This window comes from Pseudomonas sp. UW4 (genome assembly GCF_000316175.1).
GTDB lineage: Bacteria > Pseudomonadota > Gammaproteobacteria > Pseudomonadales > Pseudomonadaceae > Aquipseudomonas > Aquipseudomonas laurylsulfatiphila.
In genome coordinates this window covers 1,142,672-1,200,342 of sequence record NC_019670.1, presented here as the reverse complement: position 1 = coordinate 1,200,342, position 57,671 = coordinate 1,142,672, and the positions used below count along the sequence as shown (strand labels likewise).

At 60.6% G+C, this 57,671-nt stretch carries 44 protein-coding genes (2 of these 44 running past the window's edge); 21 read left to right on the top strand and 23 right to left on the bottom strand.

The window, feature by feature from the left end; translation table 11 throughout:
• On the bottom strand, positions 1-714 hold the 5' portion of the coding sequence (locus PPUTUW4_RS05175; protein ID WP_015093689.1) for a carbon-nitrogen hydrolase family protein. It extends 108 nt beyond the left edge of the window; the window shows 714 of its 822 coding nt (coding positions 1-714); its start codon is at positions 712-714; the stop codon falls past the left edge of the window.
• A 124-nt stretch (positions 715-838) separates the two neighbouring features.
• Between PPUTUW4_RS05175 and PPUTUW4_RS05170 the strand changes: the two genes are divergently transcribed.
• Entirely contained in the window at positions 839-1,639 is an 801-nt protein-coding gene (locus tag PPUTUW4_RS05170; RefSeq protein ID WP_015093688.1) for a LuxR C-terminal-related transcriptional regulator, read from the top strand.
• Between the two features lie 165 nt (positions 1,640-1,804).
• Positions 1,805-3,424, top strand: coding sequence for an FMN-binding glutamate synthase family protein (locus PPUTUW4_RS05165; RefSeq protein ID WP_015093687.1), 1,620 nt, complete (start codon positions 1,805-1,807; stop codon positions 3,422-3,424).
• A 27-nt stretch (positions 3,425-3,451) separates the two neighbouring features.
• On the opposite strand, the gene PPUTUW4_RS05160 is transcribed toward PPUTUW4_RS05165, so the two are convergent.
• From PPUTUW4_RS05160 to PPUTUW4_RS05150, 3 genes are read right to left on the bottom strand one after another with little or no spacing between them, the layout of a single operon-like run.
• Positions 3,452-4,960, bottom strand: coding sequence for a glucosyltransferase domain-containing protein (locus PPUTUW4_RS05160; RefSeq protein ID WP_015093686.1), 1,509 nt, complete (start codon positions 4,958-4,960; stop codon positions 3,452-3,454).
• A 1-nt stretch (position 4,961) separates the two neighbouring features.
• Positions 4,962-5,903: a glycosyltransferase family 2 protein gene (locus PPUTUW4_RS05155; RefSeq protein ID WP_015093685.1), complete on the bottom strand. Its 942-nt coding sequence runs from the start codon at positions 5,901-5,903 to the stop codon at positions 4,962-4,964.
• Positions 5,900-6,274, bottom strand: coding sequence for a GtrA family protein (locus PPUTUW4_RS05150; RefSeq protein WP_015093684.1), 375 nt, complete (start codon positions 6,272-6,274; stop codon positions 5,900-5,902). Before PPUTUW4_RS05150 ends, PPUTUW4_RS05155 begins: the two co-directional genes overlap by 4 nt.
• 245 nt (positions 6,275-6,519) lie before the next feature.
• Between PPUTUW4_RS05150 and PPUTUW4_RS05145 the strand changes: the two genes are divergently transcribed.
• Entirely contained in the window at positions 6,520-7,644 is a 1,125-nt protein-coding gene (locus PPUTUW4_RS05145) for an OpgC domain-containing protein (RefSeq protein WP_015093683.1), read from the top strand.
• Positions 7,645-7,791: 147 nt separating this feature from the next.
• Here PPUTUW4_RS05145 and PPUTUW4_RS05140 read toward each other — a convergent pair whose 3' ends face one another.
• A complete protein-coding gene (locus tag PPUTUW4_RS05140; protein ID WP_015093682.1) occupies positions 7,792-9,213 on the bottom strand; it encodes an amino acid permease in 1,422 nt (473 codons plus the stop codon).
• 521 nt (positions 9,214-9,734) lie between these two features.
• On the opposite strand from PPUTUW4_RS05140, the gene PPUTUW4_RS05135 reads away from it, so the two are divergent.
• The gene (locus tag PPUTUW4_RS05135) at positions 9,735-12,857 is read left to right on the top strand and encodes a transglycosylase domain-containing protein (protein WP_015093681.1); all 3,123 of its coding nucleotides are present in this window, start codon (positions 9,735-9,737) and stop codon (positions 12,855-12,857) included.
• Between the two features lie 171 nt (positions 12,858-13,028).
• Positions 13,029-17,681: a DUF6543 domain-containing protein gene (locus tag PPUTUW4_RS05130; RefSeq protein ID WP_015093680.1), complete on the top strand. Its 4,653-nt coding sequence runs from the start codon at positions 13,029-13,031 to the stop codon at positions 17,679-17,681.
• A gap of 63 nt (positions 17,682-17,744) precedes the next feature.
• Here the strand turns inward: PPUTUW4_RS05130 and PPUTUW4_RS05125 are convergent, their stop codons facing one another.
• From PPUTUW4_RS05125 to PPUTUW4_RS05100, 6 genes are all read right to left on the bottom strand, one after another.
• Positions 17,745-18,998: a hypothetical protein gene (locus PPUTUW4_RS05125; RefSeq protein ID WP_015093679.1), complete on the bottom strand. Its 1,254-nt coding sequence runs from the start codon at positions 18,996-18,998 to the stop codon at positions 17,745-17,747.
• 36 nt (positions 18,999-19,034) lie between these two features.
• Positions 19,035-19,529, bottom strand: coding sequence for a CS1 type fimbrial major subunit (locus PPUTUW4_RS05120; protein ID WP_015093678.1), 495 nt, complete (start codon positions 19,527-19,529; stop codon positions 19,035-19,037).
• A gap of 63 nt (positions 19,530-19,592) precedes the next feature.
• Positions 19,593-20,336 (bottom strand): pilus assembly protein, encoded by a 744-nt coding sequence (locus PPUTUW4_RS05115; RefSeq protein WP_041474987.1) that lies wholly within the window; start codon positions 20,334-20,336, stop codon positions 19,593-19,595.
• A 59-nt stretch (positions 20,337-20,395) separates the two neighbouring features.
• Positions 20,396-21,649 carry a hypothetical protein gene (locus tag PPUTUW4_RS05110; protein ID WP_015093676.1) on the bottom strand — a complete coding sequence of 418 codons (1,254 nt, stop codon included), beginning with the start codon at positions 21,647-21,649 and terminating at the stop codon, positions 20,396-20,398.
• The gene (locus PPUTUW4_RS05105; RefSeq protein ID WP_015093675.1) at positions 21,650-24,172 is read right to left on the bottom strand and encodes a CS1-pili formation C-terminal domain-containing protein; all 2,523 of its coding nucleotides are present in this window, start codon (positions 24,170-24,172) and stop codon (positions 21,650-21,652) included. It lies immediately after the preceding gene.
• Positions 24,173-24,282: 110 nt separating this feature from the next.
• Positions 24,283-24,759, bottom strand: coding sequence for a CS1 type fimbrial major subunit (locus PPUTUW4_RS05100; protein WP_015093674.1), 477 nt, complete (start codon positions 24,757-24,759; stop codon positions 24,283-24,285).
• Between the two features lie 519 nt (positions 24,760-25,278).
• Here PPUTUW4_RS05100 and PPUTUW4_RS05095 point away from each other — a divergent pair.
• On the top strand, positions 25,279-25,854 hold the full coding sequence (locus PPUTUW4_RS05095; RefSeq protein WP_015093673.1) for a PadR family transcriptional regulator: 576 nt from the start codon (positions 25,279-25,281) through the stop codon (positions 25,852-25,854).
• Positions 25,851-26,636, top strand: coding sequence for a siderophore-interacting protein (locus tag PPUTUW4_RS05090; protein WP_015093672.1), 786 nt, complete (start codon positions 25,851-25,853; stop codon positions 26,634-26,636). Before PPUTUW4_RS05095 ends, PPUTUW4_RS05090 begins: the two co-directional genes overlap by 4 nt.
• Before the next feature lie 191 nt (positions 26,637-26,827).
• On the opposite strand, the gene PPUTUW4_RS05085 is transcribed toward PPUTUW4_RS05090, so the two are convergent.
• Entirely contained in the window at positions 26,828-27,469 is a 642-nt protein-coding gene (locus tag PPUTUW4_RS05085; protein ID WP_015093671.1) for a Pr6Pr family membrane protein, read from the bottom strand.
• A 2-nt stretch (positions 27,470-27,471) separates the two neighbouring features.
• The gene (locus PPUTUW4_RS05080) at positions 27,472-27,702 is read right to left on the bottom strand and encodes a VF530 family protein (protein ID WP_007975135.1); all 231 of its coding nucleotides are present in this window, start codon (positions 27,700-27,702) and stop codon (positions 27,472-27,474) included.
• A 239-nt stretch (positions 27,703-27,941) separates the two neighbouring features.
• Here PPUTUW4_RS05080 and PPUTUW4_RS05075 point away from each other — a divergent pair, with 239 nt between their 5' ends.
• The 7 genes from PPUTUW4_RS05075 to cmoB all read left to right on the top strand — a co-directional run bounded on the left by PPUTUW4_RS05075 (position 27,942) and on the right by cmoB (position 37,827).
• Positions 27,942-29,324 (top strand): carbohydrate porin, encoded by a 1,383-nt coding sequence (locus tag PPUTUW4_RS05075; RefSeq protein WP_015093670.1) that lies wholly within the window; start codon positions 27,942-27,944, stop codon positions 29,322-29,324.
• A 223-nt stretch (positions 29,325-29,547) separates the two neighbouring features.
• Positions 29,548-31,959 carry a glucose/quinate/shikimate family membrane-bound PQQ-dependent dehydrogenase gene (locus PPUTUW4_RS05070; protein WP_015093669.1) on the top strand — a complete coding sequence of 804 codons (2,412 nt, stop codon included), beginning with the start codon at positions 29,548-29,550 and terminating at the stop codon, positions 31,957-31,959.
• Positions 31,960-32,276: 317 nt separating this feature from the next.
• A complete protein-coding gene (lon, locus tag PPUTUW4_RS05065; protein WP_015093668.1) occupies positions 32,277-34,694 on the top strand; it encodes an endopeptidase La in 2,418 nt (805 codons plus the stop codon).
• 217 nt (positions 34,695-34,911) lie between these two features.
• Positions 34,912-35,304 carry a protease inhibitor I42 family protein gene (locus tag PPUTUW4_RS05060; protein ID WP_015093667.1) on the top strand — a complete coding sequence of 131 codons (393 nt, stop codon included), beginning with the start codon at positions 34,912-34,914 and terminating at the stop codon, positions 35,302-35,304.
• 2 nt (positions 35,305-35,306) lie between these two features.
• Positions 35,307-35,942 (top strand): lysoplasmalogenase, encoded by a 636-nt coding sequence (locus PPUTUW4_RS05055; RefSeq protein WP_015093666.1) that lies wholly within the window; start codon positions 35,307-35,309, stop codon positions 35,940-35,942.
• Positions 35,943-36,130: 188 nt separating this feature from the next.
• Positions 36,131-36,874, top strand: coding sequence for a carboxy-S-adenosyl-L-methionine synthase CmoA (gene cmoA, locus PPUTUW4_RS05050; RefSeq protein ID WP_015093665.1), 744 nt, complete (start codon positions 36,131-36,133; stop codon positions 36,872-36,874).
• Entirely contained in the window at positions 36,871-37,827 is a 957-nt protein-coding gene (gene cmoB, locus PPUTUW4_RS05045; RefSeq protein WP_015093664.1) for a tRNA 5-methoxyuridine(34)/uridine 5-oxyacetic acid(34) synthase CmoB, read from the top strand. The genes cmoA and cmoB overlap by 4 nt, the downstream gene beginning before the upstream one ends.
• Positions 37,828-37,958: 131 nt before the next feature.
• Here the strand turns inward: cmoB and tadA are convergent, their stop codons facing one another.
• Complete coding sequence (gene tadA / locus PPUTUW4_RS05040) at positions 37,959-38,456, bottom strand: tRNA adenosine(34) deaminase TadA (protein WP_007973921.1); 498 nt, start codon at positions 38,454-38,456, stop codon at positions 37,959-37,961.
• Complete coding sequence (locus PPUTUW4_RS05035; protein WP_015093663.1) at positions 38,456-39,832, bottom strand: multicopper oxidase family protein; 1,377 nt, start codon at positions 39,830-39,832, stop codon at positions 38,456-38,458. Before PPUTUW4_RS05035 ends, tadA begins: the two co-directional genes overlap by 1 nt.
• Positions 39,833-40,024: 192 nt before the next feature.
• Here PPUTUW4_RS05035 and PPUTUW4_RS05030 point away from each other — a divergent pair, with 192 nt between their 5' ends.
• Entirely contained in the window at positions 40,025-44,671 is a 4,647-nt protein-coding gene (locus tag PPUTUW4_RS05030; protein ID WP_015093662.1) for a membrane-targeted effector domain-containing toxin, read from the top strand.
• 108 nt (positions 44,672-44,779) lie between these two features.
• Here the strand turns inward: PPUTUW4_RS05030 and guaA are convergent, their stop codons facing one another.
• From guaA to PPUTUW4_RS04990, 8 genes are all read right to left on the bottom strand, one after another.
• Entirely contained in the window at positions 44,780-46,357 is a 1,578-nt protein-coding gene (gene guaA / locus PPUTUW4_RS05025; protein ID WP_015093661.1) for a glutamine-hydrolyzing GMP synthase, read from the bottom strand.
• A 100-nt stretch (positions 46,358-46,457) separates the two neighbouring features.
• Positions 46,458-47,927: an IMP dehydrogenase gene (gene guaB / locus PPUTUW4_RS05020; RefSeq protein ID WP_015093660.1), complete on the bottom strand. Its 1,470-nt coding sequence runs from the start codon at positions 47,925-47,927 to the stop codon at positions 46,458-46,460.
• A gap of 218 nt (positions 47,928-48,145) precedes the next feature.
• Positions 48,146-48,694, bottom strand: coding sequence for a hypothetical protein (locus PPUTUW4_RS05015; protein ID WP_007973932.1), 549 nt, complete (start codon positions 48,692-48,694; stop codon positions 48,146-48,148).
• A 184-nt stretch (positions 48,695-48,878) separates the two neighbouring features.
• Positions 48,879-50,060 carry a formate-dependent phosphoribosylglycinamide formyltransferase gene (gene purT / locus PPUTUW4_RS05010; RefSeq protein WP_015093659.1) on the bottom strand — a complete coding sequence of 394 codons (1,182 nt, stop codon included), beginning with the start codon at positions 50,058-50,060 and terminating at the stop codon, positions 48,879-48,881.
• Positions 50,061-50,137: 77 nt separating this feature from the next.
• Entirely contained in the window at positions 50,138-50,605 is a 468-nt protein-coding gene (locus PPUTUW4_RS05005; protein ID WP_015093658.1) for a VUT family protein, read from the bottom strand.
• Between the two features lie 135 nt (positions 50,606-50,740).
• A complete protein-coding gene (locus PPUTUW4_RS05000; protein WP_015093657.1) occupies positions 50,741-50,956 on the bottom strand; it encodes a DUF1289 domain-containing protein in 216 nt (71 codons plus the stop codon).
• Positions 50,953-51,477, bottom strand: a complete 525-nt coding sequence (locus PPUTUW4_RS04995) for a gamma carbonic anhydrase family protein (protein ID WP_015093656.1) — start codon at positions 51,475-51,477, stop codon at positions 50,953-50,955. Before PPUTUW4_RS04995 ends, PPUTUW4_RS05000 begins: the two co-directional genes overlap by 4 nt.
• Positions 51,478-51,522: 45 nt before the next feature.
• Positions 51,523-52,122: a CoA pyrophosphatase gene (locus PPUTUW4_RS04990; RefSeq protein WP_007973942.1), complete on the bottom strand. Its 600-nt coding sequence runs from the start codon at positions 52,120-52,122 to the stop codon at positions 51,523-51,525.
• A gap of 147 nt (positions 52,123-52,269) precedes the next feature.
• Here PPUTUW4_RS04990 and PPUTUW4_RS04985 point away from each other — a divergent pair, with 147 nt between their 5' ends.
• From PPUTUW4_RS04985 to ptsP, 6 genes are all read left to right on the top strand, one after another.
• The gene (locus PPUTUW4_RS04985; RefSeq protein ID WP_007973944.1) at positions 52,270-52,821 is read left to right on the top strand and encodes an NUDIX hydrolase; all 552 of its coding nucleotides are present in this window, start codon (positions 52,270-52,272) and stop codon (positions 52,819-52,821) included.
• 121 nt (positions 52,822-52,942) lie between these two features.
• A complete protein-coding gene (locus PPUTUW4_RS04980) occupies positions 52,943-53,446 on the top strand; it encodes a L,D-transpeptidase family protein (RefSeq protein ID WP_015093655.1) in 504 nt (167 codons plus the stop codon).
• Between the two features lie 455 nt (positions 53,447-53,901).
• Positions 53,902-54,633, top strand: a complete 732-nt coding sequence (locus tag PPUTUW4_RS04975; RefSeq protein ID WP_015093654.1) for a GntR family transcriptional regulator — start codon at positions 53,902-53,904, stop codon at positions 54,631-54,633.
• Positions 54,634-54,668: 35 nt separating this feature from the next.
• Positions 54,669-55,775 carry an N-acetylglucosamine-6-phosphate deacetylase gene (gene nagA / locus PPUTUW4_RS04970; RefSeq protein ID WP_015093653.1) on the top strand — a complete coding sequence of 369 codons (1,107 nt, stop codon included), beginning with the start codon at positions 54,669-54,671 and terminating at the stop codon, positions 55,773-55,775.
• Entirely contained in the window at positions 55,756-56,778 is a 1,023-nt protein-coding gene (locus PPUTUW4_RS04965) for an SIS domain-containing protein (RefSeq protein WP_086780430.1), read from the top strand. Before nagA ends, PPUTUW4_RS04965 begins: the two co-directional genes overlap by 20 nt.
• 156 nt (positions 56,779-56,934) lie before the next feature.
• Positions 56,935-57,671, top strand: partial view of a phosphoenolpyruvate--protein phosphotransferase gene (ptsP, locus tag PPUTUW4_RS04960; RefSeq protein ID WP_015093651.1) — the 5' end (the start) only. It continues 1,780 nt past the right edge of the window; the window shows 737 of its 2,517 coding nt (coding positions 1-737); the start codon lies at positions 56,935-56,937; its stop codon lies off the right edge, out of view.

Below are 57,671 nucleotides of genomic sequence, written 5' to 3'. Positions count from 1 at the left end.
CGTCAACTGGCTCAGGTCCAGTTCAACGGCAAACTGCCCTTCCTCGCGCCCGGCCTCGAACAGCAGCGTGCCCAGCGGATCGACCAGCGCACTGCCACCGGCAAACAACAAACTGCCATCCCCCTCTTCCACCCGGTTGACCATCAGCGCAAACGCCTGGTTTTCCTGGGCGCGTGCCATGATGGCGGTGCGGTGGGTCGGGCCGTAGGGGTCCATGTTGCCGTTGGTGACGATAAACAGCTCGGCGCCCAGTTGCGCCAGGGCGCGGGCGCTTTCCGGGAATTCGATGTCGTAGCAAATCAGCAGGCCCACGCGCACGCCGTTCCACAGGCAAGTGGCGTAGCGATCACCCGCCTCGTACACACCGCGATCCGAGGCCCACAAGTGCGTCTTGCGGTATTTCAGCGCGATGCCTTCAGGGGTGATCAGCAGCGTGGTGTTGTAGAAACGGCCGTTGTCGATTTCGGCCATGCCGATGGCCACGGCGATTTCGCGCTGGCGGACGGCGTCGAGCACCGCACTGACGGACGGACCGTCCACTGGTTCGGCGACATCGGCCACGGACTCCGCCGAAGGGAAGCCCATCAAATGGCCTTCAGGGAACATGATCAGCTGCGTGTCGGCTGCGCACGCGGCGATGGCCGCCAGGGTGCGTTCGAGGTTGTAGGCTTTATCGTTGTCACGGCCTGCCAATTGGGCGAGTTCGACCTTCATGGGTATTCCTTGTTGTGGCCCGGGCGGCAGAAAGATTGCCCGGTCGGTGTCTGTGCGCCAGTATGCGCAGCAAGCAACCGGGCGGGGAATCACGCCGTTGGGGTAACACGATAGGGGTAGATGCATGACGCTCTCGTTGGACGACATCGCCTGGCACCGCTCGGTGGGGCAACTGATCGACGCCCTGGACAAGCCCAATTTCTGGACCCGGCTGGTGCGTTTGCTGGATCAGTACGTGCCCTTCGACAGCTGGGTGGCCCTGCTTTTCAGCGCCGATCAGCGCCCGCAGGTGTTCGCCGAATGCCCAGGCGAGGATGGCAGCCCTGACCAGTTGTTCCAGGATTACCTGCGCGGCCTGTACCTGCTCGACCCCTTCTACATCGCCTGCCGCGAGCAGTCGCGCACCGGGCTGTATCGTCTGTCGGAAGTGGCCCCGGAGCACTTCGAGCTGACCGAGTATTACCAGCGCTACTTTCGTCTGAATGTGGTGGCCGACGAAATCCAGTTCAATTGTCAGCTCGAAGGCGACCGCACGCTGTGCCTGTCCCTGGGCAGCACGCAGCGCTTCAGCGGCCAGCAGATCGCCTTGTTGTCGCTGATCCAGCCATGGGTGCTCGGCCTGTTGCGCCAGCGTCTACCCTATGAAATCAACGAAGCGGTGGCCCTCGCTCCCGCACCGCCGCAAGCCGACTGGCGGGTGCAACTGGAGGCGTCGGTGCAGCAGCTCAAGGGCGCGCAGTTGACCGCCCGGGAGCTGGATGTCGGGCGCTTGATGCTCAGCGGTTGCTCCAGTAAAGAAATCGCCCGTAAGCTGGAAATCTCTGTCGAAACCGTGAAAGTCCACAAAAAACACATGTACAGCAAACTGGGAATCAAGTCCCAGTCCGAGCTGTTTTCGATTTTTCTCCAGGCACAAAATGCCTGACAACCCATTGGGGGGCTTTGCTTTTATGTGGGAGCGGGCTTGCCCGCGAAGAGGCCATCACATTCAACATTGATAGTGGCTGACACACCGTCTTCGCGGGCAAGCCCGCTCCCACAGTGTTTTGTGTTTAGCCAAATTTATTGAGTCCGAACCCAAGGAAACCGTATGAGCCTGTCACTCCTGAGCCGCTACGCCTTCTTTGCCCTCTGCGTGATCTTCACCCTCGCCAGCCTGCCCTTTCTTGACTATGACTGGCTCTGGCCGATCACCGCCGTCACCGGCGTCCTCAGCCTGATCGGCCTGTTCGATCTGCTGCAAAGCCCCCACGCGGTGCGCCGCAACTACCCGATCCTCGGCAATATCCGTTATCTGGTCGAAGGCATCCGCCCGGAAATCCGCCAGTACCTGCTCGAATCCGACAGTGAAGCCCTGCCCTTCTCCCGAGCCCAGCGCTCGCTGGTTTATTCCCGGGCCAAGAACGAAACCGCCGACAAACCCTTCGGCACCCTGATCGATGTGTATCAGTCGGGTTTCGAGTTCATCGGCCATTCCATGCGCCCGGCGCCGTTGAGCGACCCGAGCAGTTTTCGTGTCACCGTCGGCGGCCCGCAGTGCACCCAGCCGTATTCGGCGTCGGTGTTCAACATTTCAGCCATGAGTTTCGGCTCTCTCAGCGCCAACGCCATCCGCGCGTTGAACCAGGGCGCCAGGCTCGGCAATTTCGCCCATGACACCGGCGAGGGCAGCATCAGCCCCTATCACCGGGAACACGGCGGTGACCTGACTTGGGAGCTGGGCAGCGGTTACTTCGGCTGCCGCACCAGCGACGGTCGTTTCGACCCGGAACGCTTCGCCGCGCAAGCCCGCACGCCACAGGTGCGGATGATCGAAATCAAGATGAGCCAGGGTGCCAAGCCCGGCCACGGCGGCATCCTGCCCAAGCACAAGGTCACCAAAGAAATCGCCGAAACCCGCGGCATCCTGATGGGCGAGGATTGCGTGTCACCCTCGCGCCACACGGCGTTTTCGACGCCGATCGAAATGATGCATTTCATCGCACAACTGCGTGAGTTGTCCGGCGGTAAACCGGTGGGCTTCAAGTTCTGCCTTGGCCATCCGTGGGAGTTCATGGGCATTGCCAAGGCCATGTTGGAGACGGGCATCCTCCCGGACTTCATCGTGGTCGATGGCAAGGAAGGCGGCACCGGCGCCGCGCCCGTGGAGTTCACCGACCACATCGGCGTGCCGATGCGCGAGGGCTTGCTGTTCGTGCACAACACCCTGGTGGGCCTGAACCTGCGGGACAAGATCAAACTCGGCGCCAGCGGCAAGATCGTCAGCGCCTTCGACATCGCCAGCGTGCTGGCCATCGGTGCCGACTGGGCCAACTCGGCGCGCGGCTTCATGTTCGCCATCGGTTGCATCCAGTCGCAGAGCTGCCATACCAACAAATGCCCGACCGGCGTCGCCACCCAGGACACCCTGCGCCAGCGCGCGCTGGTGGTGCCGGACAAGGCCCAGCGAGTATTCAACTTCCACCGCAACACCCTCAAGGCCCTGGCGGAAATGCTCGCCGCCGCCGGCCTCGAACATCCGTCGCAGTTGTCGGCCAAGCATCTGGTGCGACGTATGTCGGCAACCGAGATCAAGCTGTTCTCGCAGTTACATGTATTCCTCAAACCCGGCGAGCTGCTGACCGGTGAAGTGAATGGCGAGTTCTACTCGCGGATGTGGCAGATGGCGCGAGCGGACAGTTTTGAGCCCAATGAAATAGAAGCGGCATGACCTCGCTGCACCGATCGAAATCGCACATCACCAACGCAGCGATTTGCTCGGGGCCGGCTCCTTCATCACGATAAAACCGTAATCGCCAATCAGGTAAATCCGGTAGAACTGGCTGTCCACCAGCGCCGGATAGCCCTGATAGCCAACCCGCGTCGCGTTGCGGCGCTCGCGCTCCGCCACCACATTGGTGATGCCCGCTTTCGGCAGATTCTCGGCCAGCATGTAAAAATCGGTATTGAGCAGGTAGTGCAGCACCGGCATCTGCTTGAACGTGCCTGCCGCCGCCACCAACCAATAGTCGGAGTAAGTCACCGAGAGGTAGATCCGCCTGGCCTCGCGCAGCGACTGATGGCTGGCGATGTCGTACGCAAGGCTGGCCAATGCCGTGGACGCAAAGGTTTTCTGCAGCGTCAGCACCCGGCCATAGGCGAACGACAACGACAGCATCGCCAGCAGCGCAATGATCAACAACAGTGGCAGTCGCTCATGAATCGACGCCAGCGCCAGATGGCTCAAATAGCACAGCAACACCAGCAGCACGGCGAAGCCCATCAAGGTGCGGGCACCCTCGTTGAAATCGCGGAAAAACAGCGCGACACCGGACACCAACAGTGTCACCACCGGCACTGTCAGCAAGCACATCAAACCAATCAACAGTTTCTTCGGCCCGTCGTCCTGACGCGCCGCTACGTTCAGTCCCAACCGCACCGCCCCGGCTATCGCGAGCAACAGCAACCCGCCGAACACCCAGAGCCATCCGCCATGGAACAGCAGCACGACTTTTTCCAGGACCCGGGCCATGTTGATCTGGATCTGCAATAAAGGATGCGCCGTCCAGTCCAGCAGCAACGTGCGCTTGGAATCCATGAATAGATAAGCGCTGACGCTGTAGATCAACCCGCCGAGGATGACCTGGGCGGCTTTCCAGCCCAGCAGGTCGCGCCATGGCACCGGGGCGGTTTTATCGTTGGCGGCCCTGAGCAACTCCAGGCAACACAGGCCCAGGAACACATTCAGGCTGATCTGATACAACCCCAGCGCCAGTGCAATCAGGAACGAGGGCACCAGCCATTGCACGCTGCGCCACGGATGACGAAAGGTGATCGCGTAGATCACCGCCACCAGGCTCAAGGTCGTGGTGGGACCGTCGTATTGATAGGACAGGTTCTGCAGGAAGAACGGGTTGTACCAGAGCGGCAACAGCACCAGACAGCAAGCGACGGTCGGCTGGCGAAAATAATGGAAGGTCAGGCTGGTCAGCGCGGCCGCCATGGCCAGCGTGGCGATCAACAGGGGCAAGGGAAAGATGTTCGGCGCGGCATGGCTGAAGGTCAGCGCGTTGTAGAACAGTTGGGCGAAGAGTCGGCCCTGTTCGGACCAGGCCATGCCCGCCGCCAGCGAGCGCCAGTTGTCATCGATGTAGGGATAATCCGCGAGGATCAACGGCAGGACATACACCAGGGTGGCGAGCAGAAAAAACCGCCAGACCTGATGCCGGCTGAGCTCGCGGACGAAAAAGTCGCTGAACCGGCCCATGCTAGTGCCCGCCCCGGTCTTTACCGCCGACGATGTCCTTGATCACATAACGCGGTCGGTGCTTGGCCTCGATATAGATGCGACCGATGTACTCGCCGAGGATGCCGATGCCGATCAGTTGCACGCCGCCGAGAAACAGGATCGCGGTCATCAGCGACGGGTACCCGGGGACGTTGTTGCCGAAGAAAATCTTGTCCAGCACCATGTACACCGCGTAAAACACCGCGAAAATCGAGATGCCGCCACCGACATAGGTCCACAAGCGCAGCGGCACGGTGCTGAACGAGGTCACGCCTTCCAGGGCCAGGTTCCACAGCTTCCAGCCATTGAACTTGCTGTTCCCCGCTACCCGCCCGGCCCGCTCGTACTCCACCACCACGGAGTTGAACCCGGCCCACGACAACACGCCTTTCATGAACAACTGATGCTCGGGCAGGGAACGGATCACGTCGACCACCTTGCGATCCATCAGCCGGAAATCTCCGACGTTTTCCTCGATTCGGGTGTAGGCGATGCGATTGAGCACGTGGTAGAAAATCGACGCGCTGTGACGCCTGAGGTAGCCGTCGACGTCCCGATTGCGGCGCTTGGCGAGCACCACATCGGCCCCCTTCTGCCATTGCTCGACCAACAACGGGATGACGCTGATCGGGTCCTGCAGGTCGACATCCATGGGAATCACGGCATCGCCGCTGGCGTGCTCCAGGCCGGCAAACAGGGCCGGTTCCTTGCCGAAGTTGCGCGAGAAATTGATCAGCAGCACCTGCTCATCGGCCTCGGCCAGTGCTGTGGCCTGTTCGGCCGTGCGGTCGGAACTGCCGTCGTTGATGAAGACGATTTCAACCTCGGTGTCGCCCAGTTTCAACTCTCGGCGCACGGCCTGATAAAACAGGTTGATTGACTGCTCCTCGTTGAATACCGGGACGATGAGCGAAATTTTCATTGATCACGCCCGCGAAACACCACGTATTTGGAATACAGGAAACCGAACACCAGGCTCAACGCCGAAAACAGCACGACGGTGAGCAGGCCATGCAGGCGCCACACATCACCCAGGTGACCGATGCCCAGGCTCAGTGTCCCCATGCCCAGAAGAAACAGCAGATAACCGCCGATCGTGGCACTCGCGGCGAAGGTAAATTGCGCGTTCATGTAGAAGGAAAATGACGCAGCCACGCAGAAGGCTGCCAGGTTGCTGAGTGCCTGACTGAGGCCGGCCGCCACGCTCAGTAGAAAAAAGACCTGCCAGTGAATCAGGGTGTTGGCGACCCCGATCACCGTGTAGCTGGACAGCCCTTTCCACAACAGTCTCATGTGAGGCTCCCGTTTCAAGAACGTTGTACTTATGAGTATTTGAGCCTGTCTGCTGTCAGAAATCGCAGATTGACGGACCTTTCAGACCAGCGGTTGAGCCTTGGAGCAACGTCCGAGACATCCGGTAATATCCCGGTTTTGCAATTCACTGCGAATCACGCCACCCTGCGCGCCGCCGACTTGGCGCGCGGCCCTTTGCGCCCGCAGCCAATCCCATTTTCACTCGCTGATACGAGCCTGCTGTCATGACTTTAGCGCGCGATCACCGGATCGACTTTTTTCGTGGCCTGGCACTGATCTTCATCTTTTGGGATCACGTGCCCCACAACCCTTTGGGGCAAATCACCCTGCGTAACTTCGGTTTCAGCGATGCGGCCGAGGTTTTCGTGTTTCTGGCCGGTTTTGCGGCGGTGCTGGCGTACGGCAAAGTCCTGGCGCGCGAAGGCTTTCTGATCGCCTGCGTGAAGATCCTGCGTCGGGCGTGGGTGCTCTACGTGGTGCATATCTTCCTGCTGGCGATGCTGATGGGCATTGTGTTTTTCGCCAACAGTCACGTGGAAACACGGGATCTGGTGGAGGAAATGGGCATGCATCATTTCATCAGCAACCCACAGCAGGCCCTGATCGATGAACTGCTGTTGCGCTTCAAGCCGAACCTGATGGACCCGTTGCCGCTGTACATCGTGCTGCTGGCGGGCTTGCCCCTGGTGCTGCCGATACTGGTGCGCAAGGCCTGGGTGGTGGTCGCGATGTCAGTGGCGCTGTACCTGATGGTGCCACTGGCGGGCTGGAACCTGGCGGCCATCAAGGACGGCGTGTGGTATTTCAACCCGGTCGCCTGGCAATTGCTGTTCGTGCTCGGCGGCGCCGCTGCGATTCACAGCCAGCGCCCGCGCTTGCCCGAAACCCGCCCATTGGTACGCCAGCCCTTGTTTGTGAGTGCGGCGCTGTATGTCGTGGTCGCGGGTGTGTTGACCGTCCTGTGGCGTTGGCCGGACCTGCACGATGCCGTGGTGCCGGCGAGCCTGCAAAACGTCTTCTACCCCATCAGCAAGACCAACCTGTCCCCCGTGCGCCTGCTGCACTTCCTCGCACTGGCCTACGTCACAGCGAAACTGATTCCCGACAGCGGATGGACGCAAAACTGGCTGGCGCAGCAAAGCTGCCGCATGGGCCGTTTCTCGCTGGAGATTTTCTGCCTGGGCGTGCTGCTGGCGCCCTTGGCGGACATGGTCAATGCCCTGACCGACGATGCGTTTGCCATGCAGATTTTCACGGCGCTGGTGGGTGCCGGGTTGATGGCGTTGCTGGCGATGTGGCTTGAGTTCAACAAGCGTTTGAATCAATCACTGAAAACTGTGCCCGCCTGATGAAAAAGCCCCGGTCACTGGACTGCCTTATGTAGGAGCGAGCTTGCTCGCGATGGACTCAAGAGCGCCGCGTTTAGCCAGAAAAGACGCGTAAACGTTAACGACCATCGCGAGCAAGCTCGCTCCTACAGGTTTCAGCGTTACAACTCAGGAAACCGAACGCACCGCACCCTGCGACACATTGGTCGGTTGCAGCTTGAACACGTAGAACAGCACCGTCAGCAGCACCAGGAACGCTGGCCCCACATACAACGCCACGCGGGTATCCGGGAAGTACGCCATCAGGCCGACCACCAGCACCAGGAACGCCAGCGCCAGGTACGAACTGACCGGGTAGAGCCACAGGCGATATTTCAGGCCGGCCGCTTCGCTGGCGCTCAGCCCTTTACGGAACTTGAGCTGGGCCAGCAGGATCATCACCCAGGTCCAGATCGCGCCGAAGGTGGCAATGGCCGTCACCCAGACAAACACTTTTTCCGGCACCAGATAGTTCAGCAACACGCCCAACAGCAAGGCGCCAATCGACAGCAGCAATGCACGACGCGGCACGCCGTTGTTCGAGGTCTTGGCAAAGCCGGCCGGGGCCTGGCCGTTCTGCGCCAGGCTGTAGAGCATGCGCCCGGTACTGAAGATGCCACCGTTGCAGGACGACAGCGCCGCCGTGATCACCACGAAGTTGATGATGCCGGCGGCGGTCTTGATACCCAGGCGCTCGAACGTCATCACGAACGGGCTGCCCTGGGTACCGATTTCATTCCACGGGTAGATCGACAGGATCACGAACAACGCACCGACGTAGAACAGCAGAATCCGCCAGAACACCGAGCCGATGGCGTTCGGGATGGTCTTTTGCGGGTTCTTCGCCTCACCGGCGGTCAGGCCGATCATCTCCACGCCCAGATAGGCAAACATCACCATTTGCAGGGACATCAACACGCCTTGCACGCCGTTGGGCATGAAGCCGCCGTGGGTCCACAGGTTGGAAATCCCCAAGGCCACGCCGTCGTTGCCGAAACCGAAAGCAATGATGCCGATGCCGCCGAACACCATCGCAATGATGGTGACGATCTTGATCAAGGCAAACCAGAACTCGAACTCACCGAAAGCCTTGACCGCGATCAGGTTGATCGAGCCCATGCTGATCAACGCAGCGAGCGCCCAGATCCAGCGTGGTACATCGGGAAACCAGATACCCATGTACACCGCCACGGCCGTGATTTCCGCGACGCAGGTCACCAGCCACAGGAACCAGTAGTTCCAGCCGGTCAGGAAGCCCGCCAACGGGCCCAGATAGTCTTGGGCGTATCGGCTGAACGAGCCGGCAACCGGGTTGTGCACGGCCATCTCGCCGAGGGCGCGCATGATCACCAGGATCGCCAGACCGCCGATGATATAGGACAGCATGATGGCCGGGCCGGCCATTTCGATGGCCTTGGCCGAGCCCAGGAACAGGCCGACGCCGATACAGGCACCGAGTGCCATCAGGCGAATATGCCGCTCGCCGAGTTCACGTTTGAGCGGACCGCCCTGAGCGGTCTCGCCTTGGGGCAGGTGATTGCCTACGGGCATTGGGTACAACCTCGTCTTGTTATTGGATATGACCACCGAGTGGCGAAGCGCAGGCCGATAAGCCATCGCTTCCCGAACCGGCCCTGCCTCGTGGGCAACGCCGTCCTGTAGGAAAAACCCGCAAGATCAGTGGGAAAAGCAGCGCCGAGTATTGCACAACAATGGTGCATCGTCATGCCCCTGCCAAAGCCGTATTTACCCCTTCGACATGTCTAAATCAGCTATTTCAGACCCCCCCTTTCCAGCCACAGCAGTACCTGTGGCGAGGGGGCTTGCCCCCGTTGCGTTGCGAAGCGGCGCTAAAACCTGCAACCGATAAAGGTCTGGCACACCGCGGTTACCGGATTTGCGACTGCTTCGCAGCCGAACGGGGGCAAGCCCCCTCGCCACAAGTGCTTCAATTAGCCTGATTATTGGTGCGTCCGTGCATCATTTTGCCCTTCACATTTTTTTCACCCTCGCCAACCACCGTCTAAGCTTGAGTCAAGTCCGATCAATCTGCGTGAATGGATCAGTCGACTATGGGCGTTTTGTGGCAAACCGATTCGAGTAAAACCGTGGTTCCGACTGATAGTGTGGATGAAGCGCCTATACCTGAAAAACCCCGTCGTTCCAGGCACGGATGGGGAGCGTTCTGGCTATTGCTGTTGATTATCGCGATTGTCGTGGGGCTGGCCGCCATGAGGGAGATGCGCACCTCGAAGTTCCAGGCCCAGGAAGTCAGCAAATATGCCGCGTCACTGAACTATGAGCTCAAACCCGGCCCCAGCGATGCGATTCGCTATCCAGGCGATGGCCCGTTCGATCGGCGCCTGGGCTACAGCTCTATGGATGAGTTCCTGCCGCGCCTGATCAAGCGCAACTTCGTCGTTGAGGCGCAATCCCGCTTTTCTCCAGAGCTGTTGAAGTACACCGACAAAGGTCTGTTCGTGCCTTATGCCGAGAAAATCCAGGCCGGGCTGTCGATCACCGATTGCCGCGCAGCGCCGCTGTACCAGTACAACTACCCGCAACAGCTTTACTCAACCTTTGCCTCGATCCCGCCGGTGGTGGTCAACAGCCTGCTGTTCATCGAGAACCGCTTCCTGCTCGATCCCAGGCAGCCGCTGGCCAACCCGGCGGTGGACTGGCCGCGGTTCGGCATGGCTGCGTGGTCCCAGTTGGCCAAGATGTTGCACGTGCCCGGCCAGTCCGCCGGTGGCAGTACCCTGGCCACGCAACTGGAGAAGTACCGGCACTCCCCCGATGGTTTGACGGTCAACGGCGCGGAAAAAATTCGCCAGATGATTTCTGCCACCGTACGCGCCTATCAGGCCGGGCCGCAAACCCTGGAAGCGCGGCAGAACGTGGTTCGCGACTACCTCAACAGCGTGCCGTTGTCAGCCGTACCGGGCCACGGTGAAGTGCATGGCATGGCTGAGGGTTTGCGTGTGTGGTACGGCTCCGATTTCGAAAGCGCCAACAAGGTGCTGAACAGCCCGGCAACGGATCCAAAGACCATGGCGGAAAAAGGCCTGGTCTTGCGTGAAGTGCTGTCATTGATGATTGCGCAGCGCCGCCCGTCGCATTACCTGACCAAGGGCCATGATGAACTGGCCGACCTCACCGACAGCCATATTCGCCTGCTGGCGCAAAACCATGTGATCGACGCCGAGTTCGCCGCCGCCGCCCTGGCCAGCAAAGTGACCTACCGCGACTGGGCCACCCAGCCGACCATGCAACCGATCGAAACCAACAAGGGCATCAGCGTGGCGCGCAGCCGTCTGGCCGGCATGCTCAATCGCCCTTTGTATGACCTCGACCGCCTTGACCTCTCCGCCACCAGCACCCTGCAAGGCGAGTTGCAATCCGAGGCCACCGAGTACCTGAAAAAGCTCGCCGACCCTGAATTTGCCACGCAAATCGGCCTGATCGGCGAGCGCCTCCTGACCACCACCAGCACCACCCAGGTGCGCTACAGCTTCACCTTGTTCGAACTGACACCGGACGGCTCGCGGGTTCGGGTACAGACCGACAGCACCGACCAGCCCTTCGACATCAATGAAGGCAGCAAACTGGAACTGGGCTCCACCGCGAAAATGCGCGTGCTGACCACCTACCTGCAAATCATCGCCGAGTTGCACGACAAATACGCCGGCATGGCCGTTGCGGAACTGAAGAAAGTCGAGGTGCCGGATCAGGACCGCCTGAGCCGTTGGGCGGTTGATTACCTGGTTGAAAACAAGGACCGCGACCTGAAAAAAATGCTCGGCGCAGCCCTGGACCGCAAATATTCCGCCAGCCCCGGCGAGGCGTTTTTCACCGGGGGCGGCCTGCATGTGTTCAACAACTTCCGCAAGGAAGACAACGGCCGGATACCGACCCTGCGCGACGCCCTGCGCGAGTCGATCAACCTGCCGTTCATTCGCCTGATGCGTGACCTGGTGCGCTACACCACCTACTCCGGCCCCAACAGCAGTGCCGAACTGCTCAAGGACGACCGCGACCCGCGGCGCCAGGAATACCTGGCCGAGTTCGCCGACCGCGAGGGCACGTCTTTCCTGCTCAAGTTCTGGAAGAAGTACAGGAACAAGAACACCCAGGAACGGCTCGAAACCTTCCTGGACGGCATGCGCCCGACGCCGATCCGCATGGCCGCCGTACATCGCTACCTGCTGCCACAGGCCAGCCAGGAAAGCTTCAACGCCTTCGTGCGCTCGCACCTGACGGGGGCCAAGCTCACGGAAAAACTCACTGACGAACGTCTCGTGCGGCTCTACGAAGCCTACGGTCCCGGCGCTTACGATTTGCCGGACCAGGGCTTCATCGCCAAGGTTCACCCATTGGACCTGTGGATGATGGGCTACTTGCTCAATCACCCCGACGCCAAGTGGGCCGACGTCGTCAAAGCCAGCCAGTTCGAGCGCCAGGAAGTCTACAGCTGGCTGTTCAAAAGCCGGCACAAGGGCGCCCGTGACAGTCGCATCCGCACCATGCTGGAGATCGAGGCATTCCTCGACATTCACCAGCGCTGGCAGCAAGTCGGTTATCCGTTCGACCACCTGGTGCCGTCGCTGGCCACCGCCATCGGCAGCTCCGGTGACCGCCCGGCAGCCCTGGCCGAATTGATCGGCACCATCCTCAACGATGGCGTGCGCATGCCGACCCTGCGTATCGACAGCCTGCATTTCGCCGCGCATACACCCTATGAAACCCAACTGGTCAATGACCCCGACGTCGGCAAACGGGTGATGCCATCCGAAGTCGCCACGGCCATGCGCGAAGCCCTTTCGCAAGTGGTCGATGCCGGTACGGCCAAACGCGTGTCCGGCAGTTTCAAACTCGCCGACGGCAGCCCGCTGGCGATGGGCGGCAAGACCGGCACCGGTGACAACCGCATCGAAGCCGTCGGTTCGGGCGGGCGGATCCTGAGTTCCAAATCGCTCAACCGCACGGCCACGTTCGTGTTCTACATCGGCGATCACCATTTCGGCACGCTGACAGCGTTCGTGCCGGGCCGCTCGGCGGAGAACTTCACCTTCACCTCGGCGTTGCCGGTGCAGGTGCTCAAGGGCATGGCGCCGATCCTGACCCCGTACCTGCAACCGGGCACCCACACGATGTGTCAGCCAAAGGCAGCAACCGAGACAACCGCTCGCCGCTAGGCATGGATCGGCAGATGCGCCCGCGTGGCTGTAACTATGTATTTTTCACTCCTGATTTTTACCGGGTTCGGGGCGCAATCGACGTCGTTACGAACCGGTTTTTGCGCTTTTTTTGGGGCTGCTGCCTGCCTAGCCTGATCGCTCCATCCATGATCAAAGGACGATCAGGCAATGCCCCACCCACATCGAATTTCAGACCCGGATCAAAGCATCCACTTCGACCTGGTCAGGAAGGCCATCCCCTCCTGGCTATCAGAGGCTTCACTCCCCCGTATCAACGCACTGAAAACTGACCGGGTAAGCATTCCCGACTGGCAGGCTGACGCCGCAAAAGCGTTACAGGAGCGGTTGAAACAGAGCATCAAGCTCGGCTGGAACGCGCAAAACGATGTCGATAGAGTGTTCAGCAAACTGCAGGATGTCTACGCCTTCGCCAAACCCTTGTTGCAACAGGCACTGAACGAACGTTTCGGCGTTGAAGATGACGTCGAAGAGACCTGGTTGCGGCTGTATGCACCGGCAGAAACGTCATGGGGTCATAACTTTACCGGCGCAACCACCAGCCGTACCGTCTCGCTGCTGGATGCTGCCCTGCACAATTTTTCCAGTAAGGAGGTGTTCACCCAGGACTCAGAATTCATCACCCGCCCCGACGTACGCGGGCATTTCAGCGTGGTACAGCTCAAGCACAAGCTGAGTATCGAGCAGTTCAAGTCACTGTGCCGCGACCTGAATATCGGCAGACGTTACCAACAACACCTGAGAGATTTTCTGCTGCCGCATAACCGGGTGGCCAGTAACGTCCTGCGCCACAAAGTCAGCCTCAGCCACAAGACCGCGCTCAACATCGCGGCGAACATGGCGCTGATGAAAAACGACATTGGGCAGGATGCCTTTGACCTGGTGCAGGGACTGCTCGATGACCGCAAGAACCTGCGCTGGAGGGGCCGCTCCGTCGACTGCTACAACCTGTCGATGATGGACATTCACCTGACCGGCATCGTGCTGATCACCCCTGATGCCAATACCGCGACCGATACCGTGCCCGTGATCGCCTATGTTCCCCATGACCCGCAGCACCCTCTCAAGCAGTACCCGTCGTTGCTCGAGTTCATGGCCGAACTGACACGCCAACTGCGCGATGCCAGCGCCCCTCGCAGCTACCAAAAATTCTTCAGCCAGTTCGTACCCCATCAGCAGCGCGGGCATTTTTTTGCCGGGTTGAACGACCGACTGAGCAAGGTCAAATGGCAACCGGCCCCGGCCGGTTCCAACTTGCCGAGCTGGCGGGATACGCCGGTGGATAACCCCAACCTGCAATTTCAGCTGTCGAGCATCAGGAACGATCGGGACACTGTTTTCAACGGCGACCTGTGGGGCTACTTCCACCGACAAAAAATCAACAAGGTACTCAACGACGCATGGGACATCGCGATTTCCACCGAGTACGCCGACCGCATGGCCCGCTGGGCCTGGTGGGACAACCTGGAAAAAATGCTCTCGGACATTCTCAATGCCGCGTTGCTGGTGGCGACGCCACTGGTGCCCGGCATGGGCGAATTGATGCTGGCCTACACCGCGTATCAACTGACCGATGAGGTGGTCGAGGGCCTCGTCGATCTGGCCGAAGGCCGCGTCGCCGAGGCTGGCGAACAAGCCATCGGCGTGCTGCAAAGCGTTGTGCAACTGGGTGCGTTCGCCGCGGGAGGCGCGATCGGCAACGTCGCAAGGGCGAAACTCTCGCCGTTTTTCGAAAGCTTGAAACCGGTGCAGTTGGCAAACGGTGAGACCCGCCTATGGAACCCAGACCTCAGCCCCTATCAACGAACCGACGTGGATTTACCCGCGGACGCCCGGCCTGATGGACAGGGTATTCACCAGCATCAGGGCCGGCGCATCCTGCCCCTGAACGATCAACACTTCGAAGTGCTGGAAGATCCGGTCACCGGACAACAGCGCATCCGCCATCCGCAGCGTTTCGATGCCTACGCACCGACCTTGCGCCACAATGGTCACGGGGCCTGGGTCTGCGAAACGGAAAACCCGCGCGAGTGGGAAGGCTCGACATTGATGCGGCGACTTGGTCACAGCGTCGATGGTTTCAACAATGAACAACTGGAACAGATTCGCCAGATCAGCGGCACCCATGAAGCCGCCCTGCGGCGGATGCACATGGACAGCTCGGCACCACCACCATTGCTGACCGATACCCTGCAACGCCTGGGCTCACCCGTGCCTGCCAGCACCCCGCTACCCGCCGACAGCGTTGCGCTGTTCAGCGAATTCCCCGACCTGCCCGACACGGTGGCGCAAGGCATTCTCGCCAACGCCAGCGCCGCGGAACGCCAACAGATCGAGCAGAAAAAGCGCCTGCCGCTGCGCCTGAAAAGCCAGGCGCGAGAACTGCAATTCGAGACGCAATCGGTGCGCGCCGCCCACGGTCTATACGATGACGCGTTGATCAACATCGACACGGAACGCCTGGTGCTGGGCACCTTGCGCATCAACAGCGACACCTTCGGTGAGCTGCGCATCGAGATCAGGGAAGGCACATTCGACGGTGAACTGCGCTGCAGCGCCGGGCCCGAGAGCGCAGCGCGGGTCCGGGTGTTGATTCATGATGACGCGGGAAAATATGAGGTGCGTGACGGGTCGAATCAGCCAATCCATGCAGCGCAAGGCTTTTTCGAAGCCTTGCTGCAGGCGACCCAGCACAATGGGCAAAACGCGCTGGGCTTCAAGCCGGGGGACACCGAACGCCTCAGGCAGTGGGCCATGGTCAAGATCGAGCCTCTCGGAGAACGTCGAACGATACTCGCCGCACCGCCCATCCGCGCCGTGCCCGAGCATCAGACACTGCTGCTGGTGCGAGGCGCATTCACCAGCCGGGCCGGTGAAACCCTGCACGAGCGAATCCTCGACCTGCACGAGGACTTCAGCGACCGCGAAGTCGACGCCTTCGCCAATGCCCTGATCGCCAAAGGTGAGCCGATGCAAGCCATCGAGCAGCGGGAAGACGATCTCGATGAACTGCGCGTGATCCTCAATCGTTGGGAATATCAGCAGGAACCCACCTGGGGGCCGCACAGCACGGCTTTTCGTGATGAAGGCGGCCAACATATCGCCGAATGCCTGCTCAATAGCTTCGAGCGAAAGCACAGGGACATCGGCAACCGAAGCGACCCGGACAGTTACGCGCTGGATCTCTCCACCGAGATACTGCCCCTGAACCTGGAAACCTGGTGGTCAAAACGCCCCCCGGAGTTGCAAAAGTTCCTCGACAAAATCACGGTCCTGAAACTCGGCAATACGCAGTTTTCCAGCGAGGCGAACGGCTTGCTCAAAGCCTTCCCGAACCTTCGCGAACTCAGCGCCCGGCGTTGCGACCTGACCAGTCTTCCACACAGCATCGGTTCCCTGCACCGACTGGAACGCCTGCAATTGAGCGATAACGCAATCGTGCTGGATGCAGGCGCCGTTAAACAACTCAAGGACCTGACCTATCTGGAAATCCTCAGGCTCGACGGTAATCCGCTGGGGTTGTCACCAGACATCAGCCGCATGCCGAGGCTGAAAGTCGTGGCCCTGAACAAAACCGGGCTGACCACATGGCCCGAGGGCACGCTGGCGAAAACCAGACCACGCGGTTTCTTGCTGGATTTGCGGGAAAACCCCCTCGACCTGATTCCCGAAGTCGTCCCCGGCTCGGCACAAGCCTGGGTGATCGCGCGTACCCTGCTGGATGTCGCGGATCTGTCGGAGCTGAATCAGTTGCGATACCAGCAAATCCGACACTCAGTGAGTTTGCCGCCGACGCCCCTCGAGGCATCCACCAGTCTGATAGATGCGGTCATCCACGCCACCGATCCGAACAACTGGAGCGATGTGCCCGGCTGGGGAGTGGAGCGGACGGCAAACTGGCTTGAGCTGACCGACGACCCTCAGGCCCATCGGTTCCTGACCGTGGTGCACGAAACGAAAAACTCTGCCGATTATCTCGTCGGAGGTGAACCCCGCAGGCAACTGATGCAACGCGTGGTACGCATGCTCGACGCCGTCTACATCGACACCGACCTGCGGGAAAAGCTCTACACCATGGCAATCGCTCCGGTCGATTGCGCCGATGCCGGGGCGCAGTTGTTCAACAACATGGGCATAGAAGTGCTCAAGTCCGAGGCTTACTTCTACTCCGAGGACCTCGCGGAGCTGGAGCGCAAATTGGTAACCCTGGCCAAAGGCGCTGCGCGGCTGGAGCACGTCAACGAGATCGCCCGCGCCGATGTCGCCAGTCGTGGCGGCGACCCGGATGATGTCGAGGTCTATCTCGCTTATCAGACCGGTCTGGCTGATCGCTTGCAGCTGCCCTGGCAATCAAAAGGCATGCTGTTCAGGCCAGTGTCCGGTGTCACCGACGCCATGATCGATCAGGCCTACGACACGGTGCTGGCGTTGAGCGAAGGTGATGGCCTGGTGAACAAAATGCTTGAGCAGGCATTCTGGGAAACTTATCTGGGTGAAACTTACCCGATTCAGATCGAGGCGAACAAACGAGAGTATTTGAACAAATACGAGTTGCTGGAGACCCTGCGATCCACCCAGCGCGAATGGGTCGAATCCACGCAATTGACGGACGTGGAACGAGCGGCACTGCGCAACAGGCTCAGAGATCTGGCCAACGACCTGCCGGTCGCCGAGACGGTTGTCTTTGCCGATGAACCGATAAGCGAAGCGAACTTCGACCGGTTCCTCGTCGATCTGGGGGACGGCGAAAAAGAACTGTCCAGGCGTTTGACGCGCGCGGCGTTGAGCAGGGCCGGGTTGTAATAGCGGCGGCATCGTGAGGCAAACCTGACGGCATTCGTTGCGGTCAGGTTTGCCGCAACCACGTCAGATATCCGAATCCCAGATCACCGTGACATTGCCGGAATAGCGGCTGGCCACGCCCGGCTGCAGCATGAACTCCATCTGGCTTTTTGCAATTTCGAAATGCAGAGTCCCGGGAGCCCGATCAACATAGAAACCAGGTTGAAACTGTTGCGAATTGGCTTGCCCGGTTCGCAGGCGCTGACGCCTGACCGGTTGCCCGGACAGGTCCGTCAGGCCATTGGGCAGACTGACGCTGACCTGAAGCTCGACCGATCGCCTGGAGACGGGATCATTCAACATGCATTCGTAGGGAAAGCCGCCGAACTGACATTCCATCTGCATCTTGAAGCGCGATGAGGCCGAGATATTGAAGGTCTGGTCGCGAAACAGGCTCACTGGCCGGCGGCCTGCCTGCAGCCAGCTCTGCCAGCCACCCACAGGTACCAGTTGGACCTTGTTGCCACCCGGCGGAATATCGACTTTCAAGGTGTGCTGCACGTCCAGTACAAAACTCAAGGTCAAATCACTGTCGGTTGGCAGCATCACATCACCCATGTCGAAGTCCCCGCCGGGACCGATACGATAGCTCAGGTCACCGGTGTAAAGCCCCGACGACATGCCAAGAGGATTTGGCGTTCGCAACTCGTAGGCGAAATCCAGGTACTCATAGGACATTTCCGGTATCAGGAATTTCGCCGTTTTGACGCAAGCCGCTTCAACCGGGGTTTTCCAGAAAAAACGAAACGCATGATCCGTATAGAACCCGACACCGCTGTACAGGCAGGGAGGTGACGCGTTGACCCAGGCACCTGCCACGCCCCCCGACCACAAGCGTTGGTGTCCTTGCGCCGCACTCGGTGCGCCTGTCAGATTCGCGGCCGTATCGCTCAGGGCGTATCGGGAACCGATGCCGGCAATGCGCACCTCGACTTTTTCAGATTCCTGCGTAGCCACGTTGGTCACCGTCAACGTCCGCCACTGCGCAGGTACTTTGAACATGGCGCTATTACGCGACACATCATCAGGTTGCATCGCTCTGATCGATTCGAAGCGCATGGGCAACCGGATGCTGAACATCTCGTTGTCCCGGCATTCACTGGGTGCATCCGCGCAGTAGCCACTAGACGGTGTTTTATTGATGAACTTGTTGCTTTGCGGATTGGCTGAGTCGGGCGTGAACAATGCCCTTATTTCCTGATTCACCGCGTCGGCCGAAGTCGGCACAAACAACACCAGCAAGCACAGCCATCCCGGCAGACAAGTATTGAGATTCATGAAAGCTCTCTCCGATATTACAGCGAATGGCCGGGTTCAAGGCGCTGCGGCACTGAAGACCAGATTCACGTTGCCATAGTAGCGGCCCGGCTTGTAACCGCCCGCAGGCACCTTCGGCTGGATCTGCAGGACAAAGCGCCCGCCCGCGACAGCCTGCTCGCGCGAGAGCACTTCAAGGGGTTGCGGGTCGTGGCTCAACGTCTTGCCGTTGAAGCTGACGAGCAGGTAGATGTTCTGCTCATCGCGGCCGTTGGACAGATAGGGTTCGCTCTCCAGCCGCGCGTGGATGGCGCTGGTGTCATGCTTGACGTCGAAGTTCTTGCGCAGCCCCTCCAGCGACCGGGTGTGGATGTTCCACGGCAAAACTTGCTCGCGATGAATCCAGTCCGACTCGGCCGGTATCACGTAGAAACCCAACGTCGGAATATCCACCGACACTTCGAATCGGTGCTCTTCGCGGGCGGCGAATGCCAGGGAACTCATCAGTGCCGCGACGCCTGTCGACAGGGCGATGGCCGAAAGCTTGATCATTTCAGGTACCTGTTACGTCCAAAAAAGCAGCGGGCAATAACGGCCACGCGTGTGTACCGGCGGTTATTGGCTGGCAATGCGCAAGGCCTTTTTCGATGCGCCCTCGACCAGGTTGAAGCGGTATTCCCGTCCCGGCTTCTTGTCGAATGCGAACTCTTTTCCCGCACGAATGTGGTGCTTGGTGGTGGGCTCGCACTCGTTTTCCTGCTTGATCGAGCAGTTGCGGAATTCGTCGACGACCACCGACGTGTTGCCGTTGTTGCGAATGCGATAAGTACTGGCGCCGTTGTCGATCTGGCTGTCGTACCGGCTGTTGTTCGGCCTGACGAAGAACACCGTGCCGAAGCCGGTCATGACGTTGACGCCGGCCGAGAGGTTCTTTTTGTAGTCCTCGCGCTCGTCGCTGGACACCGCGAATTCGTCTTCCTTTTCCGGCACCACCGGGATGAAGCGCACGCGAAAGTAACGCTCGGTGTCGCGCTCGCCCATGAACAACAGCCGCGTGCCCTGCATGCCATTGGCCGGAACGATCAGGCGTGCGGGGCTGGCCATCAGCCCGTCGCGCGATGTCGCGCCAGGGTCGCTTTTGACCGGTACTTCAGTGGCGTTGCCATCGGCGTCGTAGACGATTTCCAGAATGTTGACCTTGACGAAGGCCGTGCTGTCGCCGCTGTTGAACACGCGCTTGAGGTAGGTGCTTTTGTCGCCATCCAGATAGTCGTACACCGTTCCGACATTGATTTGCGGCCCGGCTTGAAGGCCCAGGGAAAATCCGCTCAAACCGATCAATAAAAACACACGCTTCATAACTTTTAGTCCTTGGTCATTGAACACACTGCCGGTACGACTGATCGATGCGTTGGCCATCAGATTTCCGAGTCCCAGATCACAATGACAATGCCGGTATAGGTGCCGGCAACACCGGGCCTCAGCATGGATTCCATGTACGATTGCTCAACTTCGAAATGCAGGGTTCCCGGTGCCCGGTCCACATAGAAGCCGGGCTTGAACTGCTGCTCATTCCCCGCACCGGTCCTCAATCGCAGGCGTCTCACGGGTTGGCCTGAGAGGTCGGTTATGCCATTAGGCAGGCTTACGCTGATGTGTAAGACGACTCGACGACCGTTATCCGCACTGTTCTCCAGTCCGCATTCGCCACCTATTCCGGGCCCGCATTGCATCAGTATCTTGAATCGCGTCGAGGCCGATATATTGAAAGTCTGGTCACGGAACAGTCGCACCGGCCGGCGTCCGGCTTGCAGCCAGCTTTGCCATCCGCCTTGCGGCTCCAATCGGATTTTGTTGCCACCTGGAGGGATATCGACCTTGAGGGTGTGCTGAACATCAAGCACAAAACTCAGGGTCAGATCGGAATCGTTGGGCACCATCACGTCGCCCATGTCAAAGTCACCGCCCGGCCCGATGCGATAAGTCAGGTCGCCGGTGTAGAGCCCTGAAGACATACCAAGCGGATTGGGCGTACGCAGTTCATAGGCGAAATCCAGGTACTCGTAGTACATGGTTGGAATCTTGAAACTGGCGGTTTTTACGCAGGTACCCTGAATCGGGGTTTTCCAGAAAAACTGGTAATAATCATCGGTGTACCAACCGACGCCGCTGTACTGACACGGTGACGGGGGGTTCACCCAGCTGCCATACGGGCCGCCCCACAAGGCCCGGTGCCCTTCAAGCGTATTGGGTGCACCTGTAAGGTTGGTGACCTTGTCGTCGAGCACGTACCGCGATCCAAATCCGGCAATGCGCATCTCGACCTGTTCCGCCTCACCGGTTTCGGCATTCGTAACTGTCAATGCACGCCATTGCGCCGGCACGGTGAACATCGAACTGTTGCGCTGCGAGTCATGGGGTTGCATGGCCCTTGCGGAATCGAAGCGTATGGGCAGGCGGATGCTGAAGGTCGCGTTCTGTTCGCACTGATCGGGATAGTCCGCGCAGTAACCGCTGACCGGGGTTTTGTTGATGAACGTATTACGTTGCGGGTTTGCCGGGTCAGGCCGGAACAAGGCCCTGATCTCCTGATTGACCGCCTCGGCCGTGGGCGCCACAAACAGCGCCAGCAAGCACAGCCACTGCGGCATACACGTCTTGAAATTAACCATTCAACTGGCCTCCTGGCGAGTCAATGACGCATCCGCCAACGTATCCGGCGTGCACCGCAGATCGCCGATCATCAACACGTTGTTTTCACTGCGGTGCTTGTCGGTATCGAGTCGGAACTGGCACAGCAACTGGTCGGCGTAACGCACTTCCAGCGTCGGTGAACCGGCGTTCATTTCCATCGAGAAGAAGCCATCGACTTCACTCACCCCACGACTGGCGTGGTTGATCACGTGGTGGCCCTTGAGCGGCCGGCCTTGTGGGTCGACCAGACGTCCGAGCACGGTCAGGGTTTTCATCACGTAGACCTTGCGGTACTCCACGCCGCCCTTGTTCAGGTGATAACGGGTGCGTGCCGGCTCGATGCTGGCCGCTGGCGCGTGATTGCCTTCGAAATCGAAGCTCACCGAGCTGTTCCTGTAGGCCGTCAGCGGTATGAAATTGCGCCCCGGACGCAATGCCGCGCTGCCGCCGCTGAGGTCGTCGGCGCGTAACGCGATGCCGTCGATATCAGACTCGACATCGACGATCATCCCGGCCCCTCGTCCTTGATGCTGACTGGTCAGGGCCATGCGCTGGCCACCGACGACCACGGTGCTGTCCAGGTTCAAGCCGCCGGTGAAGTTGTCGTTGAACGACGAGCGCTGGATAAAACCGTCGCCGTTGATCGCGTCGGTGCGAAAGTTCGCCAGGCTCGACAGGCCGACACCGTAGGTGTCGGTCAGCGCGGTCACCGAGACGCTCTGCAGGATGTGGTCTTGCAGGTCTTTGCGATAACCGAGCGAGGCGTTGGTGTCGCGGCTGCCATCACGGGCGGTGCGGCTGCCGATGCTGCCGGAAACCTGCTGACCCGGCCCGCCGAGCGCCACGCTGATGCTCAGGTCGACCCCGCGATTGCGCGCATCACCGCTGCTGTAACTGCCGGGACGATCGAACAGTGACAACCGCCAGTTGGCGTCGCTGCCCAGCAGCATCGTGCGCTGCGTCCAGCCCAGGTCGACGCCGACGCCTTCAACGTTGCCATCACTGTGGGAGACCCGCGCGTTGAGCGAACTCTTGCGGCTGATGCGGTGGTTCAGCGCCAGCGATGAATTGCTGGTCTCGCCGGTGAACACATTGCGTTGGCGCACGCGGGTGCCATCGGGCAACGTATCGTAGGTGTTGGTGGTGTCGAGCCAGCTGCGGTTGTGGCTCACCACCAGACTGCCGGAACCATAGTTGTAGAGCGCTTGCAGATCGGCGCCGGTGCCGTGGTCTTCGGTCTGGTACAGATTGGCATAGAGGCTGACGCTGTTGGCCAGGCTCCAGTCGATGGAACTGCCGTACTGCAGCGTGTTACGCACCTGACGTGCCGACAACCCGAGGATTATCCGTGGATGCAGCAGGTAGTTGATCGCCGCGCCTGCGGTCGCATCGCCGCTGTACTGTTGATCCCAGTTGCTCAGCAGTTTGCTTTCCTGGCCGGCGAAAAGGTTGTAGCGCCAGCGCTCCTCAACGTTGCGCCAGTTGGTCGGTTTGTAGATCAGCTCCTGAGTAGTCGAGGTGACCTGGCCGTCTTCTATCAAGCGCACTTCCACATCATAGATGCCGCCGGGCAACGGGCGGGTATCGAGGGTTTGCAAACCGGCGGGCACCGATTGGGTGTTGAGCAGCAGACCATCGCGATAAATCTCCACCGACGCCTGGCGATTGGCGGTGACATAGATCGGATAAACGCTGGGTTTGGGACTGTCGATCGCCAGGCTGTCGGAACTGCCGTACATCACGCCAACGGCAGTGTCGGGGCTGGTGCCGAACGAACGGGGCTGACGGGTCAGGCCTTCGGAATTGGGGGTGAAGTAGCCCAGGCGGAAAAAACTGCCTTGCAGTTCGCGCTGGGTGTAGAGCTCGTGTACCGCGTGATAGGTCTTGTCATCCGGCCCGCCAAGACGCGCCAGTTGCATGTTGAATGTCTGGCTCCAGTTGCCCAGGCTGCCGCTGGCCTCCAGGCCATAGCGTCCGCCGAGGTTCTGATCCTGGCCGCCGTTGAGGTTGAGCTGGTTGCGCACCATCAGGCCGCTGCTGCCGCCTTCGGGCTGGTCGTAGAAACGTTTGGCCTCAGTGTCGCGCTCGGCATTTTCAGTGACGATCGACAGCAATGAGTTTTCCAGGTTGTAGTGCACCGCAAGCATCTGCTCGGGGCATTGGCCGCTGCAGGTGCCCAAAGCCACGCCGGGTTTCAGAATGCTGGCCCAGGTGTCGCGTTCGCCAGCGCTGAAACGGCTGTCGCTGGTGTCGGTGAAATCGAGCAAGGTGACCCGGTCATCGCGGGACAACACGATCATCGCCTCGCCGAGGGGTTGTTGATCAAGCTCGACCCGCACGGCCAATGGCACATCGAAGAAATGTTCCTCGAAATCGGCCGGCAGACCCTTGGCCTGGGCCAGTAAACTTCGAGGCGTATTATCAACGGAAGTCGGCGCCGCAAATGCGCTGCTACATAACAGCAACGCAAGCGTTGCCGCGATGGGCGTCATCGGGAACATGAACAAATACTCTGATTACAAGGAAGTCAAAGCCCGGTCGGCAAACTTGATAGTTTGCCGACCGGTTACGTTACTTTGAGCAAGTAAACGCTTACCGTCGCAGTTGTTACTTATACGGAAGGTTCAACGACCAGCATGACGACACCGGTGTAATCACCCGCATCAGGTTTACCGCCCAGTGCACTGATCTTGAACGGTGCGCGATAGCGGACGTTGGATTCAGCTTCGCCAACAACTTCCTGCGAAGTGGTGGTCAGGGTTTTACCGTTGAGCTCGACTTTCAGGTCGATGGTCTTGTTCCCGGCGATCAGTTTCGGCACGCCTTCCAGGCGGGCGTTCACTTTGCCGGCGGTGTGCAGCACATCAAAGTGCCCGTCGACGGTCTTCATGGAGTCAGTGCCCGGGTTGTAGCTCATGTCCTGGTCTTTGTTGACCAGGTCCGCATCAACCGGCACCGCGTAGAAATCGTCGGATGGAACATGGGCCACAATGCTGATTGAGTGTTTGGCTTCGGTGGCGGCAAACGCCATCGAGGAACTCAGTGCCAAAACAGCCAGAGGAGCAGCGAACGCGATTTTCTTGAACATCTTTCAGTACCTGTCGTTTAAAAAAAGGATCTAAGTATTGAAAGTTTCGCTGAAGCAAAACAGTCACGAGCAGTGATGTTCCAGCGCAACTCTCAACGCCGAAAGATGATCGTTCAAACAATCTGGAAAGTAAGCAGGCAAGTTCCTCAAAGCGCGTAGCCAAAGGGCCACGACAGCAGCATGAAAAATACTTGAATATTTATAAAGTCACTGTTCGGCTGTCAGATTCAGACTACATAAAGCCAATACACAGGCCATTAAGGTCGACAACGACACAGTAACTTCTGTAGGAGGGATATTACAAAACCAATGTATTAAGGCGTGAATCGTCAATTTAGAGAGTTAACACTAATTTCAACTTGTTCGCGCGTCTTAAAAGCCTTTTTCGGAGCTGCAAAAACGCCATTTTCAGTGGCGGTTTCGCCTGGCGTGGTGATCCGCCGTTGGTCGGGGGGGCTTGCGGACCTCTTAAGATATATCTTAAGTTGTATCTAAACACGACGAAAGAGAACGCAAAAAATGAGAGACCATCATTCCCCCCACCGCGAACACGGCGACGGCCGTGATGGCTTCGAGAAACGCCCTGGCCGCGAACGCGGTGGGCGTGGCCCGCGAGTATTTGCCCCCGGCGACCTGAAACTGCTGCTGCTGGCGTTGATCGCCGAACAGCCGTGCCACGGCTACGACCTGATCCGCCAGATCGAAGGCATGTTCGACGGCGCCTACAGTCCCAGCCCCGGCGTGATCTACCCGACCCTGACGTTTCTTGAAGAAAGCGAATTGATTACCGGCGACGCCGAAGGCGGGAAAAAACGCTACAGCGTGACCGACGCCGGACGCCAGTCCCTGACCGAGCAAGCCGTCGCCCTAGAAGGTGTGCGGGTGCGCATCGATGTCAGCAAGCGTTCGTTGCGCGGCCATGATCGCCCGGCCGAAATCCACGAGGCGGTGCACAACCTGCGCCATGCCCTGCAACTGCATCACGGCCGCTGGAGCCCGGAAGAAATCCAGCGCGTTGCGGCCCTGCTCAACGACACAGCCAAAGCCATCGTCGACGGCCCTGCCGTTCAACCCGTTCAGGAGAAAGCCGAATGACTGAAGTGATCGCGCAAACCATTCACCGTGTCATGCACGAAATCAAACGCCGTCGCCTGGAGGTGTTGCGCGTGGTCGACCTGACCCCGCGCATGCGCCGGATTACCCTGGGCGGGCCGGAGTTGGCGGGGTTCGTCAGCCTGGGTACGGACGATCACGTCAAACTGTTGTTCCCGCAGAACGCCGAGCAGGCTGCGGCACTGGAAACCCTGGTGTTGGGCGCCGGCAAGGACAACGGCCCGCTGCCCGAGATGCGCGACTACACGCCGCGCCGCTATGACCTGAACACCCTGGAACTGGACATCGACTTCGTGCTGCACGGCGACGGCCCGGCCTCGACCTGGGCCGAACAGGCCAAACCGGGGCAGTTCCTGCACATCGGCGGGCCGCGGGGCTCGATGATCGTGCCGGACATGTTCGACAGCTACTTGCTGATCGGCGACGAAACCGCCCTGCCCGCCATCGCCCGTCGGCTCGAAAACCTGGCGGCCAACCGCCGTGCGCTGGTGATCGTGGAAGTGGAGAACGGCAAGGAGCAGCAAGTGCTGGAAAGCGCTGCCGAGGTCAATGTGATCTGGGTGCTGCGCGAAGGTGGCAAGGACAATCTGCTAACCACCGTGCGCCAGATCCAGGTGCCCTCCGGCAGCCTGTACGCGTGGGTGGCGACGGAGAGCAAGGTGTCGCGGCAGATTCGTCGGGTGTTGCTCGATGAGCATGGGCTGAACGAGCAGTTCGTCAAGGCGGTGGGCTATTGGCGGCTGGATGGCAGCGACGAGGAATAACAGGCGTCACACTGTGTGGCGAGGGGGCTTGTCGGATCGCCGCACCGCCCCGTTCGGCTGCGAAGCAGTCGTAAAATCTGCTCGTACGGTGTTTCAGATAAAACCTCGTTGCAGGTTTTAGCACTGCTGCGCAGCGCAACGGGGGCAAGCCCCCTCGCCACAAAAAACATTCCACACCGCCTTATCCGCGGTTACATCCGAGCACGCCACCGATCCAGCGCCACCACCCACAACGCAATCACCACAAACCCCGCCAACAATCCCCCGGCGTTGATGAACACCTGTGGATAACCCAGTTTGTCCACGTCAATGAACGGGTACGGATAAGTCGCCAGCAAATGCCCGCGCAGCAACGAGTAAGCGAAGTACACCAATGGATAAATCACCCACAACGCGATATGCCCCCAACGCAACGAGCCTTTCGGTACACAGAACCACCAATACCCCAGGAACAGCAGCGGCATGGCGTCATGCATCAGCTCATCGGCCAGCCATTGCCAGCCTTCGGGATGCCATAGATGGCGAAGCAATACGCTGTACGCCAGGCCGACGACAGTGATGCTCACAGCAACGCCACTCATGACCCAGGGCTGTAAAAACCAGCGTCGCGCTGCGGACTCGCGGGACGTCAGTTCACAGGTCAGCACCGTCGCCACCAGGGTGTTGCTCAGCACGGTGAAATAGCTGAAAAAACTCATCAGCCCACCGATCAGGCTGGCCCCCAGCGTCCAGCGCGAATAGAAAATCAGGTACATCTGGATGCTCAATCCCGCCCAGCCGAGCATGGCAGCCACGACTACAAAACGGCGGCGCATCGCGCAAGGATCGACCATGTTCAGAGCGGTCGTTTGGTGCGCATCAACTTCACATACAGACGTTCGACCTTCTCCCGCGCCCACGGGGTTTTACGCAGGAACGTCAGGCTCGACTTGATGCTCGGGTCGCTCTTGAAGCAGCGGATATCGATGCGTTCGGCAAGCCCCGACCATTCGTAGTGTTCAACCAGGGCGTTGAGGATTTGCTCCAGCGTCACGCCGTGCAGCGGGTCGATGTTGTGTTCGGTCATGCCGGGCCTTCAAGCAGAGTAGGAATTGGAAGTCGCGCACCTTAGCCGAGGGTTTCGTCGGGTGGAAGCGATCTATCAAATGTAGGTGAACTGTTACCGAATCCGAAAGGCTGCATGTCAGTAAAAGCCCTTTCTCTATTTGTAACAGATCATTATCCTTGCGCCCGCTTTAGCTGAAACGCTTCTGCTAGCCATTTCTTCCGTCTAATCCCCAGAAAAAGATCAAGAATTTCTTCTCTATGCCTGATTTCCAGCTTTCGAAAGACAGCGCTGTCTTCAAACCTGTTGCCTGCCGAAACACCTTGAACCTGATAGGCGGACTCACCGCTTTGGGCCTTGCCACTTGCGCTCACTCGGCTCCGGCCTTCGATAGCGATTCACCGTGGATGCTCGGCGACTGGAACGGCAGTCGCAGCGAACTTGCGGAAAAAGGCTACAACTTCAAAGTCGATTACACCGGTGAAATGGGCAGCAATCTGCACGGCGGCTACGACCACGACCGCACCGCCCGCTACAGCGACCAGTTCGGCCTGGGCACCCATCTGGACTTGCAGAAAATCCTCGGCTGGGACGACGCCGAGCTCCAGTTGACCATCACCGAACGCAGCGGCAACAACATCAGCAATGACCGCATCAATGACCCGCGTGTCGGCGGTTTCACCTCGGCCCAGGAAGTCTGGGGCCGCGGCCAGACCTGGCGCCTGACGCAGATGTGGTATCAGCAGAAGTTCCTCGACGAAAAACTCGACATCAAGGTCGGCCGTTTCGGCGAAGGCGAAGACTTCAACAGCTTCCCTTGCGACTTCCAGAACCTGGCGTTCTGCGGCTCCCAGGTCGGCAACTGGGCGGGCGACATCTGGTACAACTGGCCGGTCAGCCAGTGGGCACTGCGGGTCAAATATCACCTGACGCCAGAGCTTTATGCACAGATCGGCGCGTACGAGCAGAACCCGTCGAACCTGGATCGCGACAACGGCTTCAAGCTCAGCGGCAGCGGCACTCAGGGCGCGGTCCTGCCGGTGGAACTGGTGTGGACGCCGAAACTCAACGGCCTGCCGGGTGAATACCGCGCCGGTTACTACTACAGCAGCGCCAACGCTACCGACGTCTACAAGGACAGCAATGGCCAGCCTGCCGCCCTGAGTGGCGAAGCCTACCGCAGCGCCTCGAGCAAGCACGGCATGTGGCTGGGCCTCCAGCAGCAAGTCACCAGCCTGGCCAGCGATCATTCCCGCGGCCTGAGCCTGTTCGCCAACGGCACGATGCACGACAAGAAGACCAATGCCATCGACAACTACGTCCAGGCCGGTCTCGTCTACAAAGGTCTGTTCGACGCCCGGTCCAGGGACGACATCGGTTTTGCCATGGCCCGCGTCCACGTCAACCCGGCCTATCGCAAGAACGCCGAGGCGACCAACCAGGCCAATGTCGTTTTCGACTACGACAATCCGTCCTACCTGCCGCCCCAGGACACCGAATACAGCGCCGAACTCTATTACGGCGTGCACGTGACCAACTGGCTGACCGTGCGCCCGAACCTGCAATACATCCGCCATCCCGGCGGCGTGAACGAGGTCGACGACGCGCTGATTGGCGGGATCAAGGTCCAGTCGTCGTTCTGAGCAACACCATAAAACCTTTGTAGGAGCGAGCTTGCTCGCGATGGTCGTCAACGATAACGCTGCGAGCCTGACTCCCCGCGGCGTTCTCGGGTTTTTCGCGAGCAGGCTCGCTCCTACAAGGACTACGTCAACCACACCGGTTTTATGAACCATGCCCGCGCCGGATCGTCATCTACAGTGAACTGGCGCAGGACTACTTGAAACATCACGGAGAATCACACTTATGAGCACTGATGGTGCCTTGGGTCGAAGCCGTCTGTTGCCGACCCTGCTCGGCATACTGCTTCTGCTAATGGGCCTGGCCATGCTGGCCGGGGGGATCAAGCTGAGCATGCTCGGCGGCTCGCTGTACTACCTGCTGGCCGGCATTGGCATTGTGCTGAGCGGCGTGTTGCTGATCGCCGCCCGCCGCGCGGCGCTGGGCCTGTACGCACTGGTGCTGTTCGCCAGTACTGTTTGGGCGCTGTGGGAAGTCGGCCTCGACTGGTGGCAACTGGTGCCGCGCCTGGCGCTGTGGTTCGCCCTCGGTGTGGTGATGCTGCTGCCGTGGTTCCGTCGTCCATTGCTGATCAACGGCCCTGCCCCTGTGGGCACTGGCGCCTTGAGCGTGGCCGTGGTCCTGGCCGGTGTCACCGCCGTGGCCAGCCAGTTCACCCACCCGGGCGAGACCTTGGGCGAACTGGGCCGCGACACCGCGGACATGACCAGCACCGCGCCGCAGATGCCCGAAGGTGACTGGCAGGCCTATGGCCGCAGCGAATTCGGCGACCGCTACTCGCCGCTCAAGCAGATCACCCCGGCCAACGTCGGCAAGCTGCAAGAAGCCTGGCGTATCCAGACCGGCGATCTGCCAACCGCCGATGACCCGGTGGAACTGACCAACGAAAACACCCCGCTCAAGGCCAACGGCATGCTCTATGCCTGCACCGCCCATAGCAAGGTGCTGGCGCTGGACCCGGACACCGGCAAGGAACTGTGGCGCTTCGACCCGCAGATCAAGAGCCCGGTGGGCTTCAAGGGCTTCGCCCACATGACCTGCCGCGGCGTGTCGTACTACGACGAAGCGGCCTACGCCCAGTCTGAAAACGCTGCCTCCGCCGTCATCTCTGAAGCCGGCAAAGCCGTCGCCCAGGCCTGCCCGCGTCGCCTGTACCTGCCAACCGCCGATGCACGCCTGATCGCACTCAACGCCGACACCGGCAAGGTCTGCGAAGGTTTCGGTAAAAACGGTGTGGTTGACTTGACCCAGGGCATCGGCCCGTTCACCCCCGGTGGCTACTACGCCACCTCGCCGGCTGCGATCACCCGTGACCTGGTGATCATGGGCGGCCACGTCACCGACAACGAGTCGACCAACGAGCCATCCGGCGTGATCCGTGCCTTTGACGTACACGATGGTCATCTGGTGTGGAACTGGGACAGCAACAATCCAGACGCCACCGAACCACTGCCAGAAGGCGAACACTACAGCCGCAACTCGGCGAACATGTGGTCGCTGGCCAGCGTCGACGAAAAGCTCGGCATGGTCTACCTGCCACTGGGCAACCAGACCCCTGACCAGTGGGGCGCAGACCGCACCCCGGGCGCCGAGAAGTTCAGTGCCGGCCTGGTCGCGCTGGACCTGGCTACCGGCAAGGTGCGCTGGAACTACCAGTTCACTCACCATGACCTGTGGGACATGGACGTCGGCAGCCAGCCAACCCTGCTGGACATGAAAACCGCCGACGGCGTGAAACCTGCGCTGATCGCCCCGACCAAACAGGGCAGCCTGTATGTCCTCGACCGCCGTGACGGCACGCCGATCATCCCGATCAAGGAAATCCCGGTTCCGCAAGGCGCCGTGAAAGGTGACCACACCGCACCGACACAGGCCCGTTCGGACCTGAACCTGCTGGCCCCGGAACTCACCGAAAAAGCCATGTGGGGTGCCAGCCCGTTCGACCAGATGCTGTGCCGTATCCAGTTCAAGGAGTTGCGCTACGAAGGCCAGTACACCCCTCCGTCGGAACAAGGCAGCCTGATCTATCCGGGTAACGTCGGCGTCTTCAACTGGGGCGGCGTTTCGGTCGACCCGGTTCGCCAGATGCTGTTCACCAGCCCGAACTACATGGCCTTCGTCTCGAAAATGGTGCCTCGCGCCGAAGTCGCGGCCGACAGCAAACGCGAAAGCGAAACAGCGGGCGTGCAACCGAACACCGGCGCACCTTATGCGGTGATCATGCACCCGTTCATGTCGCCGCTCGGCGTACCGTGCCAGGCGCCGGCCTGGGGCTACGTGGCCGGCATCGACCTGACCACAGGCAAAGTCGTGTGGAAACGCAAGAACGGCACCAGCCGCGACAGCTCGCCATTGCCTATCGGCCTGCCACTCGGCGTGCCAAGCATGGGCGGCTCGATAGTCACCGCCGGCGGCGTCGGCTTCCTCAGCGGCACGCTGGATCAGTACCTGCGCGCCTATGACGTCAATACCGGCAAGGAGCTTTGGAAATCGCGCCTGCCGGCTGGCGGTCAGGCTACGCCGATGACCTACACCGGCAAGGACGGCAAGCAGTACGTGCTGTTGGTCGTCGGTGGCCACGGCTCACTGGGCACCAAAATGGGTGACTATGTGATTGCGTACAAACTGTCCGAGTAAGTTTTAGCGGCAGTAAAACGAAAGGCGACGCCCGTGAGGACGTCGCCTTTTTTGTGGCCGCAGATCTCAAAACACCACATGCCCCCTGTGGGAGCGAGCCTGCTCGCGAAGAGGTGGTGTCAGGCGATGTAAATGTTGTCTGGCACACCGCTTTCGCGAGCAAGCTCGCTCCCACAGGGGATAGTGTCGCCGCAAAATCCAGCTAACCTGTCTCTGCGCTGAACACGCCTTCGAAACACGGCGTTGCAGAAAATGACCGTTGAAACCACCGCCAACCTGCCCCATCTAAGACCCATACCCATTGTGCAGGTGCCCCCATGAGCGACCAGCAAGAATTCCCCGAAGACCCGAGCGAATACGCCGAGCCACAAAGCGCTCCACAGCACAAACCCGGCAAAGGCCTGGCCCTGCCCGGCCAGAACCTGCCGGACAAGGTCTACATCATCCCGATCCACAACCGGCCATTCTTCCCGGCCCAGGTCCTGCCGGTCATCGTCAACGAAGAGCCGTGGGCCGAGACCCTCGACCTGGTGGCCAAGTCTGAACACCACTCCCTGGCCCTGTTCTACATGGACAGCCCCCAGGAAGATCCGCGCCACTTCGACACCTCGGCCCTGCCGCTCTACGGCACCCTGGTCAAGGTGCATCACGCCAGCCGCGAAAACGGCAAACTGCAATTCGTCGCCCAGGGCCTGACCCGTGTGCGTCTGAAAACCTGGCTCAAGCACCATCGCCCGCCGTATCTGGTGGAAGTCGAATACCCGCACCAGCCCACCGAGCCGACCGACGAGGTCAAGGCCTACGGCATGGCGCTGATCAATGCGATCAAGGAACTGCTGCCGCTCAACCCGCTGTACAGCGAAGAGTTGAAGAACTACCTCAACCGCTTCAGCCCCAACGACCCGTCGCCGCTAACCGACTTCGCCGCCGCGCTCACCTCGGCCACCGGTAGTGAGCTGCAGGAAGTGCTCGACTGCGTGCCGATGCTCAAGCGCATGGAAAAAGTCCTGCCGATGCTGCGCAAGGAAGTCGAGGTCGCGCGCCTGCAAAAAGAGATTTCCGCCGAAGTTAACCGCAAGATCGGTGAACATCAGCGTGAATTCTTCCTCAAGGAGCAACTCAAGGTCATACAGCAGGAGCTGGGCCTGACCAAGGACGACCGTAGCGCCGACCTCGAACAGTTCGAGCAGCGGCTGGTGGGCAAAGTCCTGCCGGCGCAAGTGCAGAAACGCCTCGAAGAGGAAATGAACAAGCTGTCGATCCTCGAGACCGGCTCGCCGGAGTATGCGGTCACCCGCAATTACATCGACTGGGCGACCTCGGTGCCGTGGGGGGTGTACGGCGAGGACAAACTCGACCTCAAGCACGCGCGCAAGGTGCTGGACAAACACCACGCCGGCCTCGACGACATCAAGGACCGCATCCTCGAATTCCTCGCAGTCGGCGCCTACAAAGGCGAGATCAGCGGTTCCATCGTATTGCTGGTGGGGCCGCCGGGCGTGGGCAAGACCAGCGTCGGTAAATCCATCGCCGAATCCCTGGGCCGACCGTTCTATCGCTTCAGCCTTGGCGGCATGCGCGACGAAGCCGAGATCAAGGGCCACCGCCGCACCTACATCGGCGCGCAGCCTGGCAAACTGGTGCAGGCGCTCAAAGACGTCGAAGTGATGAACCCGGTGATCATGCTCGACGAGATCGACAAGATGGGCCAGAGCTACCAGGGCGACCCGGCTTCGGCCTTGCTGGAAACCCTCGATCCGGAACAGAACGTCGAATTCCTCGACCACTATCTGGACCTGCGGATGGACCTGTCGAAGGTGTTGTTCGTGTGCACCGCCAACACCCTGGACTCGATCCCCGGCCCGTTGCTCGACCGCATGGAAGTGATTCGCCTGTCGGGCTACATCACCGAAGAAAAAGTCGCCATCGCCAAGCGTCACCTGTGGCCCAAGCAGCTTGAGAAAGCCGGCGTGTCCAAGGGCAGCCTGAGCATCAGCGACAGCGCGCTCAAGGCGCTGGTCGACGGCTATGCCCGTGAAGCCGGCGTGCGCCAGCTGGAAAAAAACCTCGGCAAACTGGTGCGCAAAGCGGTGATGAAACTGCTCGACGAACCGAAAGCGGTGATCAAGCTCGGCCCGAAAGATCTCGAAGCGTCGCTCGGCAAACCGGTGTTCCGCAACGAGCAGGTGCTGGCGGGGGTCGGCGTGATCACCGGCCTTGCCTGGACCAGCATGGGCGGCGCGACCCTGCCGATCGAAGCCACGCGTATCCACACCCTCAACCGTGGGTTCAAGCTCACCGGGCAGTTGGGGGATGTGATGAAAGAATCGGCGGAGATCGCCTACAGCTACGTCAGTTCGCACCTGAAGTCCTATGGCGGCGATCCGAAGTTCTTCGACGAAGCCTTCGTCCACCTGCACGTACCGGAAGGCGCCACGCCGAAGGACGGCCCGAGCGCCGGCGTGACCATGGCCAGCGCCCTGCTGTCGCTGGCACGCAACCAGCCACCGAAAAAAGGCGTGGCCATGACTGGCGAACTGACGTTGACCGGGCATGTACTGCCGATTGGCGGGGTGCGCGAGAAGGTGATTGCAGCGCGGCGGCAGAAGATTTTCGAGCTGATCCTGCCGGAGGCCAACCGGGGTAATTTCGAGGAACTGCCGGAGTATCTGAAGGAGGGGATTACCGTGCACTTTGCCAAGCGCTTTGCGGATGTGGCCAAGGTGTTGTTCTGATGCTCTTGTAGCGCCTGTACTGCCGTCTTCGCGGGCAAGCCCGCTCCCACAGGAAATTGAGTCGGTCACAAAACTTGTGTGCCCCCTCAATCCCTGTGGGAGCGGGCTTGCCCGCGAAAGCGTCAGTCCTGACACCACCGTCCAGGCTGACCGTCACACTTTGTCTCATCTTCAGTTATGCTCGCCGTTCGTCGCCAACGCCGGAGCCACCGATCTTATGTCCCCCACTCGCCTGTTTGTCCCCCTAGCCCTCGCCTTGCTGGCCGCGTGCGCCACGCAACCTGCACACAACGTGACTGTGGAAAAACAGAGCGAATGCCCGGTGAAACTCAGCAACGGACAAAACCTGATCCTGACCCTGCCGAGCAATCCGACCACGGGTTATCGCTGGGCGATCCAGGATTCGGCCGGCGGCGTACTGCACGCCTTGGGGCCAGAGGTGTATCGAAATCCGGAAGATGCCGGCATCGTCGGTTCGGCCGGGGTTTCGACCTGGCGCTTCCAGGCTTTTGCGACCGGCACCGGACGTCTGCGCCTGACCTCGCAACAGCCATGGGCGCCGGAAGTGCTGCCGGTGGACTCGTTCGACTGCGCGATTTCGGTTAACTGACCGTGGGCTGGCTGATTCTGGCGCTGATGGGCGCAGTGACCTTTCTTTATGGCCTGAGCGTGCATGCCTCGATGCTGTGCCTGCTGGTCAAGCCGCTGCCGGTGCTGGCCTTGCTCGGCTGGCTGCACGACGCACCACCCGGCGAGTACCGGCGCTGGCTCAGCCTGGGCCTGATTTTCTCCTTGGTCGGCGACGTGTTGCTGGCCTTGCCGGGGGACTTGTTCGTGTTCGGCCTCGGCGCATTTCTGGTCGCCCACCTGGCGTATCTGAAAGCCTACTTGAGCGATTGCCGGCGCCTGGCTCTTTTACCCCTGATCATCGCCCTCGGCGTTGGTGCGGTGCTGTTGGGGATTCTGATTTCTCATGGACTGGGGCCACTGCTGGTTCCGGTGATCGTCTACGGCCTGGCGATCAGCGCCATGCTCTGGCGCGCGCTGGCGCGGCTTGGCACCGACGTGCCCAAGCGTTCGGCCCTGCTGGCCGCCGGTGGTGCGGTGGCCTTTGTGTTTTCGGACAGTGTGATTGGCATCAGCCGGTTCGTGGTGCCGTTCGATGCGGCACCCTATGTGATCATCCTCAGCTATTGGCTGGGGCAATGGGGCATCACTGCCTCGGCATTCACTCAAAAACCGCGTTAAACCCATCGCGAGCAAGCTCGCTCCCACAGGTATTGCGCAGTCCTTGTGGGAGCGAGCTTGCTCGCGATAGCAATATCACTGAACACAAAGACTTTGCAGGCTGCTTGGCGGTTTATCAGACAACCCGCGCATCCCCGCGCCAACTTGGCTAAAATGCCGGCCTTTTCACCGATACCGCTGGAACCGCCGTGAGCAAAGAACCCGATCGCCTTTTCGCCCAGCCTTTGGCCCAGGTGCCTGACTTCGCCTTCAACGAGGACGTGGTGCGGGTGTTCCCGGACATGATCAAGCGCTCGGTGCCGGGCTATCCGACCATTGTCGAAAACCTCGGCGTGCTCGCCGCGCAGTTCGCCCAACCGGGCAGCGTGCTCTACGACCTGGGCTCGTCGCTGGGTGCCGTGACCCAGGCCTTGCGCCGGCATGTGCGCACCGATGGTTGCCGCGTCATCGCTGTGGATAACTCGGCGGCCATGGTCGAGCGCTGCCGCGAATACCTCAATGGCCAAGACTCGATGTTCCAGGAGTTGCTGCCGGTCGAGGTGATCGAGGGCGACATCCTGGCGCTGGAGTTCCAGCCGGCCTCGGTGGTAGCGCTGAACTTCACCCTGCAATTCATCGCCCCGGACCAACGCACCGCGCTGTTGACGCGCATCCGTCAGTCGCTGCTGCCCGGCGGCGCCCTGATCCTCTCGGAAAAACTGCGTTTCGAAGACGAGCAGGAACACGCGTTGCTCACCGACCTGCACATCGCCTTCAAACGCGCCAACGGCTACAGCGAGCTGGAAATCGCCCAGAAGCGCAGCGCCATCGAAAATGTCATGAAGCCCGACAGCCTCGAAGAACACCGCGAACGCCTGTTGGCCGCCGGGTTCTCGAAAGTCGTGCCGTGGTTCCAGTGTCTTAACTTTGCCTCGTTGATTGCCCTGCCATGATTGATCTGTCTCCCCTCGCCCGCCGTCTGGCCGGCACGCCGCTGGCCGAATGGGCCAACACCCTGCAGGCGCAACTCGACAAGAAAATGGAAAAGGGCCATGGCGACCTGGAGCGCTGGCAAAGCGCGCTGGACGCCCTGCCAAAGATCCAGCCGAGCGAAGTCGATTTGCTCAACGGCCTGAAGCTGGACACCGATTGCGACGATGAAACCCGCGCGCAAATGCGTTCCGCCTTGATGGGCCTGTCGCCGTGGCGCAAGGGCCCGTTCGACCTGTTCGGCGTGCACGTCGACACCGAATGGCGCTCGGACTGGAAGTGGTCGCGGGTCGCGCCGCATCTGGACCTTGCGGGCAAGCGCATCCTCGATGTCGGCTGCGGCAACGGCTATTACATGTGGCGCATGCTCGGCGCCGGTGCCGACAGCGTGATCGGTGTCGACCCCAACTGGCTGTTCTTCTGCCAGTTCCAGGCGGTGCAGCGCTACCTGTCCAAACCGAACGCCTGGCACCTGCCCTTCCCGTTCGAAGACCTGCCGCCGAACCTCGAAGGCTTCGACACAGTATTTTCCATGGGCGTGTTCTACCACCGTCGCTCGCCTATCGAGCATTTGCTGGCGCTGAAGGACTGCCTGGTCAAGGGCGGTGAACTGGTGCTGGAAACGCTGGTGGTCGAAGGCGACAAGCACCAGGTACTGGTGCCGGAAGACCGCTACGCGCAGATGCGCAACGTATGGTTCCTGCCGTCGGTGCCGGCGCTGGAGTTGTGGCTGCGACGTGCCGGGTTCAGCGATGTGAGGTGCGTGGATGTGAGCACCACCACTGTCGAAGAACAGCGTGGGACGGAGTGGATGAAGTATCAGTCGCTGAGCGATTTCCTCGATCCGGAAGATCACAGCAAGACCGTTGAAGGGCTACCGGCGCCGATGCGGGCGGTGATTGTGGCCCGTAAATAACAGCCACTGAAGATCCCCTGTAGGAGCGAGCCTGCTCGCGATGGACTCAAGAACACCGTGGGGAACCAGATTGCCCGCGTAATCGTTCACGACCATCGCGAGCAGGCTCGCTCCTACAGGGGGGGCTGTGTTTAGTCGGAAGGTTTTGCTCTTCGGGCCTTGAAGAACTCACTTAAAACAGCCCCGCACTCCTCCGCCAACACCCCACCCTCATGCAACACCCGGTGATTCAAAAAGCCCTGGGTAAAGAACTGCCCCTGGCTCTGCACAATCCCCGCCTTGGGCTCCAGCGCGCCATACACCACCCGCGTTATCCGCGAATGCACGATCAGCCCGGCGCACATGCTGCACGGCTCCAGCGTCACATACAGCGTACTGCCGGGCAGGCGATAGTTGCTGACGGCCTCGGCGGCGGCGCGGATCGCGACCATCTCGGCGTGGGCACTGGGATCGCTGGTGCTGATCGGGCAATTGAAGCCACGCCCGATGATTTCACCGTCCTGCACCAGCACCGCGCCCACCGGCACTTCGCCCAGGGCTGCGCCTTGGGCGGCCAGGGCCAGGGCTTCACGCATGAATTCGCGATCACGGCTGCGGTCGATGATGGCGGCGGGACGAATCTGACGCATCACGCCACCTCGATGGCGGCCATCAGGCCGGTTTCCATGTGATCGATCACATGGCAGTGGAACATCCAGACCCCGGGGTTATCTGCCACCAGCGCCACTTGCGCGCGCTCGTTTTTGCCCAGCAGATAAGTGTCGGTGAAGTACGGAATCACTTTGTGCCGGTTCGAGGCGATGACCTTGAAGCTCATGCCGTGCAGGTGAATCGGGTGCTGATACTGGGTCATGTTCTTCAATTCGAAAATGTAGCTCTTGCCCTTTTCCAGCTTGGCAATCGGGCGGTCGGCGCAGGTCTTGTCGGTGATGTCCCAGGCCTTGCCGTTGATCTGCCACAGGCTCGGCGGCTTGCCGTTGTCGACGTTGACCGACACCGAGCCGACCCACTCGAAATTGAAGTTGAGTTTCACGGCATTGGCCAGGTCCGGCTCGGCAATCGGGTTGGCCGGCAGTGCCGGCGGCCATTCGCTCGGTGCATCGGTATTGGCCACTGAACGCAAGGTACCCAGGCGCACCGGGCCGTTGCGCAAGGACAACTCTTCACCGGCCGCTGGCGCCTTGATCGCAAGACAAATGCGCATGCCGGGGCCGAGCCAGTATTCCTTGCCCAGCGGGCGCGGTTCGATGGGGTTGCCGTCGAGCGCGTAGATTTGCGCTTCGACGCCGGGAATATTCAGACGATAGGTCAGGGTGTTATCGAGATTGAGAATGCGCACCCGGGTGATCTGCCCCGCCGGCAAGTCGATCACCGCCTGCGGCACACCGTTGATGGTCGCCAGGCGTCCCGCCGTGCCGCCACGGGCCGCTTCCCGGGGGATGCTGAACTCGACGAAATTGCCGACCTCGTCGACATGCCAGCTCTTGAGACTCAAGGTCTTTTCGTACTTGAAACCGGTGGGCTCGCGCTCTTCGATGATCAGCGGGCCCACCAGGCCACGGCCGAGCTCTTCGCTGCTGTTCACATGCGGGTGGTACCAGTAGCTGCCGGCATCCGGTACGCGGAATTTGTAGTCGAAGTACTCGCCCGGCAGCACCGGCAATTGCGAGACGTAGGGTACGCCGTCCATTTCCAGCGGCAGGCGAATGCCGTGCCAGTGAATGGTGGTCGCCACCGGCAAGTGATTGATGAAGCGCACCCGCAGCCATTCACCCTGGCGCACCCGCAACTCGGTGCCCGGCGCCGACGGACCGAAGGCCCAGGCCTGGGTCTTGTGCCCAGCCACCAACTCCACGTCCAACGGCGCCGCAATCAGCTCATAGTCGTGACCGGCATCCGCATCGGCCATCTTGCCCAGCCAGTAGCGCGACGCACCACCGGCTCCCACGCCAACGACAACAAGACCGGCCAGGCCACCGAGTATTTGGCGACGGGTAAAGGACATGAACTCAACTACCTCACAAATCAACGACAGGCCAGCGACCCGGAAAAGGCGAATACGATACACCTGCAACTGCGAAACAGTAAGGGCGATACAGTGACGCATGCCGGATCGCCCATGCATATAACTATGTAGTACACCTCCTCTGAACGAACGGGTCATGCTCAATACTCGTTTCTCAAGGAGTGAGACTGCATGAATCCAAATCAAAACCGGCCCCTGCCCAATGCAGACGACAAGGCCACCCTCAAGGCCATCGCCACCCGCATCATCAAGACTTGCCCCAGCCTGCAAGACACCGCTCATGACGTCGCCCTTAACCTGCTGAAAAAGTACGGCATCACCGGCCTCGATCCCGACCGGGTGTATTTCCACCGCTTCGACGCGTCGCAAAGCAGCTCGAAGGCCTTCTCCGGATGGGAGCATGTCAACGCCACCCCGACGTCGTCCATGACCCTGACCCAACTGGTGATCCACCGCTTCCGCGCCGCCGATCAGGACAATGCCGATCTGCTGGATGTGTATGCGGGTTTCTATACCGTTGGACCGCGCACCGGGACTTTCAATGAAACCAACGAAGTGCGCCTGCACGGCAACGACGTGCTGACAGACTTCTGGAGCATCGACTTCAGCGCGGTCTACAACGAACGGCTGACGAGCTTCTGGAGCGAATCCGGCGCCGACTTCCGTACCCTGGCCAAGTGCAATTTTCTCATCAACGCCTTGCGGGCCCGCGACCGTAAAAAGCTCAGTGACGCGGACTTCAATGTCGCCGTCACGGCCGTCATGGGCCCCATCACCTGGCCGGTCAGCCTGCAGATATTGCAAACGCAATATGCCGATACGCATGCCCAGGTACGAATGCTGGACGTGGCCGGCTACCTGTCGAACAACATTGTGCGCATCAAGGCGCCCAAAGGCCGGCAGATTCTCTACCTTCCCGGAGAGGCCGAAGCCTTCAAGGTGCTGGAAACCGAAACGGACATGCACTTCTGGGTGTTGCTGCAAATGAATGACGAGGCGCGACGCCAGGCATTCATGGCGCACTTTTCCATGGCCGATCGCCAGGACATCGCTGATAACCTCACGGTCCTGATGAACCGCTTGGTGGGCAGCTGGAGTGTGTACGACCATCAGTTGATCAATCAGGAAAACCGCGGCGTTGACGGTGACGTTTTCAGTTGGTTGCGAGACTCGACCAAGGCCGCGATGTCCGCCGAGGCCGCACTGTCACTGACCTCCAATGGCGATCTGCGTGAAAAACTGTGGATCGGTTACCTCAGCGCCGGCGTGAAAGTGTTCGGTCCGATGGCGGTCGTCGGCTGGCCGGTCGCACTACCGGTTATCGGCGCCAGCATCGCCAACATGGGGTTGAACATCGATCAGGCAGTCAACGGCAAAACCGCCGAGGAACGCAAGGCCGGTGTGCTTGGCGCGGTGCTCAGCGGTATCGACATAGTGTTCAACCTGCTCGTCCTCAAAGGTCCCGGTTCGCTGGAAGAAGCCGGCCCCGAAATCGACGCCGCCGAGGCGAAGGAAATGGCTGAGCTGAAGGAGACAACACCACCGGCCAAAGCCCCCAAACCCGGACCGACCGAGGTGGCCGTTGGAACAACGGATAATGCCGGACCTACAGTGAAGGTGCCGGAATCTTTCAAGATCAAGGTATCGCTCAGCGACGACACACTGGTTCACGAACCGGGCAAGTTTCAAGGCACCTATCAGCTTGCTTCCAACCCTTCGTCCGCGATAAAGCTCAACGACAGCGCGTACTTCGTGCGCTATGAATCCGATATCAATGGCCGTGGCACCTGGGCCATCATCGACCCGGCCAACCCCCATGCATTCTCTGGTTCGATCCCCGTGCGTTTAAATGCTGATGGCACCTGGGAAATCACCCCGCGCCTGGGACTGAGGGGCGGCATGATCGTACCGCCGGTTTCCAGCGCTGGTGCGACAAGCGAGCCCGTCACCGAAGAATGGGCGCGTACACCGGGCATTCATGTGCCCGGCCTCGAAGACCCGCAAATGAGGGCCTGGGCACTCGGTGGACCCGATGTACGTAATTTGTACAGACGTTTACGGAGCATGGGCAGCATAGATGCACGTAGCGAGCTTGGGATCGAAGCAGAACTCACCGAGTCCTTGAGCGAGTTCCAGCTGGATCAGGAAGAGCCACGCAATGAATTGATCAGCGATGCAAACGCTTACTACGAGCTCAATCCCCCGCCCCCTCGCCTTCCAGTCCCTGCACGGGTGTTAAACACATCGACCGAACTGCTCGACGTCGCATTCGCGGAAAAACCGGGACTGATCGTTGGCGAGAGCCGCGGCAGTATCGGCAGTAAGCAGTTCCTGATCGAAAACATGCCCGCCCTGGCCCGCCGCGGCGTGAAGACGTTGTACTTGCAGGAACTGCTGGCCAACGTCAATCAGCTCGATCTGGACACTTTCGCCAGAACCGGCGAAATGCCCGAAGAGCTGGAGAACTACCTGAGAAAACTCGACTTCAAGGCCGGCAACGATCCCGAGGGCAGATTCAACCTGCTGGCGCTGGTGAGGTCTGCCAACGCCCAGCGTGTGCGGGTGCAGGCCATCGATATGACAACGACCTACAACATCAACGAAGACTCGTTTTCCCGGCATCCGGACAGCCAAATGGCGAGGAGTTACTTTGCTGGCGAGGTCATTCAGCTCAATGAAGAATTGAAGGGGCCCGCCAAATGGATTGCCTTGGTCGATCAGGAACACATGACGAGTTTCAGAGGCTATCAAGGCATCAGTGAACAGACTGACGCCTTGAGTGTACGAATCGAAGACGTGACACCGGGTCAGGCACTGCCCATTGGTTCCGATCCGGGATTAGCGGTGGAATATGCAGACTATCCGGGCTCGCCTGTCGAGGAGGAAGGGTCCGGTATCACTGGTTTCGACCACATCCGAGACAGCATCCAAGGCGACTGGCGTGTACAAATGCAAACCCCGTGGGCCTACCGGACGCCACAAGAGCTGCGAACGCTGTTGCCGGAAACGGGGATGTTCACCTTTCAGCGGTACAGAAGCAGCCTGTTGGTGGTCTATCGCAATGCCGAAAACCGAATGGCCGACAGTGTGATCAGAATGACACCCGGTGGCAGGATCAACCTGGATACTCCGCTTGGGCCGGCCTATGACTCCATGACTGTGGATAACCTGGGAGAACTGAAACAGGCACTGATTGAAAATGGCATGCAACCGATGGGTTGGCCGCCAGTGGCTGGAGAGGCCGAGGGTGCGGCATCGGAGCTCGAGGAGCTTGCCCGGGTACGACCTGAAGTCCAGCGGCCGAGCATACCCCAGCACTGGCAAGCCAACGAATTGCTGGAAGGGATAACACCCGAAACAACGCCCGGGAAATTCCAGGGTATCTATCGACTCGATTCCGAGCCCTCGACGGCCATCATGGTGAACGAGACTCCCTTCTACGTTCGCTTTCAAAACGATGGCGCCGGATCCGGGCACTGGGCCGTAGTTGATCCGCAGCGACCATCAACGTTCGTCGGCTCGATTCCAGTAAGACTGAATGCCGAAGGTGAGTGGGAAACGATGCCACGATATGGACTCAAGGGTGGGGGTAACGACCTGGAAGGAGTGTCGCTACGCAAACCCGCCACAAAATACGACGCACCTGCCAGATACAGCCTCAGGAAACTGGCGATGGGCAAACCGGAGACCCATGTCAAAGTCAGCCGTTTGCCCGACGGCACAATGAAAGGGATTACCACCTACGACGAATACGTCGCCGCCCCTCGTGCCGAGTTGTCACGGGACGCTCGAAGCTTCTTTGCCCGTAGCGATTTCTCCACTTCCCTGCCCGCCCGCCCGGCCATCCCCGCCGTCACGCCCTCGACCACCGCCACAGAACTGATCGGGCAGGCGCTGGATGCAGCAAATGGCCTGGTCATCGGTGAGAGTCAGGACCGCATTGCCAGTATGCGTTTTCTCATCGAGAACATGCCGACACTCGCCAGACAGGGGGTCAAAACACTTTATTTCCATCGCCTGCTCAACGATTTCAGTCAACTGGACTTGAACACATTCTTCAGCACCGGGGAAATGTCCGATGACCTGGAGGAAACGCTGCAACAACTGCAAAGCGACCCGTCAGGGCGGTATACGCCGCTTGAAGTGGTCAGGGCTGCGCGACTCAACGGCATTCGGGTTCAGGCGACGGACTGTCTGGCGAGCTATCGCTATCCCGCCTCGCCACTGCCCGACATGCATGAGCAAGCCATAAAGAACTACCTCACCCACACGATCATGCAGGCCAACGAATCCCTCAATGGCGCAGGTAAATGGGTGGTACTGACCGACCAGGAAAACATCAATACCTTTCGCGGTATGGCCGGCATCAGTGAAATACAGGGCGGTATCGGCTTGCGCATCGAAGAAGTGTTGCCCGAACAACGCCTGCTGATCGAGACAGACCGGGGCATCGAAGTGGGACGGGGCTTTACCACGCAACCGGACCATGTCAGTGGCGAATACGATACGCTGTACGCCGACCTGAGCCTGCAGATGCCACTACCGCTGCTCGAGCGAACACCGGCGGAACTCAATCGGCTGCTGTTCCGGCAAGGCATGTTCACCTTCGAGAAGGTCGATGGAACCTGGACGTTGATTCATCGCGGCAGAGACCGCCAGATTGCGCGAACGCTGGTCGAGCGCACGGTTGACGGCAAATACCTGATCAATCGTCCGACATGGACTGATGTGCATCAGGTGCCATACGCCAGTATCGTCGAACTGTCCTGGGCCCTGAGCCGCATGGGCATGGACCTCGAAGGACGTCTGCCTCTGTAGTTCGTGCCTGTTTCTGCCACGCCTGCATGCAAGAAGCCCCCGGTCTCGCGACCGGGGGCTTCCTTTAACGCTATCGTTTTGAGCCCGGGTTCACAGGCTCAAATACGATCACTCCCACTCAATGGTCGCCGGCGGCTTGCTCGACACGTCGTAGGTGACGCGGGAGATGCCTTCGATTTCATTGATGATGCGGCCGGATACGGTTTCCAGCAGTTCGTAAGGCAGGTGTGCCCAACGTGCGGTCATGAAGTCGATGGTTTCCACGGCACGCAGGGCCACGACCCAGGCGTAACGACGGCCATCGCCAACCACGCCAACCGATTTCACCGGCTGGAACACCACGAAGGCCTGGCTGACCTTGTGGTACCAGTCGGCCTTGCGCAGTTCTTCGATGAAGATGTGGTCGGCACGACGCAGCAGGTCGGCGTATTCCTTCTTCACTTCACCGAGGATGCGCACGCCCAGGCCCGGGCCCGGGAACGGGTGACGGTAGACCATGTCGTACGGCAGGCCCAGCTCCAGGCCCAGACGGCGGACTTCGTCCTTGAACAGTTCGCGCAGCGGCTCGACCAGTTTCAGGTTCATTTCTTCCGGCAGGCCGCCCACGTTGTGGTGCGACTTGATCACGTGGGCCTTGCCGCTTTTCGCGCCAGCCGACTCGATCACGTCCGGGTAGATGGTGCCCTGGGCCAGGTACTTGATGTTGTCCAGCTTGCAGGATTCGGCATCGAACACGTCGATGAAGGTGCGACCGATGATCTTGCGCTTCTTCTCCGGGTCGGCTTCGCCGGCCAGGTTGCCCAGGAACTGGTCCTCGGCGTTGGCGCGGATCACCTTGACGCCCATGTTCTCGGCGAACATGGCCATCACTTGCTCGCCTTCGTGCAGGCGCAGCAGGCCGTTGTCGACGAACACGCAGGTCAGCTGGTCGCCGATGGCCTTGTGCAGCAGTGCGGCAACCACGGACGAATCGACACCGCCGGACAAGCCGAGCAGGACGTTATCGGTGCCGACCTGGGCGCGAACCTGGGCGATGGCGTCTTCAGCGATCTTCGACGGGGTCCACAGGGCTTCACACTCGCAGATGTCGAGGATGAAGCGCGACAGGATGCGACCGCCCTGCTTGGTGTGGGTCACCTCCGGGTGGAACTGCACGCCATAGTAGCGACGCTCGTCGCTGAACATGCCGGCGATCGGGCAGCTCGGGGTGCTGGCCAGGATGTGGAAGTCTTCCGGCATCCGGGTGACCTTGTCACCGTGGCTCATCCATACGTCGAGGCCGAACAGGCCGTCGGCGTCGATGTGGTCTTCAATGCCGTCGAGCAGACGGCTCTTGCCGACCACGTCCACGCGGGCGTAACCGAACTCACGCAGCTCGGAACCTTCAACCTTGCCGCCCAGTTGCTCGGCCATGGTCTGCATGCCGTAGCAGATACCGAAGACCGGCACACCCAGATCGAAAACGGCTTGCGGGCAGCGAGGGCTGTTGGCTTCGTGAACCGACTCCGGGCCACCGGCGAGGATGACGCCTTTAGGAGCGAATTCGCGGATCGCATCTTCGTCCATGTCGAACGGATGCAGTTCGCAATACACGCCGATTTCACGCACGCGGCGGGCGATCAGCTGGGTGTACTGGGAACCGAAGTCGAGGATCAGGATGCGGTGAGCGTGAATGTCGAGGGCCATGATTCAGTCTCGTCTAAAAAAATTCGGAAACAGTCGTGATTCAGAAACAACTCGGGGCTGAATAAAACAGCCCCGGTTGCTTAGCTTGTTGCTGGAAGGCTCAACCTACGCGGTAGTTTGGCGCTTCCTTGGTGATCTGCACGTCGTGGACGTGGGACTCGGCCATGCCGGCGCCGGTGATCCGCACGAACTCGGGCTTGGTGCGCATCTCTTCGATGTTGGCGCTACCGGTGTAGCCCATCGAAGAACGCAGGCCGCCCATCAACTGGTGGATGATCGCGCTCAGGGTGCCCTTGTATGGAACACGCCCTTCGATACCTTCCGGAACGAGCTTCTCGGCGCCTGCCGAGGAGTCCTGGAAGTAACGGTCGGAGGAACCCTGGGCCTGGGACATGGCGCCCAGCGAACCCATGCCGCGATAAGCCTTGTACGAACGGCCCTGGAACAGTTCGATCTCGCCCGGCGCCTCTTCGGTACCGGCGAACATCGAGCCCATCATCACGCAGGAAGCACCGGCCACGATGGCCTTGGACAGGTCACCGGAGAAACGGATGCCGCCGTCGGCGATCAACGGCACGCCAGTGCCTTCAAGGGCAGCGGCGACGTTGGCGATGGCACTGATTTGCGGTACGCCGACACCGGCGACGATACGGGTGGTGCAGATCGAGCCAGGGCCGATACCGACCTTGACCGCGTCAGCGCCGGCTTCGGCCAGGGCCTTGGCGGCAGCGCCGGTGGCGATGTTGCCGCCGATGACCTGCACTTCAGGGAAGTTCTGCTTGACCCAGCGAACGCGGTCGATCACGCCTTTGGAGTGACCGTGAGCGGTGTCGACCACCACCACGTCAACGCCGGCGTTGACCAGCGCGGCAACGCGGTCACCGGTGTCTTTACCGGTACCGACGGCAGCACCGACGCGCAGACGACCTTGATCGTCCTTGCTGGCCAGCGGGTAAGCCTTGGCTTTTTCGATGTCGTTGACGGTCATCATGCCCTTGAGGGCGAACTTGTCGTCGACGATCAGCACGCGCTCGATGCGGTGCTTGTGCAGCAGCTCACGCACATCGTTCTTGTCGGCGCCTTCCTTGACCGTGACCAGACGCTCTTTAGGCGTCATCACTTCACGGACAGTGGCTTCCAGACGGTTCTCGAAACGCACGTCACGGGAAGTGACAATGCCGACCAGGTCGCCATTGTGCAGCACCGGAACGCCGGAGATGTTGTGCATGCGGGTCAGTTCGAACAGGTCACGCACCGTGGCATCAGCCTCGATGGTGATCGGGTCTTTTACGACGCCGGCTTCGAACTTCTTGACCTTGCGGACTTCGGCAGCTTGCTGCTCGATGGTCATGTTCTTGTGGATGATGCCGATTCCACCTTCCTGAGCCATGGCAATTGCCAGACGGGCTTCAGTGACGGTGTCCATGGCAGCGGAGACCAGTGGAATATTCAGCTCGATGCCACGGGTAAGGCGGGTCTTGAGACTGACTTCGTTAGGAAGCACCTCGGAATAACCGGGCACTAGGAGAATGTCGTCGAATGTCAGAGCTTCTTGGCTGATACGCAGCATCGCGGGGGCTCCCGAGCGGGAAAATGGAAGCGCGCCATTATAGTCAGACACCCCCTCGGGTTCAATGTAAAACTCTGACTATTATTGGCATTACTGACATACGGGGCGCTTTTTTGTAGGAGCGAGCTTGCTCGCGATGGTCGTGAACGATAATGCGGGTTGCCTGGAAACCCGCGTGGCCTGAAAGTTCATCGCGAGCAAGCTCGCTCCTACAGGTTTCAGAGTTCGACTTTCACCCAGCTCACCGGCTGATCCAGCCAATCGGCGAATTCGTCGAGAAAGCTTTGCTTGAACCCGGCTTCGGCCCAGTTGTTGAAGATGAATCCGAGGTTGGAGAAACCGCATTCCTGCAGGAACAGGAAACCGTTGATGTCGTCTTCATGCCCGCATTCCGGACAGGTGAAGTTATCGGTGCGCCCCGGCATCCAGTCTTCCAGGCTTTCGAACAGCGCCTCACCGACTTCCTTGCGGCACTCGGCGCAGCCCGCTTCCTCAAGAAAACCCTTGGCCGGCGTATAGATGCAGCGTTTGGTAATGATCTCCAGGCCATTGACCGGCTCACCGAACGGCAGGGCTTCGGGGTGCAGGACCACTGCGCGGGCACCGTCAGCGATGGCATGGGCCATGCGATTGCCGGTGCGGCCGCAGGTGGTCAGCTCTTCCTGGATGATGTTCTTGCGCACCAGCCAGCGCACAACGGCCCGGGCCCGGGGCTCGTGCACCGGCAGGGTGGAGATTTTCGGGACGATGATGCTTTGGGAATTCATGGGTACAGGCCTGGAGCATTGATAAATGACCTGTAGGAGCGAGCCTGCTCGCGATGGTCGTTAACGAAAACGCGGGGAGTCTGGTTCCCCGCGGTGTTCTTGAGTCCATCGCGAGCAGGCTCGCTCCTACAGGTAAAGCAATGGCGAGATGCCTATAGAAGGTATAGGCCCGCCATAGCTGTTTTTACAGTTCGACGACAACCGCCTGCGAAGCACGGGTCGCCTTGGCGCGGGCGACTTCGATCGACTCGTCGCGCGCCAGGGCCACGCCCATGCGGCGCTGGCCGTTGACTTCAGGCTTGCCGAACAGGCGCAGCGCGGTATCCGGCTCGCTCAAGGCGGCGCCCAGGTTGGCGAATGCGGTCCGGGTCGACTGCCCTTCCACCAGAATCACCGCCGAGGCCGATGGCCCGAACTGACGGATCAACGGGATCGGCAGGCCGAGAATGGCCCGTGCATGCAGGGCGAACTGCGACAGGTCCTGAGAAATCAGCGTGACCAGGCCGGTGTCGTGCGGGCGCGGCGAGACTTCGCTGAACCACACCTGGTCACCCTTGATGAACAACTCGACGCCGAACAGACCGCGGCCACCCAGGGCCTCGGTCACGGCTTTGGCGACGCGTTCGGATTCAGCAAGAGCAATCGGGCTCATGGCCTGCGGCTGCCAGGATTCCTGGTAGTCGCCCTTCTCCTGACGGTGACCGACCGGCGCGCAGAAGGTGGTGCCGCCAACGTGGCGCACCGTCAACAGGGTGATTTCGTAGTCGAAATCGATGAAGCCTTCGATGATCACCCGACCTTTACCGGCGCGGCCACCTTCCTGGGCGTAGTCCCAGGCTTTCTGCACGTCATCGACGCTGCGCAGCAGGCTCTGGCCCTTGCCCGAGGAGCTCATGACCGGCTTGACCACGCATGGGAAACCGAGGTCTTCAACGGCCTTGCTGTAGTCCTCGAAGGTGTCGGCGAAGTGGTACGGCGAGGTCGGCAGGTCCAGCTCTTCAGCGGCCAGGCGACGGATGCCTTCGCGGTTCATGGTCAATTGCGCGGCGCGGGCGGTCGGGATCACGGTGAAGCCTTCGGCCTCCAGCTCCACCAGGGTCGCGGTGGCGATGGCTTCGATTTCCGGGACGATGAAATGCGGCTTCTCGGCCTCGATCACGGCACGCAGGGCAGCGCCGTCAAGCATGTTGATCACGTGGCTGCGGTGCGCCACCTGCATGGCCGGCGCGTTGGCGTAGCGATCCACGGCAATCACTTCAACGCCCAGGCGTTGCAGCTCGATCACCACTTCCTTGCCCAACTCGCCACAGCCACACATCAATACGCGGGTCGCGGTGGGCGACAATGGAGTTCCGATACGGGTCATCTGAAGGTCCTCAAGAAGCGGATCATCGAGGGAAGCACGCTTCCCATGGGGAGAAAGCGCGGCATTTTACATGAACTTCAGCTGACGACAGCCTGTTTGCGCAGGCGCCAGGCCATGATCAGCCACACGGCGGTTACCCCGGCAAATTTCGAGCCCAGGGCGGTGAGGATCACCCCCGGCGTCAGGGCGTCGATCATGCCGAAAAAGATAAAGGTATCGAGGGGAATGCTCAGGGCCGAACTTATCCACAGGCGATCATGCAGCGGGCGCCGGGTGATGCTGAACACCAGCCAGTCGATGCACTCGGAAACCGCGAACGCCGTGGCGCTGGCCAGGGCGATGGACGGATCGGAGGTGGCGTAGGACAACACCAGCGCCACCAGCATCGCCACGAGGGCGCCATGCCCGAAACGGGTTTGCACCATGTCGCGCAACACAAACACCAGCCCGCCCCAGGCCGACCAGAGGATGTCCAGGTGTGGCGCGGTGGAAAAGGCGAAGTTGATCAGCACGACGCTGCTGATGTAGGTGATCAGGAAGAGCATAGGCTTGGAAAGCACCTGTGAATTTGCCGCACAGGATACTGTAGGAGCGAGCCTGCTCGCGATGGTCGTTAACGAAAACGCAGGGGAGTCTGGTTCCCCGCGGTGTTCTTGAGTCCATCGCGAGCAGGCTCGCTCCTACAACCGCGGTTTTGCCCCGATCATCCACACTAACCCACTGGCCTTGGCCCGTTCATGACACAACCCCAGCACCTTGCGCCGTTCGTCGTTGGTCATGCGGCTCCAGCGGGTGATTTCCTCAACCGTGCGCTGGCAACCGGTGCAGATGTCATCGTCATCCAGCGCACAAATACTCACGCAGGGCGACGCTACCGGGCGTTCGGTGGCCGTCATTCTTCCTGCTCGACCAGATCGCGGGCATAACGCTGCGAGTTGTGCACATAGTGGGCAGCGCTGGCTTCCAGCATCTTGATTTGCGGCTCGGTCAATTCGCGCACCACTTTGCCGGGCGAACCCATGACCAGCGATCCGTCCGGAATCTCCTTGCCTTCGCCGATCAGCGAATTGGCGCCGATGATGCAGTTCTTGCCGATCTTCGCGCCATTGAGAATCACCGCGTTGATGCCGATCAGGCTGTAGTCGCCGACGGTGCAGCCGTGGAGCATGGCGTTGTGGCCGATGGTCACGCCGGTGCCGATGGTCAGCGGATAGCCCATGTCGGTGTGCATCACGGTGCCGTCCTGGACGTTGCTGTTCTTGCCGATCAGGATCAACTCGTTGTCGCCGCGCAACACGGCGTTGAACCAGACGTTGGCGCCCTCCTCCAGCTTGACCTTGCCCACCAGCACGGCATTGGGGGCGACCCAGCTCTGTGGATGGGTTTCGACACGGGCGTCGCCCAGGCGGTATTTCATTGTTGTTTTCCTCAGGGCTCGGGCAGTGCCAGTCGAACGATGGCTTCAGGTATTGATAAAGCTTTTGGGAGGTTGATGCAGGCTGATTTTGGCGTCATACAGCAGGTTGATCAACTCGACGATCATGATCGCCGTCAGTCCCCAGATCTTGTATTCGCCAAAGCGATAGCTCGGCACGTACCAGCTGCGGCCCTGATAGTCGATGCGATGGGTATGTTCGCGGGGGTCTTTGCGGAAGAATTCCAGGGGCACGCTGAACACCGCGGCAATCTCGGCATCGTTGGCCCGGTATTCGACAAAATCCGGGATCACCCCGACATAGGGCGTGACCATGATGCCATGCAGGCTGATCAGCGGACTGAGCGGGCCGATCACCTCGACCAGCCCCGGCGGCAGGCCGATTTCTTCCTCGGCTTCACGCAGGGCGGTGAAAATCAGGTCGGAGTCTTCGGGGTCGCGGCGACCACCGGGGAAGGCGACTTCGCCGCCATGGGTCGACAGGCCGCTGGCACGCAGGGTCAACACCAACTCGGGTTCGTCACTGCGGGTGATGGGCACCAGCACCGCGGCCTCGGGAAAACGACGATCGGTCTCCAGTGTGCGTGGAGTGTGGTTACTAACCCGATGCAGTAGCTCGTCCAGCATGAGTGTTCTCGATTTGTGCCTTACCCGGCATCATGCACCAATCGCTGCGGTCGCCCAACCCCCGCAACCGCCCCATGTCGCGAAACGACAACTTGCCGACCGGCACTGCCTCACGCCAAGATAGGCGCAGCATTCAGGAACCCCAGCATGAAATTTTGCAGCCAGTGCGGTAACCCGGTGACCCAGCGCATTCCCGAGGGCGATTCGCGCCTGCGTTTTGTCTGCGACAGCTGTCAGGCCATCCACTACCAGAACCCCAATATCGTCGCCGGCTGCGTGGCGACCTGGGGCAGCAAGGTGTTGCTGTGCCGACGGGCCATCGAGCCGCGCCGCGGTTACTGGACCCTGCCCGCCGGTTTCATGGAAAACGGCGAGACCATCGAGCAGGCCGCCATTCGCGAGACCGCCGAGGAAGCCTGCGCCCGGGTGCGCAACCTGAGCATCTATACCCTGATCGATGTGCCACACATCAGCCAGGTGCATGTGTTCTTCCGTGCCACGCTTGCGGACCTGGATTTTTCTGCAGGCCCCGAGAGCCTGGAAGTGCAACTATTCGACGAAGCGGACATTCCTTGGGATGAGCTGGCTTTCCGCACGGTGGGCCGTACCTTAGAATGCTTCTTCGCTGACCGGCGGACCGAGGTCTATCCCGTACGGTCTGAATCGATTCCGCCGCTTGCTCAGCCTGCCATTATCTGATGCCATATTGGTATCATTCGTAGCCGCTGAAAAATCGTACGAACGCGGCCCGAGCCTTCGGCGGCTCCCACAAAAACATCTATAAATAAATAGTCGCGACACCTCCTGGGGAATCGTTTCAATGCGCTGGTTGCTTGCCCTGTTCTGTTTGTCTTTCGTCGCGGTGTCCCAGGCTTCTGCCCTGGAAACCCTGGACGGCAAGGTCATCGAGAAAATCCTGGTTCTCAAGTCTTCCCATCAATTGCAATTGATCAATGACGGCAAGCCGCTCAAGACCTATCGCATTTCCCTGGGCAAGCGTCCCAAGGGGCCGAAACTGATGGAAGGCGACAAGCGCACCCCGGAAGGCCTCTACTGGGTCGACTGGCGCAAGGTCAGCGATAAATTCAACCTGGCGATGCACATTTCCTACCCGAACATCAGCGACTCGGCCCGCGCCCGTCGTGAAGGCGTCGAGCCCGGCGGCATGATCATGATCCACGGCACCCCGGACACCGAAGACACCCCGGAAGACCTGTTCCACACCCTGGACTGGACCGACGGCTGCATCGCCATGCGCAACATTGACATGCGTGAAGTCTGGAACCTGGTGCCGGACGGCACGATGATCGAGATTCGTCCGTAATTCCCTGCCCCTGCAAGGGATTCTGTGGCGAGGGGGCTTGCCCCCGTTGCGCTGCGCAGCAGTGCCAAACCCTGCAAACACATGTTGTCTGACTCAACTGATCTGCTGACTTCACGGCTGCTGCGCAGCCGAACGGGGGCAAGCCCCCTCGCCACAACGATTGCACAATTCTGAACACGACCATTGGTCGGCATCAAAAAATAAAATCAGAAGATCGCAGCCTGCGCCAGCTCCTACGGGGTGAATACCATTTCGCTCTGTAGGAGCTGCCGCAGGCTGCGATCTTTGTCGTTTTAAAGCCTAGCGCTAATACCACTTCAAACCACCCCACATCCAGCCGGCCACAATCGGCCCATTCTTGTAAAACACCCGCGTTGACATGGTATGCAAGTGGTATTAGTTTCGCCTCACAACCGGGCGACAACAATCCTATATCCGCATCGGACAATGCCTACATGAACGATCTACAGGCCCTGCGCCCCGACGACACCCAACCCACGCCGTTGTACCTGCAACTGGCACGCAATCTGGAAGCGGCGATCCATGCCGGCCAGTGGAAAGCCGAACAGGCCATGCCGTCGGAGCGCCATCTGAGCGAGACCCTGGGCATCTCCCGCGTCACTGCACGCAAAGCGCTGGAAGTGTTGTTCGAACAAGGCCTTATCCGCCGTAACCAGGGCTCCGGCACCTTCATCACGCCGCGCCTGGAACAGCCGCTGTCGCGCCTTTCCGGTTTCAGTGAAATGCTAAGGCTCAAGGGGTTTGTGCCCAGTTCACACTGGCTGGAGCGGGAAATCACCCTGCCGACCCACGAAGAGCTGATCCGCCTCGGCCTGTCGCCCAACGACAAGGTCGCGCGGCTCAAACGCCTGCGCAAGGCCGACGACACCGTGATGGCCATCGAGATGAGCACCCTGCCCGCCTCGATCATTCCCAAGCCGCAAGCGGTGGGTGATTCCCTCTACGAATTCCTCGACGGCATCGGCAAGCCGGTGGTGCGCGCCTTGCAGCACATCCAGGCGATCAACGCCTCGGACGAGTTCGCCGCGCTGGTCGGCATCGCCCCCGGAACCGCCATGCTGCTGATGACCCGGGTCGGCTACCTGGAAGACAACACGCCCATCGAAGTCACCGACACCTATTGCCGCAACGACTACTACGACTTTGTCGCCGAGCTGCGTCGCTGACAAAACAGCCGGCCGTTAAAAACCGAGATCCCGACATGTCCGAAGACAACATCCTCACAGCCCACGGCTGGGTTCGCGGCCGACTGGTCCACGCCCACGGCAAGGTCGTGTCCATCGAAGGCGTCCCTTGCGATCCGGCGGACAACGACCTGCCTTATCTGCTGCCGGGTTTCATCGACCTGCACGTTCACGGCGGTGGCGGCAAAGACATCATGGAAGGCACGCCCGCCTTCGAAACCATCACCCGAACCCACGTGCGCTTCGGCACCACGTCGCTGCTGGCGACCACCATGACGGCGCCGAGCGAAGAAATCTCCAACGTACTCAAAGCCGTCGGCGAATTCTATGAGCAGCGACCACAAGGCTGCGCGCGGGTGCTCGGTGTGCACCTCGAAGGCCCCTACATCAACCCCGGCAAGCTCGGCGCGCAACCCAACTTCGCCCACACCGCGTTGATGGCCGAGGTCGAAGCGTATCTGGCACTGGCGCCGATCCGGGTGATCACCATTGCCCCGGAAATCGCCGGTCACGATGCCTTGATCCGCGACCTCAGCCGCCGCGGCATCCGCATGCAGATCGGCCACACCCTGGGCAGTTACGAGGAAGGCGTCGCAGCGCTGGAGGCCGGCGCCAGCAGCTTCACCCACCTCTACAACGCCATGAGCCCGCTGCATCACCGCGAGCCGGGGATTGTCGGCGCCGCACTGGCCCACGCGAAGTACGCCGAACTGATCCCGGACCTGTTGCACGTGCACCCCGGCGCCATCCGCGTCGCCCTGCGCTCGATCCCGTGCCTGTACTGCGTCACCGACTCGACCGCCGCCGCCGGCATGCCCGACGGCGAGTACAAACTCGGCAGCCACACCGTGACCAAGTGTCTGGGCGGCGTGCGCCTGCCCGACGGCACCCTGGCCGGCAGCACCCTGACCATGGATCAGGCCCTGCGCAACCTGGTGAAAATCGGCCTGCCCATCGCCGAAGCCTCGCAGCGTCTGTCGCAATTCCCCGCCGACTACCTCGGCCTCACCGAACGCGGGCGCCTGCAACCAGGGGCCTGGGCCGACTGCGTGCGGCTGGATCGCTCACTGAAACTGACCGCCGTCATGGTCGAAGGAGAAGACATTGACTTCAAAAATGCTTGAAGAGGCGCTGTCCTCGTTCGAGGCCGTGCAAGCCCAACTGCAGCAACTCGACCCGCAGATGATCGAGATCGCCGGACGCCTGCGTCGTCAGCCGCCGCAAGTGGCCATGACCGTGGCGCGCGGCAGTTCCGACCACGCCGCCAGTTACTTCGCCTACCTGACCATGCAGCTACTGGGCATTCCGGTGGCGTCGTTGCCGATGTCGGTGGTGACCATGCAGCAGGCGCCGCTGAAGGTCAGCGGCCAGGTGGCATTCGCCTTCTCGCAATCGGGGCAAAGCCCGGACCTGGTCAACAGCCTGCGCCTGTTGCGCAAGCGCGGCGCCTTGAGCATTTCGCTGGTCAATGCCGAGGACTCGCCGCTGGAAGCCGCCTGTGAGTTCAGCCTGCCGCTGTGTGCCGGCACTGAAAGCAGCGTCGCTGCGACCAAGAGTTTCATCGCCACCCTGAGCGCCAGCGCGCGGTTGATCGGGCACTGGAAGGAAGACGCCGAACTGCTCGAGGCCGGCTTGGCCTTGCCCGACGGCCTGCGCAACGCCGCGCAACAGGACTGGAGCCCGGCCATCGAGGCCTTGCGCGATTGCCAGCGGCTGATGGTGATCGGCCGGGGCGCCGGTTTCGCCATCGCCCAGGAAGCGGCGCTCAAATTCAAAGAGACCTCGGCGATCCAGGCCGAAGCCTTCAGCAGCGCCGAAGTCCGTCACGGCCCGATGGCTCTGATCGGTGACAACTACCCGCTGCTGGTGTTTGCCCCACGGGGCGCCGAACAGGCCGGTCTGCTGAGCCTGGCCGCCGACATGCGCCAGCGCGGCGCCCGTGTGCTGCTGGCCGCGCCGGATGACGTGCGCGAGCGCGATCTGACCCTGACCCGCGCCGAACACCCGGCCCTCGACCCGATTCTGGCGATCCAGAGTTTCTACGTGATGGCCGCCGGCCTGGCCGTGGCCCGCGGCATGGACCCGGACCAGCCGCGGCACTTGAGCAAAGTCACCCGCACCCATTGAATCATTGTCCCCTGTGGGAGCGAGCTTGCTCGCGATGGACGTCAACGATGACGCGTGTTTCCTGAATGAACGCGTTGTTCTCAGGTTCTTCGCGAGCAAGCTCGCTCCTACAGGGGGCACGTTGATCCGAACTGTATTTTTTGATGAGACCGAGCCATGCATAACAACAATAAAGAGCTGACTTTAAGCGCCCCGCTCAGCGGCCCGGTGCTCACGCTCGCCAAAGTCCCGGACCCGGTGTTTGCCAGCGGCGCCATGGGCGACGGCATCGCTATCGATCCGCTCAACGACACGCTCCACGCCCCCTGCGCGGGGGTGGTGGTGCATGTCGCGCGCACCGGTCACGCACTGACCTTGCGTGCCGACAACGGCGCGGAATTGCTCCTGCACCTGGGCCTCGACACGGTCGAGTTGCAGGGCCTGGGCTTCTCGATGCTGGTCAAGGAAGGGGCGCGCGTCGCCAATGGCCAACCCCTGCTGCGCTACGACCTGGACAAGGTCGCGCAACAGTGCAAAAGCCTGGTCAGCCTGCTGATCCTTACTAACAGCCAGGACTTTCAGGCGCGGCCCATTACCCTCAAATCGGTGAAAGTCGGTGAGCCGCTGCTGCACATCATTCGTCGACAGACATCGACCGCAGAGGTCGATGTCGAGTTTGCCGGCGCAGAGATTGTCGGCCTCGTACGCATTGCGCACCGTGGCGGCCTGCACGCGCGGCCGGCGGCGTTGATCCGTCAGACCGCGCAAGGTTTCAAAAGCAAATCGCAGCTGCACTTCGCCGGCAAGTCGGCCACCTGCGACAGCCTGATTGGCTTGATGGGGCTGGCCATCGGTGAACAGGCGGAGGTTCAGGTCAGTTGCCAGGGCCCGGATGCCGAAGCCGCGTTGCAAGC

Coding starts and splice junctions, on each gene's coding strand:
- PPUTUW4_RS05170 (WP_015093688.1), top strand. CDS start 839: ATGACGCTCTCGTTGGACGACATCGCCTGGCACCGCTCGGTGGGGCAA.
- PPUTUW4_RS05165 (WP_015093687.1), top strand. CDS start 1,805: ATGAGCCTGTCACTCCTGAGCCGCTACGCCTTCTTTGCCCTCTGCGTG.
- PPUTUW4_RS05160 (WP_015093686.1), bottom strand. CDS start 4,960: ATGGGCCGGTTCAGCGACTTTTTCGTCCGCGAGCTCAGCCGGCATCAG.
- PPUTUW4_RS05155 (WP_015093685.1), bottom strand. CDS start 5,903: ATGAAAATTTCGCTCATCGTCCCGGTATTCAACGAGGAGCAGTCAATC.
- PPUTUW4_RS05150 (WP_015093684.1), bottom strand. CDS start 6,274: ATGAGACTGTTGTGGAAAGGGCTGTCCAGCTACACGGTGATCGGGGTC.
- PPUTUW4_RS05145 (WP_015093683.1), top strand. CDS start 6,520: ATGACTTTAGCGCGCGATCACCGGATCGACTTTTTTCGTGGCCTGGCA.
- PPUTUW4_RS05140 (WP_015093682.1), bottom strand. CDS start 9,213: ATGCCCGTAGGCAATCACCTGCCCCAAGGCGAGACCGCTCAGGGCGGT.
- PPUTUW4_RS05135 (WP_015093681.1), top strand. CDS start 9,735: ATGGGCGTTTTGTGGCAAACCGATTCGAGTAAAACCGTGGTTCCGACT.
- PPUTUW4_RS05130 (WP_015093680.1), top strand. CDS start 13,029: ATGCCCCACCCACATCGAATTTCAGACCCGGATCAAAGCATCCACTTC.
- PPUTUW4_RS05125 (WP_015093679.1), bottom strand. CDS start 18,998: ATGAATCTCAATACTTGTCTGCCGGGATGGCTGTGCTTGCTGGTGTTG.
- PPUTUW4_RS05120 (WP_015093678.1), bottom strand. CDS start 19,529: ATGATCAAGCTTTCGGCCATCGCCCTGTCGACAGGCGTCGCGGCACTG.
- PPUTUW4_RS05115 (WP_041474987.1), bottom strand. CDS start 20,336: ATGAAGCGTGTGTTTTTATTGATCGGTTTGAGCGGATTTTCCCTGGGC.
- PPUTUW4_RS05110 (WP_015093676.1), bottom strand. CDS start 21,649: ATGGTTAATTTCAAGACGTGTATGCCGCAGTGGCTGTGCTTGCTGGCG.
- PPUTUW4_RS05105 (WP_015093675.1), bottom strand. CDS start 24,172: ATGTTCCCGATGACGCCCATCGCGGCAACGCTTGCGTTGCTGTTATGT.
- PPUTUW4_RS05100 (WP_015093674.1), bottom strand. CDS start 24,759: ATGTTCAAGAAAATCGCGTTCGCTGCTCCTCTGGCTGTTTTGGCACTG.
- PPUTUW4_RS05095 (WP_015093673.1), top strand. CDS start 25,279: ATGAGAGACCATCATTCCCCCCACCGCGAACACGGCGACGGCCGTGAT.
- PPUTUW4_RS05090 (WP_015093672.1), top strand. CDS start 25,851: ATGACTGAAGTGATCGCGCAAACCATTCACCGTGTCATGCACGAAATC.
- PPUTUW4_RS05085 (WP_015093671.1), bottom strand. CDS start 27,469: ATGGTCGATCCTTGCGCGATGCGCCGCCGTTTTGTAGTCGTGGCTGCC.
- PPUTUW4_RS05080 (WP_007975135.1), bottom strand. CDS start 27,702: ATGACCGAACACAACATCGACCCGCTGCACGGCGTGACGCTGGAGCAA.
- PPUTUW4_RS05075 (WP_015093670.1), top strand. CDS start 27,942: ATGCCTGATTTCCAGCTTTCGAAAGACAGCGCTGTCTTCAAACCTGTT.
- PPUTUW4_RS05070 (WP_015093669.1), top strand. CDS start 29,548: ATGAGCACTGATGGTGCCTTGGGTCGAAGCCGTCTGTTGCCGACCCTG.
- lon (WP_015093668.1), top strand. CDS start 32,277: ATGAGCGACCAGCAAGAATTCCCCGAAGACCCGAGCGAATACGCCGAG.
- PPUTUW4_RS05060 (WP_015093667.1), top strand. CDS start 34,912: ATGTCCCCCACTCGCCTGTTTGTCCCCCTAGCCCTCGCCTTGCTGGCC.
- cmoB (WP_015093664.1), top strand. CDS start 36,871: ATGATTGATCTGTCTCCCCTCGCCCGCCGTCTGGCCGGCACGCCGCTG.
- tadA (WP_007973921.1), bottom strand. CDS start 38,456: ATGCGTCAGATTCGTCCCGCCGCCATCATCGACCGCAGCCGTGATCGC.
- PPUTUW4_RS05035 (WP_015093663.1), bottom strand. CDS start 39,832: ATGTCCTTTACCCGTCGCCAAATACTCGGTGGCCTGGCCGGTCTTGTT.
- PPUTUW4_RS05030 (WP_015093662.1), top strand. CDS start 40,025: ATGAATCCAAATCAAAACCGGCCCCTGCCCAATGCAGACGACAAGGCC.
- guaA (WP_015093661.1), bottom strand. CDS start 46,357: ATGGCCCTCGACATTCACGCTCACCGCATCCTGATCCTCGACTTCGGT.
- guaB (WP_015093660.1), bottom strand. CDS start 47,927: ATGCTGCGTATCAGCCAAGAAGCTCTGACATTCGACGACATTCTCCTA.
- PPUTUW4_RS05015 (WP_007973932.1), bottom strand. CDS start 48,694: ATGAATTCCCAAAGCATCATCGTCCCGAAAATCTCCACCCTGCCGGTG.
- purT (WP_015093659.1), bottom strand. CDS start 50,060: ATGACCCGTATCGGAACTCCATTGTCGCCCACCGCGACCCGCGTATTG.
- PPUTUW4_RS05005 (WP_015093658.1), bottom strand. CDS start 50,605: ATGCTCTTCCTGATCACCTACATCAGCAGCGTCGTGCTGATCAACTTC.
- PPUTUW4_RS05000 (WP_015093657.1), bottom strand. CDS start 50,956: ATGACGGCCACCGAACGCCCGGTAGCGTCGCCCTGCGTGAGTATTTGT.
- PPUTUW4_RS04995 (WP_015093656.1), bottom strand. CDS start 51,477: ATGAAATACCGCCTGGGCGACGCCCGTGTCGAAACCCATCCACAGAGC.
- PPUTUW4_RS04990 (WP_007973942.1), bottom strand. CDS start 52,122: ATGCTGGACGAGCTACTGCATCGGGTTAGTAACCACACTCCACGCACA.
- PPUTUW4_RS04985 (WP_007973944.1), top strand. CDS start 52,270: ATGAAATTTTGCAGCCAGTGCGGTAACCCGGTGACCCAGCGCATTCCC.
- PPUTUW4_RS04980 (WP_015093655.1), top strand. CDS start 52,943: ATGCGCTGGTTGCTTGCCCTGTTCTGTTTGTCTTTCGTCGCGGTGTCC.
- PPUTUW4_RS04975 (WP_015093654.1), top strand. CDS start 53,902: ATGAACGATCTACAGGCCCTGCGCCCCGACGACACCCAACCCACGCCG.
- nagA (WP_015093653.1), top strand. CDS start 54,669: ATGTCCGAAGACAACATCCTCACAGCCCACGGCTGGGTTCGCGGCCGA.